This is a genomic window from Methylobacterium sp. J-072 (genome assembly GCF_022829425.1).
Classification (GTDB): domain Bacteria; phylum Pseudomonadota; class Alphaproteobacteria; order Rhizobiales; family Beijerinckiaceae; genus Methylobacterium.
The window spans coordinates 1-55306 of the sequence record NZ_JAKSYK010000147.1; the positions used below are offsets into that span (position 1 = coordinate 1).

54 protein-coding genes, 1 tRNA gene and 1 other annotated feature (1 of these 56 cut by a window edge) are annotated in these 55306 nt (G+C 69.0%); of the genes, 18 read left to right on the top strand and 37 right to left on the bottom strand.

Translation table 11 applies throughout. From position 1 onward, the window contains the following. From MKK67_RS16700 to MKK67_RS16720, 5 genes are all read right to left on the bottom strand, one after another. The coding region (locus MKK67_RS16700; protein WP_243966288.1) for a transposase at positions 1-219 on the bottom strand (219 nt) is incomplete at its 3' end. A gap of 104 nt (positions 220-323) precedes the next feature. Further along, positions 324-1262: a DMT family transporter gene (locus MKK67_RS16705; protein WP_243966289.1), complete on the bottom strand. Its 939-nt coding sequence runs from the start codon at positions 1260-1262 to the stop codon at positions 324-326. A 122-nt stretch (positions 1263-1384) separates the two neighbouring features. Further along, entirely contained in the window at positions 1385-1552 is a 168-nt protein-coding gene (locus MKK67_RS16710; RefSeq protein WP_243966291.1) for a hypothetical protein, read from the bottom strand. 14 nt (positions 1553-1566) lie between these two features. Next, positions 1567-2190, bottom strand: coding sequence for an acyl-homoserine-lactone synthase (locus tag MKK67_RS16715; protein ID WP_243966293.1), 624 nt, complete (start codon positions 2188-2190; stop codon positions 1567-1569). 296 nt (positions 2191-2486) lie between these two features. Next, positions 2487-3197 carry an autoinducer binding domain-containing protein gene (locus MKK67_RS16720; RefSeq protein WP_243966295.1) on the bottom strand — a complete coding sequence of 237 codons (711 nt, stop codon included), beginning with the start codon at positions 3195-3197 and terminating at the stop codon, positions 2487-2489. A 183-nt stretch (positions 3198-3380) separates the two neighbouring features. Here MKK67_RS16720 and MKK67_RS16725 point away from each other — a divergent pair, with 183 nt between their 5' ends. Next, positions 3381-3611 (top strand): hypothetical protein, encoded by a 231-nt coding sequence (locus tag MKK67_RS16725; protein ID WP_243966296.1) that lies wholly within the window; start codon positions 3381-3383, stop codon positions 3609-3611. 132 nt (positions 3612-3743) lie between these two features. On the opposite strand, the gene MKK67_RS16730 is transcribed toward MKK67_RS16725, so the two are convergent. Together MKK67_RS16730 and MKK67_RS16735 are read right to left on the bottom strand one after the other, a co-directional pair. Further along, a complete protein-coding gene (locus MKK67_RS16730) occupies positions 3744-4181 on the bottom strand; it encodes a DUF3429 domain-containing protein (protein ID WP_313899023.1) in 438 nt (145 codons plus the stop codon). A gap of 188 nt (positions 4182-4369) precedes the next feature. Further along, positions 4370-7585 carry a tetratricopeptide repeat protein gene (locus MKK67_RS16735; RefSeq protein ID WP_243966298.1) on the bottom strand — a complete coding sequence of 1072 codons (3216 nt, stop codon included), beginning with the start codon at positions 7583-7585 and terminating at the stop codon, positions 4370-4372. Between the two features lie 293 nt (positions 7586-7878). Here MKK67_RS16735 and MKK67_RS16740 point away from each other — a divergent pair, with 293 nt between their 5' ends. After that, entirely contained in the window at positions 7879-9666 is a 1788-nt protein-coding gene (locus MKK67_RS16740) for an acyl-CoA dehydrogenase C-terminal domain-containing protein (protein WP_243966299.1), read from the top strand. A 354-nt stretch (positions 9667-10020) separates the two neighbouring features. On the opposite strand, the gene MKK67_RS16745 is transcribed toward MKK67_RS16740, so the two are convergent. From MKK67_RS16745 to MKK67_RS16755, 3 genes are all read right to left on the bottom strand, one after another. After that, positions 10021-11301, bottom strand: a complete 1281-nt coding sequence (locus tag MKK67_RS16745; protein WP_243966300.1) for an O-acetylhomoserine aminocarboxypropyltransferase — start codon at positions 11299-11301, stop codon at positions 10021-10023. Positions 11302-11380: 79 nt separating this feature from the next. Continuing rightward, positions 11381-11593, bottom strand: a complete 213-nt coding sequence (locus tag MKK67_RS16750) for a hypothetical protein (protein WP_243966301.1) — start codon at positions 11591-11593, stop codon at positions 11381-11383. 28 nt (positions 11594-11621) lie between these two features. Next, entirely contained in the window at positions 11622-11864 is a 243-nt protein-coding gene (locus MKK67_RS16755; protein ID WP_243966303.1) for a hypothetical protein, read from the bottom strand. Positions 11865-12116: 252 nt separating this feature from the next. Between MKK67_RS16755 and MKK67_RS16760 the strand changes: the two genes are divergently transcribed. Beyond that, a complete protein-coding gene (locus tag MKK67_RS16760) occupies positions 12117-12317 on the top strand; it encodes a hypothetical protein (RefSeq protein WP_243966305.1) in 201 nt (66 codons plus the stop codon). A gap of 148 nt (positions 12318-12465) precedes the next feature. Here the strand turns inward: MKK67_RS16760 and MKK67_RS16765 are convergent. From MKK67_RS16765 to MKK67_RS16775, 3 genes are all read right to left on the bottom strand, one after another. Beyond that, positions 12466-12540, bottom strand: a tRNA-Gly gene (locus MKK67_RS16765). 107 nt (positions 12541-12647) lie between these two features. After that, positions 12648-13112, bottom strand: coding sequence for an NUDIX domain-containing protein (locus tag MKK67_RS16770; protein ID WP_243966306.1), 465 nt, complete (start codon positions 13110-13112; stop codon positions 12648-12650). Positions 13113-13127: 15 nt separating this feature from the next. Further along, entirely contained in the window at positions 13128-13823 is a 696-nt protein-coding gene (locus tag MKK67_RS16775; RefSeq protein ID WP_243966307.1) for a fumarylacetoacetate hydrolase family protein, read from the bottom strand. Between the two features lie 138 nt (positions 13824-13961). Here MKK67_RS16775 and MKK67_RS16780 point away from each other — a divergent pair, with 138 nt between their 5' ends. Then, positions 13962-15410, top strand: coding sequence for an FAD-binding oxidoreductase (locus MKK67_RS16780; protein WP_243966428.1), 1449 nt, complete (start codon positions 13962-13964; stop codon positions 15408-15410). Between the two features lie 458 nt (positions 15411-15868). Here MKK67_RS16780 and MKK67_RS16785 read toward each other — a convergent pair whose 3' ends face one another. Beyond that, a complete protein-coding gene (locus MKK67_RS16785) occupies positions 15869-16861 on the bottom strand; it encodes a hypothetical protein (RefSeq protein ID WP_243966308.1) in 993 nt (330 codons plus the stop codon). A 534-nt stretch (positions 16862-17395) separates the two neighbouring features. Beyond that, positions 17396-17626, bottom strand: a complete 231-nt coding sequence (locus MKK67_RS16790) for a hypothetical protein (RefSeq protein ID WP_243966309.1) — start codon at positions 17624-17626, stop codon at positions 17396-17398. Between MKK67_RS16790 and MKK67_RS32945 the strand changes: the two genes are divergently transcribed. The 3 genes from MKK67_RS32945 to MKK67_RS16800 all read left to right on the top strand — a co-directional run bounded on the left by MKK67_RS32945 (position 17537) and on the right by MKK67_RS16800 (position 20198). After that, positions 17537-17761 (top strand): GNAT family N-acetyltransferase, encoded by a 225-nt coding sequence (locus MKK67_RS32945; RefSeq protein WP_409568408.1) that lies wholly within the window; start codon positions 17537-17539, stop codon positions 17759-17761. The two genes, MKK67_RS16790 and MKK67_RS32945, sit on opposite strands and share 90 nt — an antisense overlap. A 363-nt stretch (positions 17762-18124) precedes the next feature. Further along, positions 18125-18418 (top strand): DUF2218 domain-containing protein, encoded by a 294-nt coding sequence (locus MKK67_RS16795; protein ID WP_058192738.1) that lies wholly within the window; start codon positions 18125-18127, stop codon positions 18416-18418. Positions 18419-18605: 187 nt separating this feature from the next. Then, positions 18606-20198, top strand: a complete 1593-nt coding sequence (locus tag MKK67_RS16800; protein ID WP_243966310.1) for an ABC transporter substrate-binding protein — start codon at positions 18606-18608, stop codon at positions 20196-20198. A 4-nt stretch (positions 20199-20202) separates the two neighbouring features. Here MKK67_RS16800 and putA read toward each other — a convergent pair whose 3' ends face one another. Together putA and MKK67_RS16810 are read right to left on the bottom strand one after the other, a co-directional pair. Continuing rightward, the gene (putA, locus tag MKK67_RS16805) at positions 20203-23889 is read right to left on the bottom strand and encodes a trifunctional transcriptional regulator/proline dehydrogenase/L-glutamate gamma-semialdehyde dehydrogenase (protein ID WP_243966311.1); all 3687 of its coding nucleotides are present in this window, start codon (positions 23887-23889) and stop codon (positions 20203-20205) included. 127 nt (positions 23890-24016) lie between these two features. Then, a complete protein-coding gene (locus tag MKK67_RS16810; protein ID WP_243966312.1) occupies positions 24017-24793 on the bottom strand; it encodes a DUF4163 domain-containing protein in 777 nt (258 codons plus the stop codon). A gap of 366 nt (positions 24794-25159) precedes the next feature. Here MKK67_RS16810 and MKK67_RS16815 point away from each other — a divergent pair, with 366 nt between their 5' ends. Then, a complete protein-coding gene (locus MKK67_RS16815; protein WP_243966313.1) occupies positions 25160-26206 on the top strand; it encodes a saccharopine dehydrogenase family protein in 1047 nt (348 codons plus the stop codon). A 145-nt stretch (positions 26207-26351) separates the two neighbouring features. Here MKK67_RS16815 and MKK67_RS16820 read toward each other — a convergent pair whose 3' ends face one another. Then, on the bottom strand, positions 26352-27875 hold the full coding sequence (locus MKK67_RS16820; RefSeq protein ID WP_243966429.1) for a UxaA family hydrolase: 1524 nt from the start codon (positions 27873-27875) through the stop codon (positions 26352-26354). Positions 27876-28012: 137 nt separating this feature from the next. Continuing rightward, positions 28013-28729 carry a DUF1194 domain-containing protein gene (locus tag MKK67_RS16825; protein ID WP_243966314.1) on the bottom strand — a complete coding sequence of 239 codons (717 nt, stop codon included), beginning with the start codon at positions 28727-28729 and terminating at the stop codon, positions 28013-28015. 281 nt (positions 28730-29010) lie between these two features. Between MKK67_RS16825 and MKK67_RS16830 the strand changes: the two genes are divergently transcribed. Beyond that, positions 29011-29232 carry a hypothetical protein gene (locus MKK67_RS16830; RefSeq protein ID WP_243966315.1) on the top strand — a complete coding sequence of 74 codons (222 nt, stop codon included), beginning with the start codon at positions 29011-29013 and terminating at the stop codon, positions 29230-29232. A gap of 9 nt (positions 29233-29241) precedes the next feature. On the opposite strand, the gene MKK67_RS16835 is transcribed toward MKK67_RS16830, so the two are convergent. From MKK67_RS16835 to MKK67_RS16905, 15 genes are all read right to left on the bottom strand, one after another. Then, entirely contained in the window at positions 29242-30015 is a 774-nt protein-coding gene (locus MKK67_RS16835; protein WP_243966316.1) for a DUF1223 domain-containing protein, read from the bottom strand. Positions 30016-30022: 7 nt separating this feature from the next. Further along, on the bottom strand, positions 30023-31039 hold the full coding sequence (locus tag MKK67_RS16840; RefSeq protein ID WP_243966317.1) for a lipid A biosynthesis lauroyl acyltransferase: 1017 nt from the start codon (positions 31037-31039) through the stop codon (positions 30023-30025). 134 nt (positions 31040-31173) lie between these two features. Next, positions 31174-32196, bottom strand: coding sequence for a zinc-binding dehydrogenase (locus tag MKK67_RS16845; RefSeq protein ID WP_243966319.1), 1023 nt, complete (start codon positions 32194-32196; stop codon positions 31174-31176). 45 nt (positions 32197-32241) lie between these two features. Continuing rightward, positions 32242-32595, bottom strand: a complete 354-nt coding sequence (locus MKK67_RS16850) for a type II toxin-antitoxin system PemK/MazF family toxin (protein ID WP_243966321.1) — start codon at positions 32593-32595, stop codon at positions 32242-32244. Continuing rightward, positions 32585-32929 (bottom strand): hypothetical protein, encoded by a 345-nt coding sequence (locus MKK67_RS16855; RefSeq protein WP_243966323.1) that lies wholly within the window; start codon positions 32927-32929, stop codon positions 32585-32587. Before MKK67_RS16855 ends, MKK67_RS16850 begins: the two co-directional genes overlap by 11 nt. Positions 32930-32991: 62 nt before the next feature. Continuing rightward, positions 32992-33279, bottom strand: coding sequence for an SH3 domain-containing protein (locus MKK67_RS16860; RefSeq protein ID WP_243966325.1), 288 nt, complete (start codon positions 33277-33279; stop codon positions 32992-32994). Positions 33280-33392: 113 nt separating this feature from the next. After that, positions 33393-34151, bottom strand: a complete 759-nt coding sequence (locus MKK67_RS16865; protein WP_243966326.1) for an SDR family NAD(P)-dependent oxidoreductase — start codon at positions 34149-34151, stop codon at positions 33393-33395. Continuing rightward, complete coding sequence (locus tag MKK67_RS16870; protein WP_243966327.1) at positions 34148-35431, bottom strand: beta-ketoacyl-ACP synthase; 1284 nt, start codon at positions 35429-35431, stop codon at positions 34148-34150. Before MKK67_RS16870 ends, MKK67_RS16865 begins: the two co-directional genes overlap by 4 nt. Before the next feature lie 94 nt (positions 35432-35525). Further along, positions 35526-35831 carry a BrnA antitoxin family protein gene (locus MKK67_RS16875; protein ID WP_243966328.1) on the bottom strand — a complete coding sequence of 102 codons (306 nt, stop codon included), beginning with the start codon at positions 35829-35831 and terminating at the stop codon, positions 35526-35528. Between the two features lie 4 nt (positions 35832-35835). Continuing rightward, positions 35836-36129 carry a BrnT family toxin gene (locus MKK67_RS16880; protein WP_243966329.1) on the bottom strand — a complete coding sequence of 98 codons (294 nt, stop codon included), beginning with the start codon at positions 36127-36129 and terminating at the stop codon, positions 35836-35838. A gap of 85 nt (positions 36130-36214) precedes the next feature. Further along, complete coding sequence (locus tag MKK67_RS16885) at positions 36215-37450, bottom strand: allantoate amidohydrolase (RefSeq protein ID WP_243966330.1); 1236 nt, start codon at positions 37448-37450, stop codon at positions 36215-36217. After that, a complete protein-coding gene (locus MKK67_RS16890; RefSeq protein WP_243966331.1) occupies positions 37447-38727 on the bottom strand; it encodes a Zn-dependent hydrolase in 1281 nt (426 codons plus the stop codon). The genes MKK67_RS16885 and MKK67_RS16890 overlap by 4 nt, the downstream gene beginning before the upstream one ends. A gap of 100 nt (positions 38728-38827) precedes the next feature. Continuing rightward, the gene (locus MKK67_RS16895; RefSeq protein WP_243966333.1) at positions 38828-39289 is read right to left on the bottom strand and encodes a tellurite resistance TerB family protein; all 462 of its coding nucleotides are present in this window, start codon (positions 39287-39289) and stop codon (positions 38828-38830) included. 243 nt (positions 39290-39532) lie between these two features. Continuing rightward, on the bottom strand, positions 39533-40729 hold the full coding sequence (locus MKK67_RS16900; RefSeq protein WP_243966335.1) for a carboxylate-amine ligase: 1197 nt from the start codon (positions 40727-40729) through the stop codon (positions 39533-39535). 136 nt (positions 40730-40865) lie between these two features. After that, positions 40866-42380 (bottom strand): CYTH and CHAD domain-containing protein, encoded by a 1515-nt coding sequence (locus MKK67_RS16905; protein WP_243966337.1) that lies wholly within the window; start codon positions 42378-42380, stop codon positions 40866-40868. 436 nt (positions 42381-42816) lie between these two features. Between MKK67_RS16905 and selB the strand changes: the two genes are divergently transcribed. Next, complete coding sequence (gene selB / locus MKK67_RS16910; protein WP_243966339.1) at positions 42817-44763, top strand: selenocysteine-specific translation elongation factor; 1947 nt, start codon at positions 42817-42819, stop codon at positions 44761-44763. Between the two features lie 16 nt (positions 44764-44779). Here selB and MKK67_RS16915 read toward each other — a convergent pair whose 3' ends face one another. The 3 genes from MKK67_RS16915 to MKK67_RS16925 form a co-directional block, all read right to left on the bottom strand. Beyond that, entirely contained in the window at positions 44780-45052 is a 273-nt protein-coding gene (locus MKK67_RS16915) for a hypothetical protein (protein WP_243966430.1), read from the bottom strand. A gap of 179 nt (positions 45053-45231) precedes the next feature. Continuing rightward, a complete protein-coding gene (locus MKK67_RS16920) occupies positions 45232-45510 on the bottom strand; it encodes an MSMEG_0570 family nitrogen starvation response protein (RefSeq protein ID WP_243966341.1) in 279 nt (92 codons plus the stop codon). Beyond that, a complete protein-coding gene (locus MKK67_RS16925; protein ID WP_243966344.1) occupies positions 45503-46729 on the bottom strand; it encodes an MSMEG_0565 family glycosyltransferase in 1227 nt (408 codons plus the stop codon). Before MKK67_RS16925 ends, MKK67_RS16920 begins: the two co-directional genes overlap by 8 nt. Before the next feature lie 411 nt (positions 46730-47140). On the opposite strand from MKK67_RS16925, the gene MKK67_RS16930 reads away from it, so the two are divergent. From MKK67_RS16930 to MKK67_RS16960, 8 genes are all read left to right on the top strand, one after another. Continuing rightward, positions 47141-47590, top strand: coding sequence for a cupredoxin domain-containing protein (locus MKK67_RS16930; RefSeq protein WP_243966346.1), 450 nt, complete (start codon positions 47141-47143; stop codon positions 47588-47590). 225 nt (positions 47591-47815) lie between these two features. After that, the gene (locus MKK67_RS16935; protein ID WP_279601674.1) at positions 47816-48568 is read left to right on the top strand and encodes an SGNH/GDSL hydrolase family protein; all 753 of its coding nucleotides are present in this window, start codon (positions 47816-47818) and stop codon (positions 48566-48568) included. A gap of 112 nt (positions 48569-48680) precedes the next feature. Continuing rightward, positions 48681-49211, top strand: a complete 531-nt coding sequence (gene hslV, locus MKK67_RS16940; protein ID WP_243966431.1) for an ATP-dependent protease subunit HslV — start codon at positions 48681-48683, stop codon at positions 49209-49211. A gap of 244 nt (positions 49212-49455) precedes the next feature. Continuing rightward, positions 49456-49755 carry a hypothetical protein gene (locus tag MKK67_RS32790; protein ID WP_313899024.1) on the top strand — a complete coding sequence of 100 codons (300 nt, stop codon included), beginning with the start codon at positions 49456-49458 and terminating at the stop codon, positions 49753-49755. Continuing rightward, entirely contained in the window at positions 49719-51125 is a 1407-nt protein-coding gene (locus MKK67_RS16945; protein ID WP_313899025.1) for a methyl-accepting chemotaxis protein, read from the top strand. Before MKK67_RS32790 ends, MKK67_RS16945 begins: the two co-directional genes overlap by 37 nt. A 53-nt stretch (positions 51126-51178) precedes the next feature. Continuing rightward, positions 51179-51234, top strand: a sequence feature (sul1 is cis-regulatory element that is thought to sense ions involved in sulfur or methionine metabolism; They are found in Alphaproteobacteria). 61 nt (positions 51235-51295) lie between these two features. Continuing rightward, positions 51296-52792 carry a SulP family inorganic anion transporter gene (locus tag MKK67_RS16950; protein WP_243966348.1) on the top strand — a complete coding sequence of 499 codons (1497 nt, stop codon included), beginning with the start codon at positions 51296-51298 and terminating at the stop codon, positions 52790-52792. A 117-nt stretch (positions 52793-52909) separates the two neighbouring features. Continuing rightward, positions 52910-54223 carry an ATP-dependent protease ATPase subunit HslU gene (gene hslU / locus MKK67_RS16955; RefSeq protein ID WP_243966349.1) on the top strand — a complete coding sequence of 438 codons (1314 nt, stop codon included), beginning with the start codon at positions 52910-52912 and terminating at the stop codon, positions 54221-54223. A 58-nt stretch (positions 54224-54281) separates the two neighbouring features. Next, positions 54282-55306, top strand: partial view of a Fic family protein gene (locus MKK67_RS16960; protein ID WP_313899026.1) — the 5' portion only. The gene runs 97 nt beyond the window's last position; the window shows 1025 of its 1122 coding nt (coding positions 1-1025); the start codon lies at positions 54282-54284; the stop codon falls past the right edge of the window.

The window sequence follows — 55306 nt, forward strand, 5'->3', positions numbered from 1 at the left end:
CCAATCCCGCAGCCGCCGCCAGCAACTCATGCCGGAGCCGCAGCCCATCTCGGCCGGCAGCATCTCCCACGGCAGGCCCGAGCGCAGCACGAACAGGAGGCCCGTCAGTGCGGCCCGGTTCTCAATTGGACGACGCCCGCCTTTCGGACGGGGCCGAGGCGGCGGGAGGAGCGGAGCGATCTCATCCCAGAGATCATCGGGCAGAAGCGGTCTGGCCATGCTAAACCAACGCTGAAAGCCTCGCTCCGTGCCGTTCTGTTAGGCGCTCTAAGACCTTTTTCCAGTGACGTTCAGCGGCGGGCGCCCCCGGGCGTCCGCCGTCTTCATGTCGCGGTCCGGCGCGGCCGGCTGAGCGCCAGGGCGGTCGCAGCCAGCGTCACCGTCATCCCGACGGCCTCGGCCGCATCGATGCGCTCCCCGGCGAAGGCGTAGCCGACCAGCACGGCGATCACCGGGCTGACGAAGGCGTAGAGCCCGGCCCGGAACGCGCCCCAATCGCTCAGCAGCATCAGGAAGATCGGGAAGGCGATCAGCGATCCGCCGCCGACCATGACGGCGAGACCCTGCAGGACGCGGGGATCGCCGATGGCGGCGAAGTGGCCGGGATCCCAGCCCTCTACGGCGAGGCAGATCGGGATCAGGCCCAGCGTGCCGAGGCCGGACTGCCAGAAGGCCAGCACGACCGGCGGGGTCACGCGCACCAGGGGTCGGCTGATCACGGTACCCCAGGCATAGGCGAACGTGCCGAGGGCCACCGCCCCGAGGCCGAGGGCGGCCTGCCCGCCCTCTCCGCCCCCGCCGAGGCGGCCGGAGAACAGCAGCGCGAGGCCCGCGAGTCCGAGGACGATGGCGGCGATCCTGCGCGGGGTGATCGGCTCCTGCCCGTAGGCCGCGCCGATGCCGATCAAGAAGATCGGCATCAGCCCGAGGTTGACCACCGCGGCGAGCCCGCTCGGGGCCTGGGCCAGCCCCCAGAACACCAGCGCGTAGCAAGCCGTGGTGATCAGCATCGAGGCCGCCAGGACGCGCCCCGGTCGCTCGACCCGCAGCGTGAAGCCGCGCAGCCGCGCCATCACGAGAAACCCCAGCGCCGCGAAGCTGAAGCGAAGGCAGGCGAAGAAGATCGGCGGCAGGACCTCCATGGCGAGCTTCGTGGGGAGCCAGCCGGCCCCCCAGATGAACGCCATGGCGGTGAAGGCGAGGATCCGGCTCGAACCGGCCTCGCGTCGCGGGGCTGCGTCGACGAGCGGCGCGTCAGACATCTTCGGCTGCCGTACCGCTGGTGAGATCGACCCGCCCGAACTGACGCCGTCTCCCCAGACGGTCAAGCGTCGAGACGGCATGACAGCCCGGAGGTCCGAGCCGACCCCGAAGCGCTTCCGGATCAGGCCTCGCCTTGGCCGTCCGAGGTCGAGGTCTCCGCGAGAGCCCTGCCGACCTCCATCAGCAGCAGGTCGATGGCGGCCCGCATCAGCGGATCGCCAACCGAATCGATCAGGTCGCGGACCGAAAGGCACTGCGCCGCGAGGGCGTCCAAAGGGGCATCGTTCATGTCGGGGCTTTTCATCAGGCGGCCAGATAGGCCGGCTCGGACACGAGGACGGACCGGCTGTCGCCGTGGACCGTGCGGAGGCGTGCCAGGGTGCGGTCGTCGAAGGCGGCGGTCGCCGCCATGATCTCCTCGCCGCCGATCTGGACCGGCAGGCCCAGCGGCTGGGCGCGGAAATGCAGCTGGATGACGTGGATCATGTAGAGGGTCGGCATCTGCAGCAGCAGGCCGGTGAGCCCATGCGCCATGCCCCACTCGACGATGCCGGTGAGCAGCGCGATCGAGACCGGATTGACCACCCGGCCCCGGGCACGATGCGAGCGGGCGACGCCCTGGCGGGTCCATTCCCAGAGATGCGGGCCGGCGGGACGTTCGCCTTCACAGAGCTCCGGATAGACGTCGGACAGGAGATGCGGGCGCGTGGTCGGCAGGAGGCGGCTGTAGCCGATGACCCTGTCGCCCTCCATCGCCAGGAAGTGCACCGCGTGGGCCGTGTCGAACTGGTCGATCTCTCGCCCGTCCGGCCGGGCCAGATCGGTCCAACCCTTCTCCTCGACGAAGATTTCGTGCCGCAGGCGCCAAGCCTGCTCCATCGCGCCGGCATATCGCAGCGCGTTGGCGGGGGTGACCACATGGATCATGGAACAACCTCACGTCTCTATGGCGTGAGTGTCCCGCGTCTGGACCGGGGTTTGTACTACGTAAAACCGTAGGGTTTGCGTGTGATGGCCATGGCCAGCGCAACCTTGGATTTTGGTGCTGGACCGCGTGCGGGGGCCTGCCGAGACGGTGTCGTGCCTCGCGCATCGTCCTGGACATCAGAACCAGGAGGATGCGCGAGGTCTTCAGTTTTGCATCATCCCGAACGCCGGAAACCAGCCTTCGGGATGATGCGCTCGCTTAGGCCGAACCGGTATCCACTTCGGCGGCGAGCGCTCTAGGTGATCAGACCAGCCCGCAGCGCCTGCGCCACGGTGTGCGCCTTGTTGACCGTGTCGAGCTTCGTGCGGGCCGAGCGCAGGTGGAAATCGACGCCCGAGGCGGTGATGCCCATCACCAGCCCGATCTCCGCGTCGGTCTTGCCCTCGGCGGCCCATTGCAGGGTCTCGCGCTCCCGGGGCGACAGGCGCACCGGCTCGCCGGGCACCGGCCGGGCGTTCATCAGGAGCAACTGCCCGACCGCATAGGTCGCCACAAGATTGACCGCGATGCGGTCGGCCGCCTCGATCTCGATCGCTTCGCCGGAGAAGCTGATCCCGCCCGGCTCGCCGTCGAGGGTCACGAACGGGATCGTCAGCCCCGCCCGGATGCCGAACTCGGTGGCCTCGTTCATCACGCGGCCGGCCGCCGGCGTGTCGGGCTGCACGGCGCTCCAATCGAACGGCGTGGCGCTGGTGCAGAGCCTGCGAACCGTCGGGTCGTGCACGGCGTAGCCGCGGGTGACGTAACGGCGGCCCCATTCCTCCGGCATGGTGCTGGCCAGAACGTAGCCGGCGTGGCGCCGGGCCGGCAGGTTGGGCTCAGGCACGATGCCGGCCATGACGTAGGAAATCCCGTAGCGCCCGAAGGCGGCGACCAGTAGGCGAGCGATCTCGTCCGGCGTCGCGGCGCGGTCGAGATCGCGTAAGATGTTGAACGTTCTATCCAAATGCCTCGCTTGCGGCATGCTCGCCCCGGGGTTTTTGCACGTAGCGCGACAAATCGCAGACCACCACAACCTGAGGATGGCATCTGCGGCGCTTCGGCGATAGGTTGCAGAAGAATTCTCTCCCGCGGCCGGGGTCTCTTCGACGTCGATGCGGAAGGCGGATCGGGTGCGAGCTGCGAGCCAATGATCGACGACGAGACCCCTCCGACGACGCGCTACCTGCTCGAGCGCATTGCCGTGACCCTGGACGTGCCGGCGTCCTACTTCTTCCGCGTCGACACCTTGCCGGTCGATGTCTCGGGCGCGAGCGCCTCGGACTGTGACGAGGTCGCATCCCTGTTCCGCGCGATCAAATCACCGACCCGCCGCGGCGCCGTGCTGAAGCTGCTCCGCGAGATGGCGAGCGATCGCTGACGCCTCGCCGCGTCCGGAAGCCGGCACCGCCTGGTCTGAACGCGCCAGCCGAGCGCGCGAGCGATCCTGCCGCCGGAGGCGCGTCATCATCCGCACCCGCCTGCGGCACCGCCCGAGAAAACCAGTCGATGTTCAGGCCGCCACGAGCAAAGCGGCCCCGGCGACGCCGGACAGGACGAGCCGCAGGCGGCCGAGCCAGAGTGGTACGAGGCCGCGGCGGGTCAGGTCCTGGTCGATCAGGCCCCAGGCCAGCACCAGGGCGCCGAGCACGCGCAGGTCCCAGGGTGCCGGCGCGGCCATCGCCGCCCAGGCCACCAGGGACGGCACGATCGCGATGACGTAATCGCCGTTGCCAGTATTGCGAGCCGCGGCTGCCCCCCAACGAATGCCGCCCAGGAACGACGCGATCACCGCCCCGTAGGCCGACAGGATCGTCCGCGGCGACAGGCCGATGCTGCTCAAACCCCCGTCCGAGCCAGAGACCGCAAGCGCCGCGAAGCCCAGGAACGGGATGAGGCCGGCCACGCCGAGCACGAGCGCGCTCATCGGGACAGGGTTCCGGTGCGCCATCCATCCTCCGAGCCGCCGTACCGGCAGCGGCTACGCCACCTTCAAGGCAGGCGCGTAACGCCCGCATGGAGCGATCCCGCATGGCGGCAGAGCGGTCAAGCTGGGATCGGGGCGGCAAAAGAGAGCATCACCCCAAAGGCCGGTACCGGCTTCCAGAGTGATGCGTCGGGCGTCGGGGTCTCCGACCGTTACGATTTGCGCGACGGCGCGGTGAAGCTGGTCGGGCTCGGCGTCGGGGCGCCGAGGAGCGACATCGGCGCCGTGATGCCCTCTTTCGGGGCAGGCGGCTCGTTGACGGCCGCGTCGATCTTGCGCGGCTTGAAGGTGGCGGCGAGGCTCTTGGCGCTGGCGAGGTCGGCGGGATTCAGCTTATTCGCCACGTCGTCCCGCTTCTTGGCGGCGTCGTCGTCGCCCTGGGCAGCGGCGGCCGAGAACCACGCGTAGGATTGCACCAGATCCTGCGTCAGGCCGAGGCCGCGGGCGTAGAGCACCGCGAGATTGTACTGGCTGTCGCGGACGCCGAACTCCGCGCCTTGCCGGAACCACGAGGCCGCCGAAGCGAAATCGGGCTTGCCGTTGGCGGCGGGGTTCTCGGCGTAGAGCACCGCCAGATTGTGCATCGAGCGGGCATGGCCCTGCTCCGCGGCGCGGCCGTACCAGAGCTTCGCCTTGTCGAGATCCCGAACCAGGCCCGAGCCCTTCTCGTAATGGCCGGCGAGCTTGTACTGAGCCGGGGCGTAGCCGGCCGTCGCCAGCTTCTCGAACAGCTTAGCCGCCACGGAAAGGTCGCGCGGCATGCCGCGGCCATCCGCCTCGCGGGTCGCCAGATCCCAGATCGCCGCCCCGTCGCCGTCCAGAGCCGCTTGCTTCACCTTGGCCAGCGCCGGCGGCAGGGTGCCGAGATCCGCCTGCATCGTGTTCATGCCCGAGATCTGGGGCACCGCCGCCTTGATGGTGGCGGGCCGCGGCTCGGCAGGTAGCGGGGTCGGCAGAGCTTGCGTGGTCACCGGATCGGCGATCGGCGCCTTGGGTGCCGGCGCCTCGGGGGCGGCCTCCTGGCGCGACTCGCGGGCGGGCTCGGCGCGCGCCGGAGCGACCTGGGAGGTCTGGACCGTGCGGGGCGCCTCCTCGGGCGCGCGCAGGCTGATCGCCTGGAGTGCGCCGAGCGCCAGAACGATGGCGGCGAGCCCGAGCAGCAGCGGCCGGCGGCGGCGGTTGATCTCGGCGCGCAGGCGCTCGAAGCGGCTCTCCCCCGACGCCGTCGGCTCGCTCTCGGCCCGGTTGGCGCGCAGGTCGCGGCGATCGGCCGGCGCTTCCGCGGCGAGTTCCGCCTGGGCGGCCTGGGCGGCGCGGCGGGCCGCCGCGATGAAGCTGGTCTTGATGTCCGTCTCGCCGCCGGCGTCCGGCGCCGGGCGGCCGCGCTGCGGCTCGGCCGAACGGTCCCGCGTGGCCCGGCGGGCCATGGTATCGCGCGCCGCACGCGGCTCGCGTCCCGGACGTCCGCTGCCGGGCTCCAGCAGGTCGTCGGCCAAGCGCGAGGCCTCGGAACCGACGCCGCGGGCGATTTCCGGGCTCGTCGTGGTCATCAGGCGCTCGTCGAGGGACGGCACCCGTGCATTTGCCGATTCGGCCGGACCGAGCCGGTTGACCAGGCGTTCCAGGGCGGATTGGACACCCTCCAGGGTGGCGCCCAGCCGCTGGTCCGACGCGATCTGCCGCGCCTGCATGTCGGCGAGGCTCGCCCGCAGGAGCCCGATCTCGCCGAGATCGGCGCTCGGGATGCTGGATCCCTTCAGGGTCTGAGCGACGGCGTTGCGCGTGGCGCGCTCGACCGCGGCCTCGCTGGGCGCCGATTCGCGAAGCGCCGCGACCTGCTGCAGAAGGTCGTCCATGGTCCGCCCGAGGCCGGCCAGGGCCGGGTCGCCGCCGCGGGGCGCATCGAGCCGGCCCGCCAGCGAGACGACCTGCTTCTCCAGAGCGTCGAGACCCTCGTATTCCGAGCGGCTGCCGACCTGATCGACCTTCTCCACGAGGCTGCGCAGCATCGCGTGGATGGAGGCCATGTCGCCGGACTGGGCCGCATCCGGCGCACCGGCGCGATCGTACCGCTGGTCGCGGGTGTAGAGGCCGTCGACCTTGTCGGCCAGCGTCTGGATCTGCTCGGCGATGGCGGCCGGCGCGCCGGTGCGCACGTCGCTGCGGATCTCTTCCAGGAGCGGGCGCAGGCTGGCGTCGCTGCCCATCCGCTGCAACTGCGCGATCTGGGCGCTCACGGCCTGAAGGCTGTTCGCCAGGCCCTGGATGCGCTCCGGCCCGGCCAGGGCTCCGATCAGGCGGCGGATCTCTTCGAGTTCCGCGAACAGGCCGGCCAGAGTGTGACCGTCCGAACCGGCCTGTCCGGTCGCGGCGACGCTGTCGAGACGCTCGGCCAGGCGGCGCACGTCGTCGGCGACGCGGGTATGGACGTTCTCGGCGACCTCCTCGGCCAGGCGCTCGACCTGGGCTCGGACCTCCTCGATCGGGGCGGCGATGGCGGCGAGATCGGTGCCGACCTGTGCCCGTTGGATGCCGTGAGCGAGCGAGTTTACCGCCTGTTCAAGGGCACCGACATCCCGGCTGGTCGCCAGCTGGTTGATCGCCTCGCGCAGGCGCATCGTCTCGCGCTGCAACTCGGACACGGCGGCGGACGGTCCAGCCATCTCCTCGACCCGCGCCTCCAGGCGGCGGGCGAGGTCCATGCGCATGCTGGCCACGACGCCGCCGTCCGACTGACCGGCCGCGAGCGCACGCTCGCCGACGCCTTCCGAGAGCTCGCGCTGGCGCTGGCGGATATCCTGGACGGCGTTGCGGATCTCGGCCACGTCCGGCCGGCCGCGGCGGCCGGCCGGACGCCCGGAGGCGAATTGCTCGCCGAGCTGCGACATCCGCCGCTCGATATCGCCGAGCCGCTCGGTCACCTGCTGGACCGGCGTCGCCTTCAGGGCCCGCTCGATCCGGGTCTCGATCTCGGCCAGGCGCCGAGCCTCGGATTCCTGGGCGAGGCGCCGCTCCTCGTCGAGTGTGCGGTTGAGGCCGTCGATTCGGCTCATCAGGGCGGCGAAACCCTGGCCGTAGGATTCGGGGCTCTGCTCGTGCCGGCTCTCGGTCGGCCGCTCGAACGGGGAACTGCCGTGCGCGACGTGATCGTCCTGCTGGTTGATCTCGTGCCGGCTCTCCGGGCGGGCGGCCTGCTCGGCGCGTTGGCGGCGGCGCTGGCGTCGGTTGCCCTGGAGGCCCTGCTGCTGCGGCACCACGGAGGCGATCCAGGTCTCGAGCGGGACGCCCGCTCGCGCCGCGACATCCCGGGCGGCGTCGAGCACCTCCGGGTCGAAACTGTCGAGCTGCGGCATGGCGTTGCGGGTCATCGGAGGCCTGTCGTCGGCAGCGTTCGGCGTTGATCCTGTTCGCGGGGCGGGACCGAGAGACGGTATCCACGGAACGCGGGTGCCGGATCGTTCGAGGGGACCTTTAACTTTCTTGGTAAACACACGGTTAAGGCGAGCTGGACCCAGTAATCTTCGGCGCTCGCGTGCATGCCCCTGACAGATCCCGCACCCGCGACGGCAGAACCGTTGCTCCGGATGCGGCGGCGCGCTTAGATGCTGGGAAACGGGCGGGCCGATGGTGGCGCTCAGCCTGAGCGAGGGGGAACCAATTCATGCCGCACTACCGCGCCCCGGTCGACGACACGCTGTTCCTGCTCAACGATGTCCTGGGCTTCCATAGCCGGGACAATCTCGCCGGATTCGCCGATGCCTCCCCGGACGTGGTCGAGGCGGTCCTCCGCGAGGGCGCGAAACTCGCCGAGGAAGTTCTTGCCCCGGTGAATCGGGCCGGCGACCTCGAAGGCTGCCGCCGCGAGCCGGACGGCAGCGTTCGGACGCCCACGGGTTTCAAGGCGGCCTACGACGCCTACGCGAAGGGCGGCTGGATGGGCCTCGCGGTCCCGGAGGAATTCGGCGGCCAGGGTCTTCCCCACACCGTCAACACCGCGATGCAGGAATTCGCCTCGGGTGCGAACCTCGCGCTGGGAATGTATCCGGGCCTGACCCAGGGCGCGATGGCCGCGCTCTTGGTCCATGGCACTGAGGCGCAGAAGGCGCTTTATCTACCAAAAATGGTCGAGGGAGCCTGGACCGGCACCATGAACCTGACCGAGCCGCATTGCGGCACGGATCTCGGGCTCCTGAAGACCAAGGCGGTGCCGAACGGCGACGGCTCCTACAGCCTCACCGGCACCAAGATCTTCATTTCGGCCGGCGAGCACGACCTCGCCGAGAACATCATCCACTTGGTCATCGCCCGGATCGAGGGCGCACCGGCCGGGACCAAGGGCATCTCCCTGTTCGTGGTGCCGAAGTTCCTGGTGAAACCGGACGGCTCGCTGGGCCCCCGCAACGGCGTGTCCTGCGGCTCCCTCGAGCACAAAATGGGCATCCACGGGAACAGTACCTGCGTGATGAACTACGACGGTGCGACGGGCTGGCTGGTCGGCCAGGAGAATCGCGGCCTCAACGCCATGTTCGTGATGATGAACGAAGCGCGGCTCGCGGTCGGCGTTCAGGGGCTCGGCCAGTCCGAGGTCGCCTATCAGAACGCCGTGGCCTACGCGAAGGAGCGGCTCCAGGGCCGGGCGCTGACCGGCGCCAAAGCGCCCGACAAGGCGGCCGACCCGATCCTGGTCCACCCGGATGTCCGCCGCACGCTGATGCAGATCCGCGCCTTCAACGAGGCCGCCCGGGCCCTGATGCTCTGGACCGCCCTCCAGGCCGACATCCTGCATCGCTCGGAAGATTCCAAGGAGCGCCAGACCGCCGACGACCATCTCGGCCTGCTGACCCCGGTGGTGAAGGGCGTGCTGACCGATCGCGGGTTCGCCAATGCGGTCGAGGCGCAGCAGCTGTTCGGCGGCCACGGCTATATCGAGGAATGGGGCATGTCGCAGTTCGTGCGCGATGCCCGCATCGCCATGATCTACGAGGGCGCCAACGGCATCCAGGCCATGGACCTGATCGGCCGCAAGCTGCCCAAGGACGGCGGCCGGGCGATGATGGCCTTCCTGGGCGAGGTCCAGACTTTCCTGAAGGACCACGGCGAGGACCCCGCGATGGCGCCGTTCACCCAGCCGCTCCAGGCCGGGCTGAACGATCTCCAAGGCGCCGTGATGTGGCTGATGCAGAACGCCTTCTCGAAGCCCGACAATGCCGGCGCTGGTGCCACCGAGTTCATGCACCTCTTCGGTCTCGTGGCGCTCGGCTACATGTGGGCGCGGATCGCCAAGGCGGCCCAGGCCCGCAACGCCGAGGAGGCCGCCCCCCGCTGGGAGGCCAAGCTCACCACCGGCCGGTTCTTCATGGAGCGGATGCTGCCGGAGACCGGCCTGCGGCTGGCGCGGATCAAGGCCGGGGCGGAGACCACGATGGCGCTGGCGGACGAGGTTTTTTAGGCCTCGGCTACCCTACCCATTCATCGCATCCTGAGGCGGTGCGAAGCGGCCTCGAAGAACGTCTCCAGCGCTCGCTGAGCTTCTGAAGGCGTCCTGCTTTGCGAGCGCGTCCCAAAGAAAAAGCGCAGGTGGGAAATCGCGAGTTACGCGGTTTCCGGCCAGACCATTCAGCCGATCACCCCACGCCGTCATTGCGAGCGCAGCGAAGCAACCAAGGGTAGCGCACGATCCCAGAACGTAGCGAATCCCTAGGTTGCTTCGCTGCGCTCGCAATGACGGGATAGCTACGAGCAGTCCCCAAAATGCCGATCGAGACAGCCGCCCTGATCACGCTCGACAGCGGGAAGGCCGCTCTTAAGCCCCCAGCGCGCCGTCCAGATCCTCGATCAGATCCGCCGGATCCTCCAGCCCGATCGACAGCCGCACCACTTCCGGCCCCGCCCCCGCGGCGGTCTTCTGGTCGTCGGTGAGCTGGCGGTGCGTGGTCGAGGCCGGGTGGATCACCAGCGAGCGGGTGTCGCCGATATTGGCCAGGTGCGAGAACAGCTGCAGGTTCGAGACCAGCTTCACCCCGGCCTCGTAGCCGCCCTTCAACCCGAAGGTGAAGACCGCGCCGGCGCCGTTGGGCGTGTAGCGCTTTGCCAGCGCGTGATAGCGGTCGGTCTCGAGGCCCGGATAGCTCACCCAGGCCACGGCCTCGTGCTGCGCCAGGTGCTTGGCCACCACCAGGGCGTTGTCGGAATGGCGCTGCATCCGCAGCGGCAGGGTCTCGATGCCGTTGAGGATCAGGAAGGCGTTGAACGGCGACAGGGACGGCCCGAGATCGCGCAGGCCGAGCACCCGGCACGCGATGGCGAAGCCGAAATTGCCGAAGGTCTCGGCGAGCACCATGCCGGAATATTCCGGCCGCGGCTGGCTCATCATCGGGTAGCGGGCATCCCCCGCCCACTGGAACGAGCCGCCATCGACGATCAGGCCGCCGATCGAATTGCCGTGGCCGCCCAAAAACTTGGTCGCCGAGTGCACGACGATGTCGGCCCCGTGCTCGAACGGCCGGATCAGGTACGGCGTCGCCATGGTGTTGTCGACGACGAGCGGGATGTTGTGTTTTTTTGCGACATCAGACAGCGCCTTGATGTCGGTGATCACGCCGCCCGGATTGGCGATGGATTCACAGAAAATCGCCTTGGTGCGCGGCGTGATCGCGGCCTCGAACGAGGCCGGATCGTCGTTGTCGGCCCAGGCCACCGACCAGCCGAAGTTCTTGTACGAGTGGTTGAACTGGTTGATCGAGCCGCCATACAGCTTATTGGAGGCGACGAACTCGTCCCCCGGCTGCATCAAAGCGTGCATGGTCAGGAACTCGGCGGCGTGGCCGGAGGCCACGGCGAGCGCCGCGGTGCCGCCTTCGAGCGCGGCGATGCGCTCCTCCAGCACGGCGTTGGTCGGGTTGGTGATCCGCGAGTAGATGTTGCCGAAGGCCTGGAGCCCGAACAGCGAGGCGGCGTGATCGACATCGTCGAACACGAAGCTCGTGGTCTGGTAGATCGGCGTGGCCCGTGCGCCGGTGCTCGCGTCGGGCGCGGCGCCGGCATGGATCGCCAGCGTGTTGAAGCCGGGCAGGCGGTCGGTCATCGTCGGGTCTCCTCCTCGCACCGTCCCGCCTGTATGCCCGCCCGGGAGCGGCGCGCAAGGTTTGCCGAGCGCCGTCGCGCTAGTCGTGCGAGGCGCTGATATCGACGTGCGGTTGCCCGGCATCGACCAGAGCGCGATCGACGGCCTCGATCGCCAGCAGGGTCCGGGTCAGGTCCTCGGCCATGGAAATCGGGGCGACGTCGATTCCGCCCAGCCGCTTGGCGATGGCGTTCCGCTGTCGCGCCAGGGCACCGCGCGCGCGCTTCAGGTCTTCGACCTCGTCCACAGTCATCCGCTATCCTTTTCCAGCCCCGGGCCGGTCAGTCGCCGGGCGTCCAGTCGATGTTCGGCCGTTGCGCCAGCATCCGATCGAAATAGTTGGCCACCGCCTGCGCGCCATCCGTGTGCATCATCGCGACCGGATGCGCGAGGTAGGCACGGGCGAGATCCATCGGAATCTGGCCCGCCTGGAGGGCTTTCAGCACCTCGTCAATGAAGGCGTCGTTGGCCTCGTTGAAATCGCTCGACAGCTTCTTGCGGTCGTTGAGCGCCTTGATCGGCATGCCGTGTCCTTTGGATTGGAATCGGGCGACGCCCACGGAAGAGATCGCGGGCGGTCTTGCAAGTCTCTGTGCCGCGTCAAGAAACGGCGGGTTGCATCTGCGCGCCACCGTCTGGTCGAACCGCTGCGCCGCTCAGGTCTTCACCGTCTCCGATCAGTCGATGCAATTTCTACGAGCGTGCGATTGCACACTTAAGTAACCGCGCGGCGCAGTGCGTTGGAGCGGAAATCCTGCGTGGCACGTTAATCCACCATGTCGATCGATCTGATACCCGCGCACAGCGTCGAAGTCATTCCCTGCGCGAGCGATCCGCGATGCTTTCGCTGGATCATCCGGGCCGGCGGTGGCGCGGTGGTGGAGCACTCGCCCTACGCGTTCGTGACGCAGAACGGCGCCCGCATCTCCGGGGAATGCTGGATCCGCGAACATTTCGCGGATGGGATGCGGGGCTGAACCCCAACCTGCCTTGGGTCTTTCCGGACATGCCGGCCGGCCGTTCGCCGCGTTGAACGAAGCAGTTCGTCATCGGCAAACGAAGGCTCAAAAAGCAAAAAACGCCCGTGAGGGCGCCTTGCGAAGATCTGGTTGGGAGTTGGAAAACTGGAGCGGGCGAAGGGATTCGAACCCTCGACCCCAACCTTGGCAAGGTTGTGCTCTACCCCTGAGCTACACCCGCTCACTAGTGCCTGGCCGCCTGGACTTGCGTGCCGGCGGCCCCGGCGGCGCTCTCTAAACACCATTCCGCCGGGCGACGCAAGCGTCTCTTTTGCGGTTCGTGTCGATTCACCAGTATGGGTCGGGCGGGAGCCCCTGGCGGATCTCCCGGAGCCGGGCCACGGTCGCCCGGGTGGTGCCCTCGGGGAGCGCGTCGGCCGGGAAGAACCCGAAGGCGGCGATCTCCCGGTCGGGGGCCTTGGCCCTCAGCACCGCGAAGGCCGGCAGCACGAACACCGCGACATGGTCCCGGGGCGCGGCCCCGGCGTTCCGGTAGAGCCCGTGGAGGCGCAGCGGCGCCTTGGCGACGATCTCCGCCTCCTCGCGGAACTCGCGCTCCATGGCGGCGCTGGCGGTCTCGCCGCGCTCGACGCCGCCGCCGGGCAGGTGCCAGCCGCTGACATAGGTGTGGCGGACCAGGGCGACGCGGCCTTCCGCATCGAGGGCGACGCCGCGCACGCCCAGCGTCATGCCCCGGGACGCAAGCGCCCCGAGGTGGAACAGGCGCCGCAGGAACGGCCGGTCGAGGAGCATTTTTTTGGGACGCGGTCAGACGACGTCGAGGGTGATCTCACCCAGGCTGGCGATCGCCGCGACCATGCGCTCGCCGCGCCGCACCGGGCCGACGCCCGACGGCGTGCCGGTGAAGATCAGGTCCCCGGGCTGCAGGGTGAAGTAGGTCGAGAGGTAGGCGACTTGCTCGGCGACGGACCAGATCATGTCGGCGAGGTCGCCCCGCTGGCGGATGTCGCCGTTCACGGCCAGCGTGATCGACCCCTTGGCCGGATGGCCGATCGCCGAGGCCGGATAGAGGGCGCCGATCGGGCCGGAGCCGTCGGCCGCCTTGCCGAGGTCCCAGGGCCGCGACAGCTTCTTGGCCTCGTCCTGGAGGTCGCGCCGGGTCATGTCGAGGCCGATCGCGTAGCCGTAGACGTGGTCGAGGGCCGATTCCACCGGGATGTCGCTGCCGCCGCCGGCGAGCGCGGCCACCAGCTCGACCTCGAAATGGTAGTTCTCGGTCTTGGGCGGGTAGGTATGGGGTGTCGGCTCGGACCCGACGATCTGCAGGGCGTCGGCCGGCTTCATGAAGAAGAACGGCGGCTCCCGATCGGGATCGGCCCCCATCTCGCGGGCATGGGCGGCGTAGTTGCGGCCGACACAGTAGACGCGGCGCACGGGGAACAGGTCGCTGCTGCCGGCGATCGGCAGGGCGATGCGGGGCGGGTTCTGGATGACGGAGAGCATCGCAACTCCTGCGGTGGGGCGCCCTGATCCGGGCGTGTGGCCGTCCCGGGCGTGGATAAGGGTTGTAAGGCGTGCAGGGGCCTGCGCCATCCCGGCGCTTGCAAGGCCCGCGCCCTGGTCTACAAAATTTTGCCGATGATGCCGCCAGCCCTCACCCACGATACGCTGCTTAGCGCCCTGCGCGACGGGCTCGGCGCGCGGCACGTGCTGACGGATCCGGAGGACCTCGCCCCCTACCTGGTCGAGAGCCGCAAGCTGTTCACCGGCTCGGCGCTCGCGGTTTTGCGGCCGGGCAGCACCGAGGAGGTGGCCTTCGCGGTCCGGGCCTGCACCCAGGCCGGCATCGCCGTGGTGCCGCTGGGCGGCAATACCGGTCTCACCGGCGCCGGTATCCCGCAGGGCGGCGTGGTCCTGTCGCTGGAGCGGATGAACCGCCTGCGCGCGGTCGATCCGGTGGATTCCACGATCACCGTCGAGGCCGGGATGATCCTCTCGGAGGTGCAGGATGCGGCCGAGCGGGCCGGCCTGTTGTTCCCGCTCTCCTATGCGTCGCGGGGCTCGGCCCGGATCGGCGGCGGCATCGCCACCAATGCCGGCGGCATCGCAGTGCTGGCCTATGGCAATGCCCGGGATCTCGTCCTCGGGCTGGAGGTGGTGCTGGCCGACGGGCGGGTGTGGAATGGGCTGAAGGCGCTCCGGAAGGACAATGCCGGCTACGACCTCAAGCAGCTGTTCATCGGCTCCGAGGGGACGCTGGGCATCGTCACCGCGGCGGTGCTGAAGCTGTTCCCAAGGCCGCGCTCGACCAGCGTCGCCTTCGTGGGCCTGGATTCGGCGCGCGCCGCCCTCGACCTATTCGTAAACCTGCGGGCTCGGATGGACCGTGACCTCACGGCCTTCGAGTACCTGCCGCCCTTCGCCCTGGAGATCGTGCTGCGGCATGTCCCCGGCACGGTCCGGCCGCTGGCAAGCGAGCACGGGGCCTACGCGCTAATCGAGGTGTCGTCCGCGCGGCCGGACGCCGACACCCGGGCCGAGCTGGAAGCCGCCCTCGGCGAGGCCTTGGAGGCTGGGCTGATCACCGACGCGACGATCGGGTCCAGCGGCGCCCAGAACACCGCGCTCTGGGCCCTGCGCGAGGGCGTGCCCGAGGCCCAGACCCGGGAGGGCGCCTCGATCAAGCACGACGTCTCGGTGCCGCTCTCGAAGCTGCCCGATTTCCTGGAGCGGGCGAGCGCGGCGTGCATCGCGGCGATGCCGGGCCTGCGCCCCTGCGGCTTCGGGCATTTCGGCGACGGCAACATCCACTTCAACCTGACCCAGCCGGCTGCCCTGGACCGCGCGGCGTTCCTGGCGGAATGGGGCCGGTTCAACCGGATTGTCCACGACCTCGTGCACGAACTCGGCGGCTCGATCGCGGCGGAGCACGGCGTCGGCCTGATCAAGCGCGACGAACTCGCGCATTACGGCGATCCGGTCGGGCTCGATCTGATGCGCCGGGTGAAAGCCGCCCTCGACCCCGCGGATTTGATGAATCCCGGAAAGGTGATCCCGGGTCTGGACCGGACGCCGCCGACTTTGGCTTAGGGGGCGAAAGCTGAACCTTGGTGGGGTCGGGTTTCGACCGCGCTCGGTCACGCGGGCAGCGCTCGGCACCTTTCGAAAGTGGCCTTTCTTCAGACGTCCAGCCACCTCCACTTGGGGCGTAAAGCAAAGACCTCACGCCGGCTTCTCACATGATAGATTCGGCTATTAGACCACAAGCACTCACCGTCCTCGTAAAAAGCATTTTTTTAGTGATTTTCTTCTATCTCATTTTTCCGTCTGGATCCGGCAAACCTCTATGTGATTTCATCTCCTGGGAAGTAAAACATATGGACGATTATTAAAATTACTCCATTAGTTGCTTAATAGTTTCCTCTATCCAATGCTTTACCGATCACATTTTCAAGAACACCGGCGCTTGGACTCAAGCATTACAAAAAATCAGAGACATCTCGCCAAAAAATACCGCGCAATTGAAGCAATATTTATCATGAGCTAAGCTACAAATTCAGATACGGCTTCCGTTTCGTAACAATTTTATCGATTCCTTTTAAATTCTCGCGCCACAGAGCCGCATCTTGTTGTGTTGTGGATAGATCCGAAACCAAATCTTTCATTCTATCAACAGAAAAGGGTGGATTTGGACAGAAATACGGCGTCAAAGGCTTATTGGCATAGTAGTTAAAAAATAACGCTCTCCGATTTCGTCCTACAGCAGGTTTGCCTCTATGAAAATACTTGAATGTGTCGCAGAGTATTACAGCTCCTGTCGGTCCGGTGAAAGACGTGATTTCAAATTTGATCTTGCCTTCGTTTTGAAGATCGATCAACTTTTGCTGCCTGAAACCTCGTAAGTTTTCAAAAAGAGGGGCGTTGTGCTGCAAATGAAGAATTTCTAGCGGACCGTCGTTCTCACCAACATCATTGAGATACACGGCAACCTTTACCATCGGATTGTCTTCACTGTCTTTATGCCAAGCTCTCGCGCCTCTTTCTAACCCGTCAGCTACAGTAAAAAATATATCGACGCCGCCATAACCCACGGGAAGCCGCAGATAATGTTCGACGATTCTCAGAAGCTTAGTATCAAGGCCGGCACGGAAAATCGTTTTGAACTGATCCAATAATAAAGGCTTTGCGGCAAGCAACTTCACGATGTCAATATTTTCTCCCGTCTCAACATAATTCTTCTCGATCACATTATAAATATCATTCGTCGCCGCCTGAAATTTTTCCGACCTAAAGGCTTCAAATATCTCTAAATTCGTCGTGCAAAACCCTTGCCTAGCCAAACCTTCGGCAAGCGGTGTCTCATCGGTATTTAATACTGATAAATTTTGGCTATGGTGACGAATAAGATCGATTCTGTGTCGATATCTTTTGTTTTTGATCGGCCCTATTGAATAAATGCTATGGACTGTCTTGGAGGGCCACTGCAAAATTCTGTGAATAATCTTTTTTGCAACAATCACGATCTTTCGAGCGACGTCCATGGGGCACCAAGTTTTTGAAGCTGGAAACAGCTATGTATTAACTCACTTTGCAAATTTCTTGCCATAAATTAATATTCACGCTCGGCAAGATCAAAAATAATACTCTGCGACAAACCGACTTCGGAATACAAAAGCATTTATTGCTACCGCAGTTTGATGGCGAGTCAATAGCTATGCGTCAATTTTGGGCCGAGTTGTCGATGACTCTGACATGTTTCATATTAATTTGAGCGTATTCAATCTCTTTTACCCGGGCGCGCTCGACTAACTCATCAAGATCAATCTGTTACCATCGGTTGTTCCCGGTCCTAAGTTTCCCAAATGAGCCGTCGTTTTTTGAACAAGTCAGCCCAGACTACCGAATGACTGCTCGGGTTTGAAAGAGGAAGCCAAAACGACGTCTGCGTTCATGCGCTGCCTCCTCAAAGCGGACCAGCGGAAATCCACCCGTTGCCGACACACCGCTGCCAATCGAAGATGCGGAATGTACACCGCCCGACCGGTTCGTGCCCCAATCGGTCGTCGCTCCCGGCTCTATTCGAAGCGTCCGAAATCAGCCGTGCCGCCGGATCCGATGAGCAGGCCGAGCGCATCTGGCGGGAGACGATGGCGCAACTGCGTGTCCCCGTCTCCGTGTCCGATGATCACGACCGCCTCGCGGCCACCTGCACCCTCATCGTCGCACCGAATCTGTTGCGCGGCGGGCGGCGCCACGGATTTTTGAAAAACGTGGTCACACATCCCGAGCTTCGATGGCGTGGGCATGGCCGTGCCGTCGTCGCGGCCGCACTGTCACGGGCCTGGGCGGACGCGTGTCACCACGTGTTGATGCGGAGCAAGCGGCCGAACTCGCGGGTTGCCTATGTCGCCCAGGGGTCTCGGCGGTCCGGCGAGGCGTGATCACGTCGCTTTCGGTACTGCCTTTGAGGGCAGCCACCAGGCATCCAGTTCGTGCCGTGTGTGCCGCATCGCCTTCGGACACCGGCGAACACATCTCGGCATGAGACCCCGAAATTTGTGCGGCGCGCCATAATTCGGCACGGCGGCGGGTGCAGGAGTTGCCGCAACGGCACGGTTCGTCGCCGCCGGACTGGCCGTTAAGCGACTGCTAACGCTTCGGGCCGACCCTCATTGCAGACACCGGGGACGCCCGCGCCCGCCCAGGCATGGTCTTTGCTCAGGAACCATTCATCTCGCATGTGCGAGATCAGTGATGAGCCGTCCACCGACAGACAGCCTTTCCTTTTTCTGGAGACCGACGGAATGCCTACCTCCCAGGCCCGCGTGCAGACCACCGAGGCTAGCCGCTACCTGCAGCAGCTGTGCCGGCACTGGAGCCACAAGTTCAAGGTCGAGGCGACCCCCGAGCACGGCACCGTGCCGTTCGGCGAGGACCGCGTCTGCACCTTCGACGCCGAGCCCGACGCCCTGGTGATGCGTATCGACAGCGCCGACCCGGTGAACCTCACCCGTCTCGAGAACGTGGTCGCCGACCACCTCGCCCGCTTCGCCTTCCGCGAGAGCCTCGGCGATATCCGCTGGTCCCGCGCCGCCTGATTTTTTAGCGATTGGGGTCGCGTTGACGCGTCGCGAGCGGCGCCGCCCTTCGGCCTGTCCGGCGCCAGGTCGGACCGGTCTTCTCGTCTCAAGAACGTTTCTCGGCCGGTTGCTGGCGTAGGCTTTGCAGCCGTGGTGGGCCGCGCGACAGCGTCGGCGCCCCTGGATACGAGAGCGGGACGACGGAATGAAGCGACGCACCCTGCTGCGAGGCGCCGGCGCCCTGATCGCCGGTGCCGTGGCGCGACCCGCCCTGGTCCGGGCGGCCTCTGCGACGACGCTGCGCTTCGTCCCCTACGCCGACCTGGCGCTCCTCGACCCGATCATCACCACCAACTACGTCACGCGCACGCATGCGCTGATGGTGTTCGACACGCTCTACAGCCTCGACGCGTCCTACCGCGCCCAGCCGCAGATGGTAGCGGGCCACGACGTGTCGGCGGATGGGCTGACCTGGCGCCTGACGCTGCGGGACGGCCTGCGCTTCCATGACGGCACGCCGGTCCTCGCCCGCGACGTGGTGGCGAGCCTCAAGCGCTGGTCCATGCGCGATGCCTTCGGCGGCGCCCTGTTCGCCACGGTGGACGAACTCTCCGCACCATCCGACACGACGGTGCAATTCCGGCTCAAGCGGCCATTCCCGCTGCTGCCGGACGCCCTGGCGAAGCCGACCTCCTACCTGCCGGTGATCATGCCCGAGCGGCTGAGCGCCACGCCCGCCACCCAGGCGGTGCCCGAGATCGTCGGCAGCGGCCCCTACCGCTACGTCGCGTCCGAGCGCGTGCCGGGCTCCCTCAACGTCTACCGCAAGTTCGAGGATTACCGGCCACGCCAGGACGGCACGCCGAGCTTCACCGCCGGGCCGCGGATCGCGCATTTCGACCGGGTCGAGTGGCGCACGATCCCCGACGGCGCCACCGCGGCCGGTGCCCTGCGCTCCGGCGAGATCGATTGGTGGGAGCAGCCCTTGGTCGACCTCGTGCCCGACCTGCTGCGCCAGAAGGACGTGCGCGTCGAGCTCGTGGAGAGTGCCGGACTGATCGGCCAGATCCGCCTCAACCACACCCTGCCGCCCTTCGACAATCCAAAAATCTGCCACGCGCTGCTGTCGGCGGTCGACCAGACCGAGATGATGGATGCCGTCGCCGGCAGCGATCCCGCGATCCGGCGCGGCCCGGTCGGCATCTTCACCGCCGGCGGCCCGATGGCCTCGGAGGCCGGCATGGGGGTGCTCACCGGCCCGCGCGACCTCACGGCCGCCAAGAAGGCCCTCGCGGCGGCCGGCTACAACGGCGAGCGGGTCGTGCTGCTCGCCGGCACCGACGTGCCGCGGATCAACGCGGTCTGCGAGGTGATGGCCGACCTCTGCCGAAAGCTCGGCATGAATCTCGATGTTGTCGCCACCGACTGGGGCACGGTCAATCAGCGGATCCTCAGCGCGAAGCCCCTGGACCAGGGCGGCTGGTCGATGTTCGGCATTTTCTCGGGCGGCCTCGACATGATCTCGCCGGCCTATCACCTGGCGGTCCGCGGCAACGGCCGCGCCGGTGTCCCGAGCTGGCTCACCGACGCGCCGATCGAGGAACTGCGCAGCGCTTGGTTCGCGGCCCCGGACCTCGACGGACAGAAGGCACTGGCAGCGAAGATCCAGGCCCGGGCGATCGAGATCGGCGCCTACATCCCCTGCGGCCAGTACTTCCAGCCCACCGCCTACCGGCGCGACTTGGAGGGCATGCTCACCGGCCTGCCGCTGTTCTGGAACCTGCGCCGATCGGCGTGAGCGCTCAGCCAATCGCCATCAGGCTGGCATTGCCGCCCGCGGCCGCGGTGTTGATCGCGGTCGAGCGCTCTTCGATCAAGCCGGGCAGCGCGTAGAGATCGCCAGCCGCGAGCGCCTCCGGGGTGCGGGCCTGGACCTGAACGATCGGCCCAAGCCCCTCGGCCAAGGTGCGGTTCAGGGTCTGCAACGCCGCGGTGTCGCCCTCGAACAGCACCGCCCGCACGTCGCCAGTCCGGTCTAGGCCGGCCGGCCGCGTGACCCGAGCGGCGAGATCGGCCGGCAGGTCGCTCACGGAATCGAGGACGCCGTCGGAGCCGATCACCACCGCATAGTTGCCGGTCGCCAGGATGGCGCCGAGCTGGAGGAGCAGCCCGGTCTCCGTCGTGGCGACGGCCGCCACGCGCCCGCGGGGATGCAGGGCGTAGAGGTTGCGCTCGCCGACCGGCCCGGCCAGCTCGACCTCGGCGCTATGAGGAAAACGTTCGGCAGCGAGCCGGTCCGCCAGCGGGCCGTGCCCTCGCGACCGCAGCCAGTCGGCGTAGCGGCGGCTCAGGTCCTGGTCGCCTGCCAGCCCGTCGAGGGCGGCGGCCGGCGGCCACTTCAGCAGGCGGCCGAGATAGAGCGGCCCGCCGGCCTTGGGGCCGGTACCCGACAGGCCGGACCCGCCGAACGGCTGCACCCCGACCACCGCGCCGATGACGTTGCGGTTCACGTAGCGGTTGCCGGCGCCGATGCGCCCGAGCACCCGGGACACGGTCTCGTCGATGCGGGTGTGGAGGCCGAAGGTCAGGCCGTAGCCGGTGGCGTCGATCTCGGTCACCAGCCGGTCCAGGTCGGCGCGGGCGTAGCGCAGGACGTGCAGCACGGGCCCGAACACCTCGCGCTCCACGTCGGCAATGCGGGTGATCTCGATCAGCGTCGGTGGCACGAAGGTCCCGAACGCCACCGCGTCCGGAAGCGGCACCTGATGGATCGCAAACCCGCGCGCCCGCATCGCGGCGACATGCCCGTCGATGCGCTCGGCCGCTGCCCGGGTGATGACCGGGCCGACATCGACGGCGAGCCGGCGCGGATCGCCCACAACGAGCTCGCGCATGGCGCTCTTGAGCATCGCCAGGGTGCGGTCGGCGATCTCCTCCTGCAGGCACAGGATGCGCAGGGCCGAGCAGCGCTGGCCGGCGGAATCGAAGGCCGAGGCGATCACGTCCCCGACCACCTGCTCGGCGAGCGCGGAGGAATCCACCACCATGGCGTTCTGGCCGCCGGTCTCGGCGACGAGCGGGACCGGTTCGCCGTCGCGGGTCAGGCGCTGGGCTAGGCTGCGCTGGATGCTCTTGGCGACGGCGGTCGAGCCGGTGAACATCACCCCCTGCACCCGCGCATCGCCGACGAGCGCCGCGCCGACCTCGCCCGGGCCGGGCAGGAATTGGAGCGCGTCCTCCGGCACGCCCGCCGCATGCAGCACCCGGATCGCCGCGGCGGCGATCAGCGGCGTTTCCGCGGCAGGCTTGGCCAGGACCGGGTTGCCAGCCGCCAGGGCGGCGGCGACCTGCCCGACGAAGATCGCCAGTGGGAAATTCCAGGGCGCGATGCAGACCACCGGGCCGAGGGGCGCGTGCGTGCGGTCCAGCGTCCGCTCGGCCTCGGTCGCGTAGTAGCGCAAGAAATCCACGGCCTCGCGGATCTCTGCGACGGCATTGGCGAAGGATTTTCCGGCCTCGCGCACGATCAGCCCGATCAGCACCGGCATCCGCGCCTCGAAGGCGTCGGCGGCGGCGCGCAGGCAGGCGGCCCGGGCTTCGGGCGCGGTCGCGCCCCAGGTCTCGGCGGAAGCGTCCGCGCGGGCGAGCGCAGCCTCGATCTCGGCGGGCGATGCGGCCCGGACGCTGCCGACCCCATCGCGATGATCGGCCGGATTGCGGACCGGTGTGTCGGCCGAATTCGGCTCGGCCCCGGATGGCACGGCCCGCCACACGGCACGGCCGCTCTCGCCCAGATGTTCGGCGAGCCGCGCAAGGACCACCTCGTCGGCGAGGTCGAGGCCCGCGGCATTGGCGCGGGCCGGACCGAAGAGGTCGCGCGGCAGCTTGATCCGCTCATGCGGTGCGCCCGGGACTGGCATCGCTTCGACCGCCGCCACCGGATCGGCAATCAGCGATTCCACGGGTACGGCGGCGTCGCCGACCCGGTTCACGAAGGAGCTGTTGGCGCCGTTCTCCAGGAGCCGGCGGACCAGATAGGCCAGCAGGGTCTCGTGGGTGCCGACCGGCGCGTAGATCCGGCACGGCCGGTCGAGCTTACCCGACCCGACCACCGCCTCGTAGAGCGGCTCGCCCATCCCGTGCAGGCACTGGAACTCGTACTGGCCGAGGGAAAAATCCGGCCCCGCCATCTCGACGATGCTGGCGAGCGTCTGCGCGTTGTGGGTGGCGAATTGCGGGAAGACCGCGTCCGGCGCGGCGAGCAGCTGGCGCGCGCAGGCGAGGTAGGACACGTCGGTGTGCAGCTTGCGGGTGAAGACCGGGAAGTCCGCGAGCCCGTCCACCTGCGCGCGCTTGATCTCGCTGTCCCAGTAGGCCCCCTTCACCAAGCGGACCATCAGCCGGCGTCGGCTGCGGCGGGCGAGGTCGACGAGCACATCGATCGCGAACGGGCAGCGCTTGCCGTAGGCCTGCACGACGAAGCCGAGCCCGTCCCAGCCGGCGAGATCCGGGTCGAAGGCCAGGGTTTCGAGGATGTCGAGGGACAGGTCGAGCCGGTCGGCCTCCTCGGCGTCGATGTTGAGGCCGATCTCGTAGCGCCGGGCGAGGCGCGCCAAGTCCCGAACCCGGGGCGCCAGCTCGGCCATCACACGCCCGCGTTGGGACCGTGTGTAGCGGGGATGGAGCGCCGACAGCTTGATCGAGATGCCCGGCCCCCGGAGGATACCGCGCCCGGCGGAAGCCTCCCCGATCGCCCGGATCGCCTCGTCGTAGGACCGCAGGTAGCGCGCCGCGTCCTCGGCGGTGAGCGCGGCCTCACCGAGCATGTCGTAGGAATAGGTAAAGCCCCTCGCCTCCATGCGCTTCGCATTGCGCAACGCTTCGGCGATGTCGCGCCCGGTGACGAACTGTTCGCCCATCAGCCGCATGGCGAGGTCCACCGCCTTGCGGATCAGCGGCTCACCGCCGCGCCCGATCAGCCGGGTGAGCGCCGCCGACAGACCGGCCTCGCTGCGCGTCGCGGCCAAGCGGCCGGTGACCAGCAGGCCCCAGGTCGCAGCATTCACGAAGGGCGACGGGCTGTGGCCGAGATGGGCGGCCCAATCGCCGCCGGCGAGCTTGTCCCGGATCAGCGCGTCGCGGGTGGCGGCATCGGGGATGCGCAGCAGCGCTTCCGCCAGGCACATCAGCGCCACGCCCTCCTGGCTCGACAGGGCGTATTCGTGGATCAGCCCCTCGACGCCGCCGTGCCGGGTCTGGCGGCGCAGGGCCTCGACGAGGTGTCGAGCCGTCTGTGCGACACGCGCGGCCGCCTCGGGCGACAGGCGGGCGCGATCGATAAGCGGCGCGATGCAATCCGGCTCGGGCCGCCGGCAGGCCGCGACCATAGCGGCCCGCAGGGGTGACAGGGTGGCGACCTCGTCCGCGAAGGCCGCGAACGGATGGTCTTCGGCGTCTGCAGATCGATCGGGATGGCCGGATCCGGACATGGGGCGCCTCTCGGGGTTGCGCGACGACTCACACCGTCACCCCAGGCTACATCGTCCGCCGCTCTTGTTCAGGCCTTGTCTGTCGGATCAGAAGTCGCATTCGGCACCGCCCAGCCGGAGGCGCGTCCTACGGACGCTTGGCATGCGCGGCGTCGATCGCGTCGGTGAGGACAGCCTGAGCGCCTTCGCGGCGCAGCGTTGCGGTGGGGATGACCACCGTGTCGGCGCAGGCCTGGACCACGTGGGCCAGATCGAATTGGACCGCGAGCCCGCCCGCCTCGGCGTCGGGCCATACCGTCATGGCGGGCGGTTCGCCGGAGTAGGTCTCCGTCACCGCCTCCCGACACGCTTTGTCGTCCGCATCAGCCTTCGGCTTTCCCGTCTTGGGGCGGTAGGCCTGAAGGTAGAGGGCGTGCAGCCGCTTGGACGACAGGGTCACCATCTTGGTCTCCTCGGCCTGGGTCGCCAGCGCGACCTTGCCGGTCAGCGCGGGTGGCAGCAGCGTCGTCCAATCCACCGGCGTGCCGGTGGTGAGATCGTAGACGATCGCCGTCGTGCCGGTGTTCGGATGGGCACCGCCGCAGAACGTGCTGTCGTGAATCTCGAAGCTGAGGAACCTGGGACCACGCATGGCCGCGCGGACGCTCCGCTCCCAGGAACTCTGCGCGCCGCCCTCGGCCTTGCAGCTTTTCGCCGCCTTGCGGACCTGGGCGTCGAGGCGCTTCACGGCGGCGTTGATCCGCCGCTCCGCATCGTCGACCGGGTCGATTATCTGCGGAAAGGCATCGATGTTCGGTCCAGCTTGAGCCGGCTGCACCTGCACGATCCGGTCGGCGGCCTTCGCGGGTACACCGGCGGCGACGAGCAGGGCTCCGAACGCCGCAAGCCGAAGACGTGCCTTCATCGATCGCTCCCACGCATCCCGTGCGCCCCGTCCGCGGCGACTTGGACCGCCGAATGAGGGTCAGATCCCGAATAAGGACTGCTCTCGCGGCGCTCAATCCGCCGCCTAGATGCCGATCTAACGGATCGGTAGAGATCGCCATGTCTTCGAGCGCACATCGGATGGGCCGTACAGGGTTGGCGCCGGGACGAACATTGCCCGGCGAGCGCAGGCGTGGCGGGCAGCATCGGCGTCCGCATCAGATCGACGTCCGAACGACTATCCGCGCCGGAAACCGGGCTTCCGAACACCTGGCCTGCGTCGCCGCATCGACCGCTCGTCGGAGGTCGCCCCTGCCGAGGCGCCCGCCATGGTACAGGGACGGCCATGACCGCGATCCTGATCTACGGCGCCACCGGCTACACCGGCACGCTGCTCGCCGAACACGCCGTCGCGCAAGGCCTGAGCCCGATCCTGGCCGGGCGCGACTCCGGCAAGCTCCGGCCGCTCGCCGCCCGGCTGGGGCTCGACTGGCGCGCCGCGCCCCTCGACGATCCGGGCCCCCTGCACGACATGCTCGCCGGCATCGCCGCGGTGATCCACGCGGCCGGACCGTTCTCGAAGACGGCCCGCCCCATGGCCGCGGCCTGCCTCGCCGCGGGGACGCATTACATCGACATCACCGGCGAGATCGACGTGCTGGAATCGCTCGCCGCCCGGGATGCCGAGGCGAAGGCCGCCGGCATCGTCCTCCTCCCGGCAGCCGGGTTCGACGTGGTGCCGAGCGATTGCCTCGCCGCCCATGTGGCGAACCGGCTGCCCGGCGCCACGCATCTGCGGATCTCCATCGGTGGTTTCGGCGGCTTCAGCCGGGGGACCGCCCGCACCATGGTCGAGGGCATCGCCTGGGGGACGCGGGTGCGCCGGGATGGCCGCATCGTCGAACTGCCGAGCCCGCCCCGCGGCAGCGCCGATTTCGGCCGCGGCGCCCGGCGCACCGTGGGGCTCGGCTGGGGCGACGTCTCGAGCGCGTGGTACTCGACACGGGTCCCCAACATCGAGGTCTATTTCGAGGCCTTCCCGGCCATGGCCGCAGCCGCGGGCCTGCCGTCCGGCCTGCGCCGGATCATCGCCGGCCCGACGGCGCAGCGCCTGATCAACCGCGGCATCGACCGGCTGCCGCCGGGGCCTTCCGAGACGGCGCGGGCGACGGCGCGCAGCACCTTCCGGGCCGAGGCCTGGGACGGGAGCGGCAACCGTGCGGCGAGCGGCATGGAGACCCCCGAGGGCTACACCCTGACAGTCCTGACCGCTCTGGAATCCGCTCGGCGCGTGGCCGCGGGCGCGGTGGCAGCGGGGTTCCAAACCCCGGTCACCGCCTTCGGGCCGGATTTCATCATGGGGTTTCCGAACGTGGTGCGGACGGATCTCTGACCCTCTCCGTCATTGCGAGCGCAGCGAAGCAACCCAGGGCGGCGCGCGATCTCCAAATGTGGCGTGTCCCTGAGTTGCTTCGCTGCGCTCGCAATGACGGGGAGCGGCGTTCGAAGGCATCAAACGCTGCGCGATCGCAACGGGCTCACACCGTCGCGCCGAGTTGCCACGGCGCGAATTCCGAGGAGCCAAAATCGAACTGCTCGCTCTTGGTCCGCTCGCCGCTCGCCACCCGCAGGATCAGCTCGAAGATCCGTTGGCCCGCCTGCTCGACGCTCTCTTCACCGTCGAGGATGGTGCCGCAATTGACGTCCATGTCCTCTTCCAGCCGCCGGAACATCGCCGAGTTGGTGGCGATCTTGATCGACGGCGACGGCTTGCAGCCGAACACGCTGCCGCGCCCGGTGGTGAAGCACACGAGATTCGCCCCGCCGGCCACCTGCCCGGTCGCCGAGACCGGGTCGTAGCCGGGGGTGTCCATGAACACGAAGCCCTTGGCGGTCACCGGGTCGGCGTAGCGCACCACGTCGACCAGGTTGGTGCTGCCGGCCTTGGCCATAGCACCGAGCGACTTCTCCAGGATCGTGGTCAGGCCGCCGGCCTTGTTGCCCGGCGACGGGTTGGCGTCGATCTCCGAGCCTTCCCGGCGGGTGTAGTCCTCCCACCAGCGCATCAGGTCGACGAGCTTCTGGCCGACCTGCGGGCTCACCGCCCGCCGGGTGAACAGGTGCTCGGCCCCGTAGGTCTCGGTGGTCTCCGACAGGATCACGGTGCCGCCGTTCTCGACCACGCGGTCGCTGGCGATCCCGAGCGCCGGGTTGGCCGAGACGCCGGAATAGCCGTCCGAGCCGCCGCATTGCAGGGCGACGATCAGCTCGCTCGCCGGCACGGTCTCCCGCTGCACCACGTTCGCCTCGGCCAGGATGCCGCTCACGAATGCGATGCCGGCCTCGACGGTCTTGCGGGTGCCGCCCAGCGTCTGGATGTTCATGCTGCGGATCCGGTCGCCCAGGCCCTGCTCCTCCAGGAAGGCGCCGATCTGGTTCACCTCGCAGCCGAGCCCGATCATCACGATGTGCGAGAAGTTGACGTGCCGGGCATAGCCCGCGAGCGTCCGGCGCAGGAGCTTCAGCGGCTCGCCCATCGCCATGCCGCAGCCGGTCTTGTGGGTCAGCGCGACCACGCCGTCGACGTTCGGGTAGGGGGCGAGTGGATCAAGGCCGAGGATCGGATGGCGCCGGAACGCGTCGGCGATCAGGTCGGCGACATGGGCGCTGCAATTCACCGAGGTGAGGATGCCGACATAGTTGCGCGTCGCCACCCGTCCGTCCGGGCGACGGATGCCCTGGAAGGTCGCCGGTGGCGTGATCAGCCGGGTGGGCCGCGCATCGACCCCGAAGGCGTAGTCGCGGGCGAACTCGCCCATGCCGAGATTGTGGACATGGACGTGCCGACCGGCGGCGATGTCCTCCTTGGCGAAGCCGATGATCTGGCCGTACTTGGTCACCGCCTCGCCGGAGCGGTGCGGGCGGACCGCGACCTTGTGGCCAGGCGGGATCCGCTCGGCGGCGGCGATCCCCGGGGCCACCGGCGTGCCGGGCTCGATGGCGGTCCGCGCGACGACCACGCCGTCGTCCGGCCGCAGGGCGATGACGGGATAGGCGGACAGCAGGTCGGCCGTGATCGGCATCGTGGTTCCTCCCTGGGCCACGCCTCGTTGGGCGCGTGCTTCAAGAGCCTAACGCGCCGACCCGGACGGCGCGAGCATCGCGGGTGACGCAAGAGACCCGATGTCGGCGGATGGTCTCAAGAAATCTCGCGGACCAGCTTGGCGATCAGCGCCCGGCCGAAGGCCTCGAAGCTTTCCGCCGTCATGACGAACGCCCCTTCGCCGCCGATCACGGTCTCCCGGTAATAGGCGGCGAGCCCGTCGGGGGGATTGGTGTGCTCCTTCAGATAGCCCGGCATCCCGGCGGGGTCGGTGAGGATGACGATGCCGTTGACGGTGGTGCCCAAGGCCACGGCGGCGTCCCGGGCCTCGGCGATCGCGCGACCCGAATTGCTGGTCCCGTCGCCGGAGATGTCGATGACCGTCCGTTCGGCGCGGTAGGGCGACCGGTCGAGCAGCATGGAGGCGAAGCCGATCGCGGACCCGATGGCGGTCCGCCCGTAGAACGGGCGCGTCACCGCGCCGAGTCTGCGCGCGAAGGCGTTCGCGTCGGCGGCCGAGGCGATGATCATCCAGTCGACCGCGACCTGCTGCTCCCCGGGGCCCGCCCAGTCGAACAACGCCACCGCGATGCGCCCGCGCTTGCCCTCGGCGATCGCCCGCAGGACGTGCGGATTGCCGAGGGCTTGGGCGTAGCCCTGCCGTTCCAAGTCGAATCGCGCCGCGCTGATGCTCAGCGAGACATCGACCGCGAGCACGAGGAGAACGTCGACCCCGGTCTCGGCGGCGGCGGCTCGCCGGCCCGCCAGCGACAGCGCGGCGAGCATCCCGGACAGTAGATGGCGTCGCCGCATGGCCGACACTCGGTGACAGGCACCCGCATGGTACGGCGGACGGCCTCACGCATGCAACGAGCCTGCCGCCACGGTGGTTCGCGACGACGCGCACTGTAGCCGCGGCGCGTCGGACCGACGGAACCGACAGGCATGCCGGATGAGGCCGTCCTGCGGGACGGTTCCGTCCGATCCGCGGCGGGCGACGCCGCCTTCGGTCGCATCGGGCGTCGATCGGTCCGCTCTATTTGAGGCTGGACCGGCGCAGCAGGCGCCGACTCTCAGAAAGCTCGAAACCGACAATGCGCATCTTCAACTGGATCGGCCGCATCACGAAAATCGTCGTGGTCGGCGGCGTGACCGGCGCGGTTACCCTGACCAGCCGGCTCCTCGACGGGACCATCGGGCTCGTCGGCCGATCCTCCGAGCGCCTGGATGCGAAGCTCGGCGCCCTGGCACGGGCCTCGGAAGAGCGCCGTCGCCAGCAGGGCCGGCGCCCGATCGACCCGATCACCCTGCGATAGGCGGAAGCCCTACAGGCCCGGGCCCTTGGCAGCGCCGAGGATGCGGCCGGGCCTGCCCTCCGCGGCACCCTGGACCAGGATCACCCAGCTGTCGGCGTCGGCGATCTCCGCCAGGGTGCCAGGCACGTCGAATCGCGTCGGCTGGCCGGTCCAGGCGCCGAGACGCTGCATGCCGCGCACGACGTTGACGTAGGTGGCCGTCCGGCCGCCATTTTCGCCGCCCTGGATCGCGATGGCCCGGCTGCGCAGCACCGGCACCAGCCAGACATCGCCGCGCGTCTCGTTCCTGGCGTCCGGCGCGGCGCCGACCTCGACCGCAATACGGTCGCCGTGGATCTCGCCGCGGACCGGGATCGGCAAGCCGCCGTGCTGCGTTGCCTCGCGCATCAGCCGTTCGAGGGCGGCGCGGTCCGAACCCACGGCGAAGCCGCTGCCGTCGACCACGACCTGCGGGGTGAAGACCTGCCGGGCGCCGCGGACCCGGGCATAGGCGCGCTGACGCTCGGTGAACGGCCGCAGCGCCAGGGTGTCCTTCCAGCCCAGATAATCCCAGTAGGTGACCGGCAGGGTCAGCGCGACGACGCCGGGCTGGCGGGCCAGGTCGCGGATGATCGGATCGGCGCTCCGGCAGGCGCCACAACCCTGGCTAGTAAACAGCTCGACCACGGCGCGGACCGGCTCCGCCCGCGCCTGGGCGGACGCCGAGACCGCGCAGACAAGCCCGGCCGCGCAGAGCGCGCGGGTTACACCGAACCGGGTATGGGCGCGGGGCCGATGGGTCATCGCGCCATCAGAGCGTCTGGGATGCCGTCTGGGAAATCACGTTGGCTTGAGGGATTTCTACCATCGGTTGCGACGTATTCCGAATAACTCTCGCTTTAGGCAACATGTCCGGGCGCCAGCGGCGATGCATCCACAGCCATTGACCCGGATTCTCCCGCACCCAGCCCTCGACCACCGCGGTCATCGCCTGCATGGCGCCGGTGACATCGATCACCCCATCGGCATTGCGCGGCAGGTCGAGGGGCGGAGTCAGCTCCAGCCGGAACCGGCCCTCCGGCAGGCGGACGACACGAACGCCGTGCACCGGGCAATCGTAGTGCCGGGCGAGCTTGGCCAGCAGCGGGTTGGCCAGGCACGGCCGGCCCATGAAGTCGACCACGACGCCGCGGGTGAAATGCTGGTCGATCAACTGCCCGAGATGGCCGCCATTCTCGACCACGTCACGCATGGCGAAGACGGCCCCCGGCGTCGAGGCTGCCAGCCCACCCATGGAGCGCCGGCGGACTTCCTGGACGAGGCGGGCGGCGGCGGGGTTGTTCGGGGGCCGGAACACGGCGGTCGCGTCCAGCCCGAACCGGGCCGCGCAGATCGCCGGGAGTTCCCAATTGCCGAGATGAGCGGAAAAAATCAGCCCCGGCTGGCCGTCGTCGCGCAGGGTGGCGAAGTGGTCGATACCCGCAACCTCCGTGCGCATCGGGCCGGTGGCATCGGGATCGAAATCGAACAGCGAATCGAGATGGGCGTATTCGGCGCCGGTCCGCCCGAGATTGTCCCAGGCTTCCAGGGCGATCCGCTTCCGCTCCGCCTCCGGCATGTCGGGGAACGCGGCGCGCAGGTTCGCCATGGCGGTGCGGTGGGCCGGCAGCAGCGGTCCGATCGTGCGCAGGAGCGCGGCGCCGAACGCCGTCGAGCGATCCGGCCCAAGGGCGCGCGCCAGCCAGACCAGGGTACGGATCAGCGGGATCATGGCGAAGCCCGCGAGCCGCGGGAAGGATCGTCTGAGGATGAGGGCGAGGCGCAGCACGTTGGATTCCCGGGCACGATGCGGGCAGGCCCGGCAGTTCGCGTGTAAGGCGAAGCTTATCCGATGTCCCGCGCGGTGCGATAGCACATCGTCCCGAAGGGCAGCCGCGGGCGGCCGGGACGATGCATCAGGCGTCAGAGGCTGACGAGGATTTTTCCAAAAACCTTGCGGGATTCGAGCCGCTCCAGCCCCTGCGCGAAGTCGCCGAGCGGGTAGACGGTGTCCACCACCGGGCGGATGCCCTGGGCCATCTTGTCGAGGGCCTGGCCGATATTGCCCAGCGCGCAGCCGAACGAGCCGGTGATGCGGTATTGCTGCTGGAACAGCTGCATCAGGTTCATGGTCGCCGAGACGCCGGAGGTCGAGCCGCAGGTCACCAGCCGGCCGCCGCGCTTCAGGCAGAGCAGCGAGCCGTTCCAGGTATCGGCGCCGACATGCTCGAACACCACGTCGACGCCCTTGCGCTTGGTCAGCCGCCGGACCTCGCCCTCGAACCGCTCGGTCCGGTAATTGATGACATGGTCGGCGCCGAGCTCCGCCGCCTTGCGACCCTTCTCGTCGTCACCCACCGTCGTGTAGACGGTGCAGCCGATCGCCTTGGCCATGCGGATCGCCGCGGTGCCGATGCCGGAGCCGCCGGCATGGACCAGCACGCTCTCGCCGGGCTCCAGCCGGGCGTTGTCGAACAGCATGTGCTGGACGGTGCCGAAGGCGATGCCGGCGCAGGCCGCGTCAGTATCGCTGACCCCGTCCGGCACCTTCACCACCAGGCGGGCCGGCATGTTGACCAGTTCGCGGGCGAAGCCGTCGATGTGGAAGCCCATCACGCCGGATACGTCCTCACAGAGGTTGTCGCGACCCTCGCGGCAGGCGCGGCATTGCCCGCAGGTCATCGCCCCGTAGGGCACGACCTGGTCGCCGGGGGCCACGGTGGTGACATCGGCGCCGACCGACTCGACCACGCCTGCTGCTTCGGCGCCGACGATCAGCGGCATCTTGCGCTTGGCGAAGGCCATGCCGCGAAAGCCCCAGACGTCGATGAAGTTGAGGCCGACCGCGCGGATGCGGATCTGCACCTCGCCTGGACCCGGGGCGGCCGGTGCCTCGACCTTGGTCAGGCGCAGATCGCGGTCGCCGAATAGCTGGAGGGCTTTCATCAAGATCGTGTCGTCCTCGGCGGCGCTGAGAAGCCGCACGTTTGATTAGGGTTCGGCGCGATGGGGCACGCCCAGGATTGCGTCCATATGGAGCGCCAGCCGAGTGCGATCCGGCTCGGCGAGATGCCCGATCCGGCGGCCGATCTGGCTGTTCGGCAGGGTGAACAGCTTACACCGGATGACCGAGCCGTGCCGGAGGCCCGCGGCAGCGAGATCGGCGATCGGGACATCGCTCGGCCAGTGGCTGTCGGCACCGGTGGTTATCATGGCGGTGACGACGTGTCCGTGGGCGGAGTTGAAGTCACCGTTCGAGAGAACCACGACCGGACGCGGCTTGCGAACCGGCACGTCGATGAAGGGAAAGAGCGCGGTCAGCACATCGTAGCGCTCAAAGTCCATCGTAAGCGGCCGCGTCTTCGGGGCTGTTCCATTCGGTCAGCGTTGCGCTCAGGGAGAGCAGGTAAGGATCGGATCGTGGCGCCTCGGGCTCCACGGTGATCATCGCGCCCCGGCGCGTCTGCAACTGGCGCCACGTCGCGGCGTCCGGCTCATCCGGGCGGACGGCGTCGGTGGGCTGCCCGGTCGCCCGATCCAGCACCTTGCGGAACCGCATGGGGCGTCCCTCGATCCGCAGGATGATCGGCTCGTCCGGCGAAAGGGCGCGGATCGCGCGGGCCAGTTCGGGATCGCCCTCGATATGGCGCGCCCGAAGCACCTCGTCGCGCAGGATCATGGTCGCCATCGGAGCACCTCCGGCCCAGAGGTAGCCAGCGCCGCCCGGGGGATCAATACGGCCTAGTCCGGCGCCAAATAGCGCCGCCGCGCCCAGCCGACAGTTCGGCCGGCCTTGACCCGGCACCACGTGGTCCGGCTCGGCGTGTCGTTGGTACAGCCGAAGACCAGGACGCGGGTGCGGATCTCGCCGACCTGTTCGGACGCGGCGTCCGGCTCGGCGCGGATCGAGAGCGGCTCGCCGGGGGGGAGCCCGGAGATCCGGTAGGCTTCCGGTTCGGCGCCGGCGCCGCCCGGGACGAGGGGGGCCACGAAGCAGAATCCGGCAAGAACGATGAGGCGGGCGCGCATCGGCAAGATCGCTAGAGCATGGCGCGTGCGAGGGGAATTCCGGTCTCCGAATCTATCATTGCCGCACGGGAAGTTTGGAGCCCGCCCCGAAGAGGCGCGATGCTCCCAAAAAATCAGGTGCGGTGGACGCCCATCATCGCGGTGAGGCCGCCATCGACCGGCAGCACCGTCCCGGTGATGTAGGCGGCGGCATCGCCCATCAGGAAGGCGGCGAGCGCGGCGACATCCTCCGGTTGGGCGAACCGGCCGGCGGGGATTTGGCGCTCCATCCCGGCCCGGTGGGCGGCGTAGCGCGCCATCATGGCGGTGTCGACGAAGCCCGGGGCGATGACGTTGACCGTGACGCCGCGCTTGGCGGTCTCGATCGCGAGGGTCCGGCAATAGGCGATCAGCGCGCCCTTGGTCGCCGCGTAGGCGGCGTTGCCGGCATTGCCGCGGAGCGCGGCGACCGAGCCGATGGCGATGATGCGGCCCGACCGTGCCTGGGTCATCGGGCGGACCAGCGCCTTGGCGAGGCGGGTCAGCGCGAAGAAGTTGACCTGCATGGCCGTCTCGGCCTTGTCCTGGTCGAACATCGCCGCGAGCGCGTCGCTCGGCTGGCCGGCATTGTGGACGAGGCCGTGATAGCCGGCGTCCTCGGCCGCCGCACAGAACGCGTCGAGGGCGGCCTTGTCGGCGAGGTCCAGGGCGTGCCCGGCGAAGGCGCGCTCGGGATAGGAAGCGCGTAATTCGGCGAGCAGCGCCTCGGCGGCCTCCCCCGAGGCGCGGTATGTAAGGTCGACCGCGTGGCCGGCGCCGGCCAGCGCGCGGACGATCGCTGCACCGACGCCCGAGGCGCCACCGGTGACGAGGACGCGGCGGGTGGCGCTCACGCCGGTTCCGCCCCGAACACCAGGCAGGTGTTCTGGCCGCCGAACCCGAAGGAATTCGACAGCACGGTGCGGACCGGCAGGTCCCGGGCGGTCTCGACCACGTCGAGGCCGATCGCCGGGTCGGGCACCCGGTGGTTGATGGTCGGCGGGATGCGGCCGTGGCGAATCGTCAGCAGCGAGACGGCCGCCTCGATGGCGCCAGCCGCCGTGAGCGTGTGCCCGATCATCGACTTGTTGGAGGTCACCGGCAAGGACGGCGCCCGGTCGCCGAACACCGCGGCGAGCCCCAAGGCCTCCATCTTGTCGTTCTCCGGGGTCGAGGTGCCATGGGCGTTCACCGTGTCGATCGCCTCGGGGCCGAGCCCGGCATCGTCCAGGCTGGCCCGGATCGCCGCGATCACCGGCGCCCCGTCCGGGCTCGAGCGGGTGCGGTGGAAGCCGTCGCCCTTCTCGCCGCAGCCGAGCACGTAGCCGAGGATTTTTGCTCCTCGACCGACCGCAGCCTCGGCATCTTCCAGGACCAGGGCGGCCGCGCCCTCGCCCATCACGAAGCCGTCCCGATCCTTCGAGAACGGCTTCGAGGCCTCCTCCGGAACGTCATTGCGGGTGGAGAGCGCCGAGAGCAGCGAGAACCGGATCAGCGATTCCGGGTTCACCGAGCCGTCAGTGCCGATGCAGAGCGCCGCCGCAGTCTCGCCCCGGCGGATCGCCTCGACGCCGAGCTGGATCGCCGTGGCGCCCGACGAGCAGGCGGTGGAGAGCGAGATCGGCGAGCCCTTGGTGCCGAACCTTTCGGCGATGCGGTCGGCCACGGTGCCGAAGATGAACAGGTCGTGCCAGGCGTCGAAGCGCCGGGTCGCGGCGGCCCGGAGCAGGCCGGCATAATCGACGTCGCCATCGCCGCCCGCGGCCTCGGCTAAAGCCTGCCGCTGCGGCCATTCCATCTCCACCGGCGGGACCGCGATGAACAGCGCCCCGGGGAAATCGCCCTTCGCGCCGATGTCGGCCTGCGCGACCGCCTCCTCGGCGGCCGCCGCTGCGAAGCGCTCTGACAGGAGCGGCGCCACCAGCGGCTCGGTATCGAGGAAATCCACCGTGCCGGCGATGCGCGTGCGCAGGCCCTCGGTCGAGAACCGCGCGATGGCATGGATGCCGGACCGGCCGGCGCTCATGGCCGCCCAGGTATCGGCCTGGCCCTGTCCGAGGGAGGAGACGACGCCAATGCCCGTCACCGCGATCAGCGGCCGGCCCCTGGCGTCGCGATAGGATCGCGCGCTCATGGCGCGTCTGTACGGGATTTTGGGGCGGCGTACACCCGTCGCACCCGGCGTCCCGCGTACACAGTGCGATCCCGTCCGCGCGGGGTCTGCGGCCTCAGCGGCCGGCCTTCTTGCCGAGTTGCGCCTCCATGTGACGGCGCAACACGGTGTTCATCCGGTCCTGATAGCCGCGGCCGCCGCTTTGAAAGAAGGCCACGACATCACTGTCGAAACGCGCATGGATCCCACGCTTGGCCGGACGCGCAGGCGCATCTGCATCGAGCGGCGGCAGGCCGACGACCGCATCGTCCCAGTCCTCGTCCGCCCGAGTCGCGGGATTGTCCGGATCCTCGGAGGCGAGCCGTTCGATCTCCGCCTCCGACAGCGACCGGAGGCGATCCCAATCGGTCCGATCCGACACGGCGTCAGCTCTCTTCCCGGCGGGCATGATAAAGCTGCCTCTCTCTGCGGTTGGCGATTCGCGCGGACACGATCCGTCGCTTGCCGTTCCGCGGCGTGAACGTGACGTTTAAGATAACACCGTTCAAGGACACGAGCGTATTGAAACGTCTCTCGCCGTAGTCCCGCCGGGTGTCCTCCCGCGTCAGCGCGAACCGGCCGTCGAAGATTTCCCGAGGCCCGGCAAAATCGATTCCATGCCGGCGAATATTGATCTCGTTCTTGCGGTCATCCCAGGCTGTTCGGTCGTCTTCGCCCATGGCGCGACATTATGGACCTGCAGCGCGGCGAACAACACGAAGCTGGCTTAGAGGCACCGGACCAATGGCATTGCGGTGATCGCCCTCAGAGCCCATGCCGGTCGGCAGCAAATCCCTTGATGGCGCTGAACAGCACCCGCGCCCCGGCCTCGATATCCGGCAGGCTCGCGAATTCCGCAGGGTTGTGGCTGATGCCGCCCCGGCAGCGCACGAACACCATGGCGATCGGCGCGATCGCCGCCACCGCCATGCCGTCATGGCCGGCGCCGCTCGGGAGGGCGAGGACCGGCAGGCCTTCGGCGATGATCGCATCCCGGATCAGGGTGGTCAGCCCGGGATCGCACGGCACCGCCGCGGCCTCGTGCATCGGTTCGACGCCGAGATCGAGCCGGCGACGCTCCGCGATCTCCGTGCACGCCGCTCGGATGTCGGCGAGCGCGGCAAGGCGCTGGGCATCGTCGGGCGCGCGCAGATCGAGGGAGAAGCGCACCAAGCCGGCGATCGTGTTCCCCACCCCGGGATGGACGTGCATCCGGCCGACGGTGCCGACGAGATGCGCCTCGTCGCGGCAGCGCGCCTCGATGGCGAGGACGCATTCCGCGGCACCCGCGAGGGCATCGCGCCGCTCGTTCATGGCGACGGTGCCGGCATGGCCGGCCTCGCCGGTCAGGGTGAATTCCAGGCGGCTGGCCCCCGAGATCGCCGTCACGACGCCCACCGGCAGGCCGGCCTTCTCGAGCATCGGCCCCTGCTCGATATGCAGTTCCATGTAGCCCAAGATTTCGTCCGGCCGGCGCGCCGCGGAGGCGGTTGCCGCGGGGTCGAGCCCGTAAGCCCGCATCGCCTCCGCGACCGTGGTCCCGTCCGCATCGGTCGCGCGAAGCGCCGCCGGGTCGAGGCGGCCGGCGAAAGCATTGCTCCCCGTGAGCGTGGCCGCGAAGCGCACACCCTCCTCGTCGGCGAAGGCCACCACCTCCAGGGCGTGCGGCAGGCGGATCCCGTCCCGGGCCAGCGCCTCGACGCAGGCGATCCCGGTGATCACGCCGAGGGGCCCGTCGTAGCGGCCGGCGTTGCGGACCGTGTCGAGATGCGATCCGACGACCAGCGCCGGCGCGCCCGGCTCCGACCCTTCCAGGCGGCCGATGAGGTTGCCGACGGCGTCGTGCCGCACGCTCATGCCGGCCTCGCGCATCCAGCCGGCAACCAGGGCTTCGGCCCGGGCCTGCTCGGGAGTGAGGTAGAAGCGCGTGATCGCGCCCGGCTCGGCGGTGATCGCCGCCAGCGCGTCGAGGCGCTCCTGGATGCGCGGGGCGAAGATCATCGCGCGGGCTGTTCCGTGCGGGGCGCGTTGGCGAGGCGGAGCACCGTCTGGAGCAGGACGTCGGCGCCGGCCGCGCAGTCGCCCGGGGTCGCGGATTCCGATTCGTTGTGGCTCACGCCATCCTTGCACGGCACGAAGATCATCGCGGTCGGCACCTTGGCGGCGAGGTTGCAGGAGTCGTGCCCGGCCCCCGAGATGATCCGGCGCCGCGGATGCCCGAGGCTTTGGGCCGCCTCATCGACCGCGGCCACGATGGCGGGATCGAACGGCACCGGCTCCTTGCGCCAGATCCGGGTCAGCGCGATCTCCAGCCGGCGGCGCTCGGCGATCTCGGTCGCCGCCTCGTTGAGGCTCGCCTCCATAGCGTCGAGCGTTGACGAGCTGGGATCGCGGACGTCCACCGTGAAGCCGACGCGGCCCGGCACGACGTTGCGGGACGGCGCCAGGATCTGGGCCTCGCCGATCGTCGCCACCGCCGAGGGGGCGTGCGCCAAGGCGATCCGCTCGGCCGCGAGGGCGAACTCGGAAAGCGCCAGCAGCGCGTCCCGGCGGCGCGGCATCGGCGTGGTGCCGGCATGGCTTTCGAAGCCGGTGATCAGCCCGTCGAACCACATGATGCCTTGGCCGCCCTCGACCACCCCGATGGTCTTGCCTTCGGCCTCCAGGATCGGGCCCTGCTCGATATGCAGTTCGACGAAGGCGCCGATCGCGCGCGTACCAACCGCCTCGGCGCCGCGATAACCGATCGCATCGAGGGCCTCGGCCACGGTGATCCCGGCGGCGTCGCGCTTCGCCAGGATCTCGTCGGTTGTGAATTCACCCGCATAGGCGGCCGAGGCCATCATGGCGGGGGCGAATCGTGAGCCCTCCTCGTTGGTCCAGTTGACCACCATCAGGGGCGCCTCGGTCTCGATCCCGGCATCGTTCAAGCTGCGCATCACCTCGAGCCCGGCCAGGACCCCGAGCACGCCGTCGAACTTGCCGCCGGTCGGCTGCGTGTCGAGGTGCGAACCGAACGCGATCGGCGCGCGGCCCATGTCCCGCCCCGTCCGCAGGGCGTACTGGGTGCCCAGCGCGTCGACCGAGACCGTGAGCCCCGCGGCCTCGCAGGCCTCCTGGAACCAGTCGCGCACGCAGCCATCCTCCGGGGACAAGGTCAGACGGTTGATTCCGCCGGCCGGCGTGCTGCCGAACGTCGCCGTCTCCAGGATCGTGGCCCACAGGCGTGCGCCGTTCGCGCGCAGGTTGTCGGTCTTGCTCGGGTTGGTTTCGGCCATGGCGGGTCCTTTCACGGCGCGGCGCCGTGCGACACGAGTCGCAGTCACCCTTATCGGGCGTTGCGTCGGCCCGGAGCAACGGTGATGCCAGCCGGCCCGGTCAGGCCGGCGGCCGCCGCACCGGGTTGGCGCGCAGCAGCGCTTCGCCGTGGACCTGCAGGGCGGAGGCAATCTCGCCCAGGGCGGTGGCTTCGATGCCGCTGATCCCGTCCTGATCGGCGACATCGGCGGCGATCAGGAAGACGTTCTCGCGCTGGCTCACCGGCCGCTCGGCAATGGAGGCGACGTGGCGGAGATTCTCGGCGCGGCCGAGGCGCGTGCGCGCGCGGGCGATGCCCTCATACAGCTCCGTCTCCAGCATCAGCGCGTCGTAGCCCTTCACCAGGACCGGATCCGCGCGCAGGCCGTGCAGGGCCGCGTCGAATTCCTCACTGGCAACCTCGCCGTCGGCCACGATGACGTTGGCGGCAGCCGAAACGGCCGCGAGCATCAGGGCCTTGTCGCCGGCATAGGCCGTCACGGTGCGGCCGACACGGCCGAAGATGTCGCTCAGAAGGGTCATGCCGAATATTCGAGGCTGTCCGCCGGGCCGCGAGGGATAGCAGACCGTGCTGCGGAAGAAAGGTGCCCGGGAGCACCCGGTCAACGCGACGCGGGTCTGATCGGGGGCGGGAATTTCGGATGCGGCGCGATCCAGAAATTCTCCGGCAACACGCGTATGGGAATCAGGCGTTCAACCGCGTCCCCAGCGCGGTCCGACGGATCCCGGGCCTGCCATCCCCCCTCGGGCAGGCCCGGTTCCTGTTCAACGCCGTCGGGACGGTGCGCGGGTGGCCCCAACCGCGTCTGCCGTTCCGGCGGCGGTCTTGTCCACGGCGGTCTTTTCCGCCGCAGTCTCCTGGGCGAGATGATCCACCACCGCCGAGAGTGCTTCGCGTTCCCGAGCGCCGCGCTTGCGCGCCGCCGAGAAGACCGCGACCTGGCGATCGGCGCTTGACCCCTCGGCCGCGATGATCCGGGCCTGCGCGCAAGCCTCCGTGCAGGCGAGGGCGTCGGCATCCTCGGCCGTGTCGGCGAGGAGCGTCTCGACGCATTCGGCCATCGGGGCCGCCTGCTCCCGGGCCTCGTCGATCAGCCTGGCCTGCACGCCGTCGCGCTCGGCGCGCCACAGGTTCTCGCGGATGAAGCCCCGAGACGCGGCCGTCATCTTGGCATTGAGCGTCCGGTCCCGGACCACCCGGCGCACCAGGCACCGGAAAAGGCTGGCGATACAGAGTGCGTCGTCCAGCCGGGTGCAGCTATCGGCCACGCGCAGTTCGAGCGTGGGGTATTTCAGGGACGGGCGCAGCTGCCACCACAGGAACGTCGCGTCCGGAATGGCGCCGCTGCGGGTCATCACGTCGACATAGCGGGCATAGTCGGCCGGGTCGGCGAACAGCTCGGGCAGGCCGGTGCGGGGCAATTCGGCGTAGGCGCGAGTCCGGTAGCCGGCCATGCCGGTTCGTTCGCCCTGCCAGAACGGCGACGAGGTCGAGAGCGCGAGCAGCACCGGCAGGAACGGCAGCAACCGCCCCATCAGGTCGATGCGGGCGTCGGGATCCGGCACCTCGACATGGACGTGCAGCCCGCAGACGAGGTTGCGCTGCCCGACGATGCGCAGGTCGGTCATGATGTCGTGGTAGCGGGCTTTGTCGGTGGCGCTCTGGTCGCGCCACCGCGCCACCGGATGGGTCCCGGCGGCGAAGGGCAGGATGCCGCGCTCGGCGCCGATCTCCGACAGGCTGCGGCGCTGCTCGGCCAAATGCGCCCGCGCCTCTCCGATGTCGGCGGTCGGGGGCGAGGCGACCTCGATCTGGCACTGGAGCTGCTCGCGCTCGGCGGTGTCCAGCCGGGCCTTCACGGCGGCGTGGAACGCCCTCAGGCGGGCCCGCGGCGAGCCGCGGGTGCGGGCGTCGGCGAGGAAGAACTCTTCCTCCATCCCGAATCTGTAGGCATGGGCCATCCGCGCTCCTCGCCCGGTCAGCCGGCGCAGGCCGGCATTTCCGTCAACGACGCGTCGCGAGATCCGTGCCGGTCCCCATCGCGATCGGGCCCGGATCCCATGCTTCAGCCTGGTCTGGCCGGCTGCGAGACGACCCTCAGCGCCAGAACGGCTTGACGTCGAGCAGCTCGGCGCGCGCCTCCGCGGCCGCGGTGAGCAGGTCCCGGGTGCTCTCGTCATCCGGACCGGGCACCGGCGGGCCGCCCAGGCTCTCTATCATCGACCGGGCGGTCTCCAGGTCGTTCAGGGTGCCGAGATGGTCCTGCAGGTCCGAGAGCGCAGCGCCGAACTTGTCCTGGCGGCGGCGGGCCTTCTTCTTGGTGTAGAGCTCGGCGAAGAACTCCGCGCCGTAGCGGAGTTTCTTCGCAGCGATCCGCGCCCGGTGGCGGGTATGCGGATCGAGCTTCTTCAGGCCGCGGCCGCGCTTCTTCAGGCGCTCGCGGGCGTGATCCAGGACTCGCGCCGCGAAGGCAGGGCCATCCTCGGCGGCGGCATCCTGGGCCGCCCAGGCGCCGACCTCGACCCAGCCGGCGAAGTCGATGATCAGCCCGCGCCATTGCGGGCTTTCCAGGATCGCCAGCACCGCATCGTAGGCTTCGGCGCGCTCCGCCTCGGCCAGTTCGCGCACCGCGGTGAGGTCGGCGTCGTCCGGGCGCTCCTTGGCGAGGTTCGGCAGGGTGTGGCCGAGGAAGACGTCGAGGTTGCGGGCATGCCCGAACGGTTCGGTGACGCGCTTGATCTCGTCGCTGAAGCTGACCGCCCGCGGATCGGCTTCCAGCATGGGGGCGAACAGCGACAGCGCCGAGCGCAGCCGCCGCAGCGACACGCGCATCTGGTGGAGGGCCTCCGGGGCGTGGCTCGCCAGGAACGCGGTCTCGTTGAGGCGCAGGTGACGCAGGCAGGCGAGCGCCACGAGGCGGAAGACGTCGCCAGCGCGCGCGCCCTTGGGCAGCTCGATCGGCTCGGCCTTGACCACCGATGGTCCGGTCCCGTCCACCAGGGCGTAGCCGCGGGCGCTCTTGGCGGTCGCGCTCAGGCGCAGCGGCACGGTCTCGGCGAGCGCCTGCGCCAAGGCGAACAGGTCGGCTGGCTCGCCCCCGGCGAGTTCCAATTCCAGTTCGCAGAACGGCGCATCGCCGGCTTGGCTCTCCACGCGCCCCTCGTCGAGGGTGACGAGGATCCGCGAGGCGCCCTGCTCCACCGGGATCACCCGGCGCGTGATCACGGTGGAGAACAGCTTCTCCAGCGGCGCGTCCGCCTTGCGCAGGACTTTTTCCGCCGCCGTCTCGGCCCAGGCCGCCGGATCCGGCGACTCGCCCGCGATCTCGGTCTCCCACTCCGCCCGGTCGAACAGGCCGACGCCACCGCTGCCGGCCTTCACGGTCTGGATGTACCGATCGCCCCGGGCCCGGACCCGCAGGGTCAGTCCAGCCGCGCGCAAATCCTGGTTCGGCGTGTCGTAATAGCTGGTGACGAGGAGTTCGGGCTCGGAGCTTTCCGCTCCCTGAAGCCGCGGGTGCGCCGCGAGTGCCGTCAGATCGGGGCCCGCGCAGTCGAGCTTCAGCTCGATCTCACGGGGGGCTGCCACGGCGTGGCTATCGGTCTCGCTCATGCTCTCCTCTTCAGAAACGTCCGGTTCATAACTCGGCTTGGCGCCCGCCGGGTTGCATCCGAGCGTCTTGAAAGATGATCTAGGGCCGATTCAGACGGCGACGCAATCGGGTCAGGCCCTAAGCCCTTGATTCGACATGCACGGTTGCCGCCGAACCGATAGCGACGTCTGCGGCACACGCCCCGCGGCGGCGTAATCGGACGCGGCCGGACAGTCGACCCTTGCCGACACGTCAGACGGCGGCAGCCGGACCGGCCCGCAGCCTGCGTAAAGAATCGCCTCACATTTACACTTTCCCAATTCGGGATGCCGTGGCAAAACCGATTGTCCACAATTCATCTGCCTCCTGCGCCCCGGCCCCGACCGCTCGGCGGCGACCCGCACGACGCCGTGCCAGCGAGTCGGAATCCCTAGCTGAGAATGCGGTGCGCCCAGCGTGGACGGTTGCGCCGCGGAGATTGTCGGGTCGGTGACTCCCTTGAAGACACTTCTGGTCGGCGTCATCGGGCATGTGGATCACGGCAAGACGGCCCTGGTCCGGGCGCTCACGGGAGTCGAGACCGACAGGCTGAAAGAAGAGCGGGATCGCGGTGTCTCGATCGTCCCGGGCTTCGCGCTGCTGACAAGCGAGCAGGGCGAGATCGACTTGGTCGATCTGCCCGGGCACGAGCGCTTCGTCCGCGCCATGGTTTCCGGCGCCACCGGCATGCGCGCCGTCCTGCTGGCGGTCGATGCCAACGAGGGCATCAAGCCGCAGACGGTCGAGCACCTCGAGATCGCGCGGCTGATCGGCGTCCGCCGCGGCGTGCTGGCGCTGACCAAGGCGGATCTGGCGACGCCCGAAACGATCGCGGCGCGCGCGGCCGAGATCACCGCCGCCGCGTCCCGTGCCGGGATCGCAGCGGGGCCGGTGATCGCCACCTCCACGCTGACCGGTTCCGGGGTTCCCGATCTCGCGCGCGCGCTCTCCGCGTTGCTGGCCGACGCGGAGCCGGGGACCGACGATGGGTTCCCGTATCTGCCGGTGGACCGGGTCTTCACCCGTCCGGGCTTCGGCACGGTGGTGACCGGGACCCTGCGGCGGGGACCGTTGGCAGTCGGCGATACCCTGGAGATCGTCCCGGGAGGCCGTAGCGCGGTGGTGCGCAGCCTCCAGATCCACGGCCGCCCGGTCGAGCGTGCCGAGCCTGGGCGGCGGACCGCCGTGGCCTTGCGCGGCATCGGCCTCGACGAGATCGTCCGCGGCCAAGCGCTCACGGTGCCCGGCCTGCTGGCACCGTCGCAATGGCTTGACGTCGTGCTGACCGCAGCGGCCAGCGCAGATTCCGCCCTGGCGGGCGGCAGCGCCTGTCGGCTGCTGTTCGGCACCACCGAGGTCGAGGCTCGCCTGCGGCTGCTCGACCGCGATGGGCTGGAACCGGGCGCGACCGCGCCGGCGCAGTTGCACCTCGCCGAGCCGGTCACGGTGCCCGCCCGCGAGCCCTTCGTGCTCCGCCTCGATTCCCCGGCCGCGACCGTGGCCGGCGGCCGCGTGCTCGATCCAGCGAGCCGCCGGCGGCGGCGGCACGATGCCCGCGTGCTCGCCGACCTCACCGCCCTGGCGACCGGGAAGCCGACGGACGCGGTGGCAATCCGCCTGTCGCAGGCCGGGGCGGCCGGGGCGACGCTGCCGGATCTCGCCCGCGCGGCTGGCACCGGAGCGGAACGCGCCCGGCAGATGCTCGCCGCCTCCGGCGCTCGCGAGATCGGCGACCGCTTCATCGGGGCTCCGGCCTTCGCTTCGCTCCGCACCGGCGCGCTGGCGGCCCTGTCCACGCACCACCAAGACAATCCGATGGAGCACGGCATCGCGCTGGAACGCCTCGCGCGCCTCCTGGCCCTTCCGGAAGCGATGACCGCCCTGGTCCTGCGCGACCTCGCGGCCACGGGCGGTACGGTCCAGGCCGGAGCACTCTGGCGCCGGTCCGATTTCGACCCGGCCCGCAACGAGAGCGAGACCGCGCGCAAGCTCGAGCACCTGTTCCGCCGGGCCGGCCTCAACCCGCCCGACGAGGCCGAGGCGGTCGGCCGCGATGTCCGGCGGCGGGAGGCGCTGACCTACCTGGTCGGCGCCGGCACGGTGATCCGTGCGATCGACCGGGTGCAGCGCCGAGCGGTGCTGTTCCACCGCGAGGCGGTGGCGGTCGCCCGGACGCGGCTCGCAGAAGCCTTCCCGAGCGCCACCACGCCGGAGACCGGCTTTCTGGCCCGGGAGGCTGGCGCTGCCCTCGGGATCTCGCGCAAGTTCTCGATCCCGCTCCTTGAGCACCTCGATGCGGTGGGCTTCAGCCGCCGGACCGGGGACCGACGGGTCATCGTCGAGCTGGAAGCCGGCAAGCGTTGACGCTTACGCACCCAGGCTAAAAACCCTCGCCGGGCCAATCGTCGGTGCCGGGCTCGTAGCAGGTGTAGCCGATCAGGCAGGTGGGGTTGTCGCGGGTCGGCCGGAAGGCGCGCCGCGCGATCTCGGTCGCCTCGCAGAACGACCGGTCCCGCACGAACCGGTCATAGGTCTGGCCGCCGGTCCCGAGCACGAGGGCGCCGCGGGCCTGGATTAGCCGGGCCGTCTGCTGGCAGGTCATGGCCGTGCTCGACGGGCGCGTCTGCGCCGCGGCGGGCGCCGCGACCACCATGAGGGCCGTGGCGATCCGGAAGATTATGGGGTGTGCCTGGTTCACTGCGCTCGTGCTCAAAGACAACGCCCCCGGCTCAGGGATTCGCGCTGTGTCGGTTCGACACGTATCCGCGGGGATCCAGGCAATCCGCTCCGAGCGTATCGTCCCGCAATCCCCCTCGGCGAAACGCGAAAAAATCACTCCTCGAACGCCTCGACATACACGGTGCCCGGCGCCTGGCGGCGGGCGGTCTCCTCGATCCGGGCGAGTTGTGCCTCGGCGCGACCGCAGGGGAAGCCGTAGCGCTCGCGGACCCGTTCGCTGGCGATGCCGAGGGCGAGGCGGGTGAGCGCCAGGAACTCGTCGAGCGGGTAATCCTGGCCGACCGCGAGATGATCCTTGATCACCAGGGACGGTGCGTAACAGGCGTCGCGGCTCCCGTCCGGCCAGCGGATATGGAAGCGCATGTCAGGCATCGCCGGGGATCCGGGTGGTGTTCCAGGCGGCGGACCCCGTGGCGATCGTCCCCAGCGGGGCCGGTCCGGGGGCGAAGGACGCGTAGGTCGGCAGATGGCGCGCCGCGCAGGCATCCCAGGCATGGGCCCGGGCGACCTCAAGGCCGCAGGCCCGCAGCCGGGCCCGCCGGGACGGCTCGAGGCTCGCCTGCATCGCGGCGGCGATCGCGTCGGGATCGTCGGGCTCGACCGCGAGCGCTTCTCCGGGAGCAAGGTACTCGGTGAAGGGCGGCTGTGCCGAGACGATGACCGGTGTCCCGCAGGCCATCGCCTCCAGGACGCACAGGCCGTAGCCCTCCCGCAGCGACGGGAACACCAGCGCGTCGGCGATCCGGTAGAGGCCCGGCATGTCGGCTTGCGGGATTGGCCCGGTCCGGACCACCGGCTTGCCGGGGCCGACTTCGAGGCCCTCGCGTTCCAGCGCGGAACAACAGCGGGCCTCGTAGCCCGCATGATCGAGGAGCGAGGCACCTCCGGCGATCACGAGTTGTGCGGCTGGGATATGCTGGCGCAGGCGGACGAAGGCCGCGATGATCGCCAGCGTGTTCTTGCGCGCCTCGAACCCGCCGACGCTCAGGAAGACCGGCCCCGCCCCGAGCCCGAGGCGCCGGCGCAGGTCGGCATCGCCGGGCGCCGGTTCGGGCCTGTAGACCATGCCGTCCACGCCGCTGCCGACCACGTCGGCCCGGGCCCCGTACTCCGCGGCGAGGGTCGCGGCCCAGGTCCGGCTGACGCAGAGCAGCCGTCCGGCATCGACGATCGCCCGCTCCTGCAACTGACTGAGCTGCGGGTCTGTCAGCGTGTCGATGTGGTGGACCGTGCGGACGAACCCCGGGATCAGCCGACGGCGCGTCAGGGTCGCCAGCGCGTTGCCGCTGATGCCGCAATGGGCATGGAAGATGTCGAAGTCGCAGGCAGCCGGTGTCGAGAAATGGGACAGGTAATCGGCGATCCGCGACTGGACCAGCGCCCCTGTCGGCGCCGAGACGGCTTTGGCCGCGACAGAGACCACGGGGCAGCGCGCGTCGCGGAAGAAGCCGCGGCCGGTCGGGTCGGGCGCGTGGACCACCGCCTCGTGCCCGAGGTCGCACAGCGCCTCGCCAAGGGCCAGGGCATGGACCCCCCCCCCACGGGGATTGGTCGAGTGCGTGAGAATCGCGATGCGCAAGCGATCGACCATGGGGCGGCTCACAGAGGCCCGCAGCCGGTCCGGACTTCGCGCTCGAAGGTCCGGACCCGGATCGCCGCCGCCCGCTCGGGGATCCGGGCCGACCGTTCGCATCGTTCATGCCGAAATCGGACCCGGCGAACCAAATCGGTGATTTAACACCGCGGTCCGTAGTCTCCGCTGGGCGAATGCCGGGAAACCGCGAGGCTGATCGTCGGATCTGAGCCACGGCGTCGCGTATCGGAACTACCAACCCGCCGCATCATTGCCGCCGAGACACCCGGGCATCCGACACACTGTCCTGAATATTGAATTCAAGACCGTAGCGTCGGGATTAAAACGTGGCGCTGTCCTCCTGCGGACGCCGATCCTCGGCTCCTCGGACGACGCTTCGGCCGCGGGATATGGCGGAGAACCAAGACCTTGCGACGCATCCTGATGAATGCTGCCTTGGCCACGCTGCTCGCGGGCGCAGCCAGCGCCGAAGACAACCCGCAGCTCGGCAAACCCGCCAGCGCGGTGATGCCGCCGGTCGAGCTGACCGTCACCCTGCAGGACGGCAAGCCGGTCTGCGCGCCGGCGGATCTACGGCTGCCGGCCAACACCGATGTGATGCTGCAGGTCGTGAGCCAGGCCAACGTTCCGGTGACGATCACGGCGGAAGGCCAGTTCGAGCAGGGCCATCTGCTGCACGCCGACGGCGACCTCGTCCACGTGATGAGCGAGAAGGGCTACACCGTGAAGGCCAATGGCCACGGGACGCTCAAGCTGCGCACCCTGGATGCCGGCGAGCATAGCTACGCCTGCACCGCCAACAACAAGCGCGATGCGCCGTTCGTGGGCAAGATGACCTTGTCCCCGCCCGCCGGCTGATTCGCATCTTCACGCCGCGCGGTTCCGGCCGGGCGGCGTGCCAGCGTTTATTTTGTGTTACGAATTCACTTCGCCTTCAACGCGCCCGCGGAACGGCTCTTTTCAAGTCCCTGTGTCAGATTGTATCTGTCGTCGACGAGCGGCGGAGCAATCGGTCCCGTGTCCCAGAATCCGACATCAGTCTCTCCCGCCAAGTCACGTCGCAGGCGGCTGCGTGAAGTCTTGATGGTGTGCGGCCTCCTCCTGGTGCCCACGGCGGTGCTCGCCTACGCGGATCTGCTGCCCGATTCGCTGGATCTCCTCGGTCTCGACCTGAGCGACAGCCCGGACTTGCCGCACGTCGCCCGGCAGATCGCGATCGGCGCCCCGCTCAAGATCGTCGCGTTCGGTTCGTCCTCCACCGAGGGCATCGGCGCCTCGAGCCCGGCTCATTCCTACCCCGCGCGCCTGCAGATCGACCTGCGCAAGAAGCTGCGCGGCCTGGATGTCGCCGTGATCAACCGCGGCATCGGCGGCGAGCACGTGGACGACATGCTGAAGCGCCTGGACCGCGACGTGATCGCGGCCGAGCCGCAGCTCGTCATCTGGCAGACCGGCAGCAACGATCCCCTGCGTGGCGTCTCGATCGAGCATTTTCACGAGGCGACTGCCGCCGCGATTCGGCGCATCCGCGAGGCCGGCATCGACGTGGTGCTGATGGAGCCGCAATGGTGCCCGAAGCTCGATTCGACGCCCGGTTCGTCGCGGTTCCGCGACGCGGTGCGGGCGATCGGGGACGAGCTCGATGTGCCGGTGATCCGGCGCGCCGACCTGATGCACGGCTGGGTCCGTGAAGGAAAACTCACCGCTAAGCAGCTCTTCGCCTCGGACGGCCTGCACATGGCCGACGGCGGCTACGCCCTATTAGCCCAGGCCGCGGCCGAATCGATCCTGCACGATGCCGGCCCGGTGCAGACCGCCGAGGCGGTCGCCGAGTAGCTCGCGGCTGGACTCGGCCTGAAAAGCTCCCCATCTCGGCCCCACCGAGATCGGAGCCGATATCTTGAGCCACGACGCATTCAGGTACGACGACCGGGGCTCCGTGCCCCAGATGCACGCCACCACGATCCTGATGGTCCGCAAGGGCGGCCGCGTGGTGGTCGGCGGCGACGGGCAGGTCAGCCTCGGCCAGACCATCGTGAAGGGCAACGCCCGCAAGGTCCGGCGCTTGGCCAAGGGCGCTGTGATCGGCGGCTTCGCCGGCGCCACTGCGGACGCCTTCACGCTGTTCGAGCGGTTGGAAGCCAAGCTGGAGCAGTATCCCGGCCAGCTCACCCGGGCCTGCGTCGAACTCACCAAGGATTGGCGCACCGATCGCTACCTGCGCCGCCTCGAAGCGATGATGGTCGTGGCCGACAAGGAGGTCAGCCTGCTCCTGTCGGGCTCGGGCGACGTGCTGGAACCGGAGAGCGGCGTCATGGCGATCGGCTCCGGCGGCAACTACGCCCTGGCGGCCGCGCGCGCGCTTGAGGATACCGACCTCGACGCCGAGGCGATCGTGCGCAAGGCCATGGCGATCGCCGCTGAGATCTGCGTCTACACCAACGGCAATCTGGTGATCGAGGCGCTGGATCAGGGCTGATGCGCAGGGCTATTGCGCTGATGGGATGATGGCCTCGCCGCCGGTGAAAACGATCGGCGCGGTCGATTAAAAATCACGTCTCCCGCGGTATGCTCCGATCTGCCCAACGGACAGTCGCGCCGATGCGGTGAGCCGGCCAGTCGAAGGTTCGAAACGTACGGACTTGCCAGCAGGACCCGCTTTAACGGAGCCTTGATCCGTCACCGGCACAATCGTTCCACAAGAGCTTTCGGTGGAAACGGCCATGAAGATCGGCGCGAAACTTCTGGGCTTCGTGGCGGCCTGCAGCCTCACGACGCTGGTGGTCGCCGGCGTGAGCGTCGCGACGCTGCAACGCTTCGAGCAGGCGCTGACGCGCGTCGAAGACGCCTCGGTCCGGTCCCTCGATGCCGCCAACTTCAACCGCCTCGCCGCCGAGGTCACGATGGATTCGCGCGGCGTCTACGCCTCAGCGGATCGGACCGAGCCGGGAAATACGCCGCCGGCATCCGCAAGGGTCTCGCCGCAATGGATGCCCTCCGGGCCGACTGGGCGCCCCGGGTAACCGATGCCGAGCGTCCGCTGTTCGACACCATGGCGCGGAACGCCGATGCCTTCCGGACCCTGCGGACCGCGCTGGCCACCGCCGGCGTGGAGACCGGCCCGCGCGCCGCCGCCGATCTCGGCTTCAACGAGGCCAACCAGTCCAACCGCAGGGCTTTCCAGGCGAGCATCGATGCCTTGGTCACCGGCGGCCGGGCCGAGATGGCGGCGATCAAGGCCGAGACGCGGGATCTCTTCCAGGCGCGCACGCTCCTCGTCTTCGGGCTCGCGCTCGCCGGAACGCTTCTGTGCTGCGGCCTCGGTCTCCTCGTCGGCCAGCGCCAGATCGCCCGGCCGTTGCGTGCGGTCTCGGAGGCGATCCAGCGCCTGTCCCGGGGCGATCTGACGCTTCCGGTCGTCAAGGCCGGCCGCGACGAGATCGGGGCGATCTGGGCGGGCATGGCGATCTTTGCCGGGACGATGCGGGAGGCCGAAAGCCTCCGGTTGGAGCGTGAGCGGAGTGGTGCAGAAGCGGCGACACGCAAGCACGCCGAGATGGTCGCGCTCGCCGACCAGTTCGAGGGCAGCATCGGCGGCCTGGTTCATCACTTGGCCGGCGCCGCCACAGGCATGGAGCGGGCTGCGGCCACCATGGCGGGCAATGCCGAACGCACCGACCAGCAATCCCGAGCCGTGACCCGGGCCGCCGAAACCACCGCGCACAATGTCGAGGCGGTCGCCGCCGCCACCGAGGAACTTGCCGCCACCGCGAGCGAGATCGGCGTCCAGGTCTCGCAGACCTCCGAGGCCGCGGCCGGCGCCGTGGAGGCGGCCAAGCGGACCCGCGCGAGCGTCCAGGCGCTCGCCCGCAGCGCCGACGGCATCGGGCAGGTCGTGTCCCTGATCTCGACTATCGCCGGGCAGACCAACCTCCTCGCCCTCAACGCCACCATCGAGGCAGCGCGCGCCGGCGAGGCCGGGCGTGGCTTCGCGGTGGTTGCCACCGAGGTGAAGGCCCTGGCAAACCAGACGGCCCGGGCCACGGACGAGATCGCCGGGCAGATCGAGGCGATGCGGGCTGCAACTCACGCGGCCGTCGAAGCCATCGAGGAGATCGGCGGCACGATCGAGCAGGTCCACGGCATCGCGATCGGCGTCGCCGCAGCCGTGGAGCAGCAGCAGGTCGCCACCCAGGAGATCGCCCGCAGCATCGCCGAGGCGGCGAGCGGGACCCGCGCCGTGACCGAGACCATGTCGCTGGTGCTCGGTGCCGCCCATGAGACCGGCGCCAGCGCCGGCCAGGTCCTGGACGCCGCGGCCGACATCGCCCGCCGGTCGGACGGGCTGGGCAGCGAGGTCGCGGGTTTCGTCGCGCAGGTGCGGGCCGCCTGAAGCGACCCGATGTTGCATCGCAGCGCGATGCCTCGTAGGGTCTGAGGCATTCGCAAGGACCCGGTGAAAGCCCGGGTGGCTCTTCCGGCCGCCGATCCGCCGGACCACGCATCCGAGACGCACTTTCCTCCGCCCCCAAGTGCGGACGTGCGTCTCGTGCGGACTTTTTCATGCCACGCAACACATCCGGAACCACCGGCCTTCTCGGGTCGTGGGTGTCCAATATCCGCGGCGACACCCTGTCGGGGATCGTCGTCGCTCTTGCGCTGATCCCGGAGGCGATCGGCTTCTCGGTCATCGCCGGGGTCGATCCCAAGGTCGGGCTCTACGCCTCGGTGGTCATCGCCTGCACGATCGCCTTCGCGGGCGGGCGCCCGGCCATGATCTCGGCCGCCACCGCCGCCACCGCGGTGGTGATGGTCGATCTCGTCCGCGAGCACGGCGTTCAATACCTGTTCGCCGCCACCATCCTGATGGGACTGATCCAGATCCTGGCCGGCCTGCTCAAGCTCGGCCGGCTGATGCGGTTCGTGTCGCAATCGGTGATGACCGGTTTCGTCAACGCCCTGGCGATCCTGATCTTTCTGGCACAAATGCCCGAGCTCACGGGGGTCACGCCGGCGACCTACGGGCTGATCGCCCTAGGGCTCGCGATCATCTACGGCTTCCCGCGGATCACCCGGGCGGTGCCCTCGCCTCTCGTGGCGATCGCGGTGCTGACCGCGGTAACGGCGATCTTCCACCTCGACGTGCGTACCGTCTCGCATCTGGGCGCCCTGCCCTCGACGCTGCCGAGCTTCGCCCTGCCGAACGTGCCGCTCACCTTCGAGACCCTGCGGATCCTGCTGCCCTACGCGGCGACGCTCGCTGCGGTCGGCCTGCTGGAAAGCCTGCTCACCGCGCAGATCATCGACGACATGACCGATACCGGCAGCGACAAGAACCGGGAATGCATGGGCCAGGGCGTCGCCAACATGGCCTCCGCCGTGTTCGGCGGCATGGGCGGCTGCGCGATGATCGGGCAATCGGTGATCAACGTCTCCTCGGGGGCGCGGGGCCGCCTGTCCACGCTGGTGGCCGGGGCGTTCCTGCTGCTGCTCCTGGTGGCGTTGCAGGACCTGCTGGCGGTCGTCCCGGTCGCGGCCCTGACCGCGGTGATGATCATGGTCTCGCTCAACACCTTCTCCTGGCGCTCACTGACGCAACTGCGCACCAACCCGCTGCCCTCCTCGGCGGTGATGCTGGCGACCGTCCTGGTCGTGGTCGCCACCAAGGATCTGGCGATGGGCGTCCTGGCCGGGGTGCTCCTGTCCGGGGTGTTCTTCGCCGGCAAGGTGTCGCGGCTCAGCCAGGTGACATCCGAACGCTCGGCCGATGGCCGGACCCGGACCTATCGGGTGACCGGCCAGGTGTTCTTCGCCTCGGCGGGCACGTTCTCCGAGGCGATCGACGTGCTGGAGCCGGTGAATCGCTTGGTCATCGACGTGCACGGCGCCCATTTCTGGGACATCTCGGCGGTGGCCGCCCTCGACCGCGTGGTCCTGAAGGCCCGGTCCCGCGGGCGGAACGTCGAGGTCGTCGGCCTGAACGCCGCGAGCGCGACCCTGGTCGAGCGCTTCGGCACACACGACAAGGCCGGCGCCGCGCCGGCTCCGGCGGGACACTGAGGCGGCAGGACGCGCACCGCCGGCCGCGCTTCGCCTCTTGCGTCGCGCGCGCCGGGACCCCATTCCCGGCCTGGGCTCTTGGTTTCTTCGGGCCGGGAAAAACAGGATGGCACAGCGGTGACGACGTTCTCTCCGCGCGAGATCGTGTCCGAACTCGATCGCTTCATCGTCGGGCAGCACGACGCCAAGCGCGCCGTCGCGATCGCGCTCCGCAACCGCTGGCGGCGCCAGCAGCTGACCGGCCCGCTCCGCGAGGAAGTGGCCCCCAAGAACATCCTGATGATCGGGCCGACCGGCTGCGGCAAGACCGAGATCGCCCGGCGTCTCGCGAGGCTCGCCAACGCCCCGTTCCTGAAGATCGAGGCGACCAAGTTTACCGAGGTCGGCTATGTCGGCCGCGACGTCGAGCAGATCGTCCGCGACCTCGTGGAGGTGGCGATCGGCCTGACCCGGCAGGCCAAGCGCGAGACCGTGAAGGCCAAGGCCGAGGCGGCCGCCGAGAATCGCATCCTCGACGCCCTGGTCGGGCCGACCGCCAGCCAGGCGACCCGCGACAGCTTTCGGCGCAAGCTGCGCGACAGCGAGCTCGACGACAAGGAAGTCGAGCTGGAACTGGCCTCGGGTGCGCCCGCCGGCCTGCCGATGTTCGAGATCCCCGGCATGCCGGGCGCCTCCATGGGGGCGATCAATATCGGCGACGTGCTCGGCAAGGCCCTGGGCGGCCAGCGCGGCAAGCCGCGCCGGGTCCTGGTGCGGGACGCCTACGCGCCGCTGCTCGCCGAGGAATCCGACAAGCTGGTCGACGACGACGCCCTGATCCGCGAGGCGATCCGGGAGGTCGAGAACAACGGCATCGTCTTCCTCGACGAGATCGACAAGATCTGCACCCGTGAGGGTCGCTCCTCCGGCGATGTCTCCCGCGAGGGCGTGCAGCGCGACCTGCTTCCGCTGATCGAGGGGACGACGGTGGCGACCAAGCACGGCCCGGTGAAGACCGACCACGTGCTGTTCATTGCGTCCGGCGCCTTCCACGTCTCGAAGCCGTCCGATCTCCTGCCGGAACTCCAGGGCCGCCTGCCGATCCGGGTCGAGTTGCAGCCGCTGACGGTGGACGATTTCCGCCAGATCCTGACCTCCACCGAGGCGAGCCTGCTCAAGCAGACGGTCGCGCTGATGCAGACCGAGGGCGTGACCCTCACCTTCACGGATGACGCCGTGGACGCGCTGGCGCGCGTCGCCGTCGAGGTGAATTCCTCCGTGGAAAATATCGGCGCCCGCCGGCTCCAGACTGTGCTGGAACGGGTGATCGACGAGATTTCCTTCACCGCCACCGACCGCTCCGGCGAGACTGTGCCGATCGACGCCGCCTATGTCCGGGCGCGAGTCGAGGATCTCGCGGCCAACGTCGATCTGAGCCGGTTCATTCTGTGAGCGTGCGCTGATCGCCCGAGGCCGATGCGTCGATTAGGCCGGACAATCGACGCATGATATGCGTCGATTGGTGTATATCTACGACCTCCCCGACTGGCCCCGATTCCGCTGGAACGAGACTGCGCTCCTCGCCCCGCTGGGCGCGGTTCGCTACCGGCAAGGCCGGCTGCTGGGCCGCATGGAAGCCCTTGGCTTCAATCTGCGCGAGGAAGCGATCCTCGACACCCTCACCCAAGACGCGGTCAAGACCAGCGAGATCGAGGGTGAGACCCTGGTCCGCAACGAGGTCCGATCATCGCTGGCGCGGCGGCTCGGGATCGAGACCGCAGGCCTCGTTCCGAGCGGGCGGCAGGTCGACGGGATCGTCACGATGGTCCTGGACGCGACCCAACGTTTCGCCGAACCGCTGACCGTCGAACGTCTGTTCGGTTGGCACACGGCGCTGTTCCCGCACCGCGATATCGGGCGTCAGCCGATCACCATCGGAGCGTGGCGGACCGATGCGCTCGGACCGATGCGCATCGTCTCCGGCCCCTGGGAGCGCGAGCGGGTGCACTTCCAGGCACCGCCTGCCGACCGGATCGCCGCGGAAATGGACCGATTCCTGAGGTGGTTCGAGGACCCGGCCGATCGGGCCGACCCGGTCCTCAAGGCCGCGATTGCGCATATCTGGTTCGTCACCATCCATCCGTTCGACGACGGCAACGGCCGCATCGGTCGCGCCATCGCCGACATGGTGCTGGCCCGGGCCGAAGGGACGGGGCGGCGCTTCTACAGCATGTCCGCGCGGCTGCGGGTCGAGCGGAACGCCTATTACGAGACGCTCGAGGCGACCCAGAAGGGCGATCTCGAGATCACGGCGCGGCTGGCTTGGTTTCTCGGAATCCTCGACGCGGCCATCACCGATGCCGAGACCATGCTCACGGCGGTCCTGCGCAAGGAGCGGTTCTGGCGCGCTCTGGAAGCGCAGCCCGTGAACCCGCGCCAGCGCATGATGCTGGGCCGCCTCCTCGACGGATTCGAGGGCAAGCTCACGACGTCGAAATGGGCGCAGATCGCGAAGTGCTCGCACGATACCGCCCT

Excerpts from the sequence above, each read along its gene's own strand:
- MKK67_RS16705 (WP_243966289.1), bottom strand. The coding sequence starts at position 1,262 with ATGTCTGACGCGCCGCTCGTCGACGCAGCCCCGCGACGCGAGGCCGGT.
- MKK67_RS16710 (WP_243966291.1), bottom strand. The coding sequence starts at position 1,552 with ATGAACGATGCCCCTTTGGACGCCCTCGCGGCGCAGTGCCTTTCGGTC.
- MKK67_RS16715 (WP_243966293.1), bottom strand. The coding sequence starts at position 2,190 with ATGATCCATGTGGTCACCCCCGCCAACGCGCTGCGATATGCCGGCGCG.
- MKK67_RS16725 (WP_243966296.1), top strand. The coding sequence starts at position 3,381 with ATGATCGACGACGAGACCCCTCCGACGACGCGCTACCTGCTCGAGCGC.
- MKK67_RS16730 (WP_313899023.1), bottom strand. The coding sequence starts at position 4,181 with ATGGCGCACCGGAACCCTGTCCCGATGAGCGCGCTCGTGCTCGGCGTG.
- MKK67_RS16735 (WP_243966298.1), bottom strand. The coding sequence starts at position 7,585 with ATGACCCGCAACGCCATGCCGCAGCTCGACAGTTTCGACCCGGAGGTG.
- MKK67_RS16740 (WP_243966299.1), top strand. The coding sequence starts at position 7,879 with ATGCCGCACTACCGCGCCCCGGTCGACGACACGCTGTTCCTGCTCAAC.
- MKK67_RS16745 (WP_243966300.1), bottom strand. The coding sequence starts at position 11,301 with ATGACCGACCGCCTGCCCGGCTTCAACACGCTGGCGATCCATGCCGGC.
- MKK67_RS16750 (WP_243966301.1), bottom strand. The coding sequence starts at position 11,593 with ATGACTGTGGACGAGGTCGAAGACCTGAAGCGCGCGCGCGGTGCCCTG.
- MKK67_RS16755 (WP_243966303.1), bottom strand. The coding sequence starts at position 11,864 with ATGCCGATCAAGGCGCTCAACGACCGCAAGAAGCTGTCGAGCGATTTC.
- MKK67_RS16760 (WP_243966305.1), top strand. The coding sequence starts at position 12,117 with ATGTCGATCGATCTGATACCCGCGCACAGCGTCGAAGTCATTCCCTGC.
- MKK67_RS16770 (WP_243966306.1), bottom strand. The coding sequence starts at position 13,112 with ATGCTCCTCGACCGGCCGTTCCTGCGGCGCCTGTTCCACCTCGGGGCG.
- MKK67_RS16775 (WP_243966307.1), bottom strand. The coding sequence starts at position 13,823 with ATGCTCTCCGTCATCCAGAACCCGCCCCGCATCGCCCTGCCGATCGCC.
- MKK67_RS16780 (WP_243966428.1), top strand. The coding sequence starts at position 13,962 with ATGCCGCCAGCCCTCACCCACGATACGCTGCTTAGCGCCCTGCGCGAC.
- MKK67_RS16785 (WP_243966308.1), bottom strand. The coding sequence starts at position 16,861 with ATGGACGTCGCTCGAAAGATCGTGATTGTTGCAAAAAAGATTATTCAC.
- MKK67_RS16790 (WP_243966309.1), bottom strand. The coding sequence starts at position 17,626 with ATGCCCACGCCATCGAAGCTCGGGATGTGTGACCACGTTTTTCAAAAA.
- MKK67_RS16795 (WP_058192738.1), top strand. The coding sequence starts at position 18,125 with ATGCCTACCTCCCAGGCCCGCGTGCAGACCACCGAGGCTAGCCGCTAC.
- MKK67_RS16800 (WP_243966310.1), top strand. The coding sequence starts at position 18,606 with ATGAAGCGACGCACCCTGCTGCGAGGCGCCGGCGCCCTGATCGCCGGT.
- putA (WP_243966311.1), bottom strand. The coding sequence starts at position 23,889 with ATGTCCGGATCCGGCCATCCCGATCGATCTGCAGACGCCGAAGACCAT.
- MKK67_RS16810 (WP_243966312.1), bottom strand. The coding sequence starts at position 24,793 with ATGAAGGCACGTCTTCGGCTTGCGGCGTTCGGAGCCCTGCTCGTCGCC.
- MKK67_RS16815 (WP_243966313.1), top strand. The coding sequence starts at position 25,160 with ATGACCGCGATCCTGATCTACGGCGCCACCGGCTACACCGGCACGCTG.
- MKK67_RS16825 (WP_243966314.1), bottom strand. The coding sequence starts at position 28,729 with ATGCGGCGACGCCATCTACTGTCCGGGATGCTCGCCGCGCTGTCGCTG.
- MKK67_RS16830 (WP_243966315.1), top strand. The coding sequence starts at position 29,011 with ATGCGCATCTTCAACTGGATCGGCCGCATCACGAAAATCGTCGTGGTC.
- MKK67_RS16835 (WP_243966316.1), bottom strand. The coding sequence starts at position 30,015 with ATGACCCATCGGCCCCGCGCCCATACCCGGTTCGGTGTAACCCGCGCG.
- MKK67_RS16845 (WP_243966319.1), bottom strand. The coding sequence starts at position 32,196 with ATGAAAGCCCTCCAGCTATTCGGCGACCGCGATCTGCGCCTGACCAAG.
- MKK67_RS16850 (WP_243966321.1), bottom strand. The coding sequence starts at position 32,595 with ATGGACTTTGAGCGCTACGATGTGCTGACCGCGCTCTTTCCCTTCATC.
- MKK67_RS16855 (WP_243966323.1), bottom strand. The coding sequence starts at position 32,929 with ATGATCCTGCGCGACGAGGTGCTTCGGGCGCGCCATATCGAGGGCGAT.
- MKK67_RS16860 (WP_243966325.1), bottom strand. The coding sequence starts at position 33,279 with ATGCGCGCCCGCCTCATCGTTCTTGCCGGATTCTGCTTCGTGGCCCCC.
- MKK67_RS16870 (WP_243966327.1), bottom strand. The coding sequence starts at position 35,431 with ATGAGCGCGCGATCCTATCGCGACGCCAGGGGCCGGCCGCTGATCGCG.
- MKK67_RS16880 (WP_243966329.1), bottom strand. The coding sequence starts at position 36,129 with ATGGGCGAAGACGACCGAACAGCCTGGGATGACCGCAAGAACGAGATC.
- MKK67_RS16885 (WP_243966330.1), bottom strand. The coding sequence starts at position 37,450 with ATGATCTTCGCCCCGCGCATCCAGGAGCGCCTCGACGCGCTGGCGGCG.
- MKK67_RS16890 (WP_243966331.1), bottom strand. The coding sequence starts at position 38,727 with ATGGCCGAAACCAACCCGAGCAAGACCGACAACCTGCGCGCGAACGGC.
- MKK67_RS16895 (WP_243966333.1), bottom strand. The coding sequence starts at position 39,289 with ATGACCCTTCTGAGCGACATCTTCGGCCGTGTCGGCCGCACCGTGACG.
- MKK67_RS16900 (WP_243966335.1), bottom strand. The coding sequence starts at position 40,729 with ATGGCCCATGCCTACAGATTCGGGATGGAGGAAGAGTTCTTCCTCGCC.
- MKK67_RS16905 (WP_243966337.1), bottom strand. The coding sequence starts at position 42,380 with ATGAGCGAGACCGATAGCCACGCCGTGGCAGCCCCCCGTGAGATCGAG.
- MKK67_RS16915 (WP_243966430.1), bottom strand. The coding sequence starts at position 45,052 with ATGGTGGTCGCGGCGCCCGCCGCGGCGCAGACGCGCCCGTCGAGCACG.
- MKK67_RS16920 (WP_243966341.1), bottom strand. The coding sequence starts at position 45,510 with ATGCCTGACATGCGCTTCCATATCCGCTGGCCGGACGGGAGCCGCGAC.
- MKK67_RS16925 (WP_243966344.1), bottom strand. The coding sequence starts at position 46,729 with ATGGTCGATCGCTTGCGCATCGCGATTCTCACGCACTCGACCAATCCC.
- MKK67_RS16935 (WP_279601674.1), top strand. The coding sequence starts at position 47,816 with ATGGTGTGCGGCCTCCTCCTGGTGCCCACGGCGGTGCTCGCCTACGCG.
- hslV (WP_243966431.1), top strand. The coding sequence starts at position 48,681 with ATGCACGCCACCACGATCCTGATGGTCCGCAAGGGCGGCCGCGTGGTG.
- MKK67_RS32790 (WP_313899024.1), top strand. The coding sequence starts at position 49,456 with ATGAAGATCGGCGCGAAACTTCTGGGCTTCGTGGCGGCCTGCAGCCTC.
- MKK67_RS16945 (WP_313899025.1), top strand. The coding sequence starts at position 49,719 with ATGGATGCCCTCCGGGCCGACTGGGCGCCCCGGGTAACCGATGCCGAG.
- MKK67_RS16950 (WP_243966348.1), top strand. The coding sequence starts at position 51,296 with ATGCCACGCAACACATCCGGAACCACCGGCCTTCTCGGGTCGTGGGTG.